At 70.4% G+C, this 57,671-nt stretch carries 51 protein-coding genes and 1 riboswitch (2 of these 52 cut by a window edge); of the genes, 35 read left to right on the forward strand and 16 right to left on the reverse strand.

All coding sequences use genetic code 11. The annotated features are described in order from the left end of the window. On the forward strand, positions 1-60 hold the final stretch of the coding sequence (locus ASG73_RS08405) for a LutC/YkgG family protein (RefSeq protein ID WP_055993470.1). The gene continues 567 nt to the left of window position 1, outside the view; only the last 60 of its 627 coding nucleotides appear in the window; its start codon lies off the left edge, out of view; its stop codon occupies positions 58-60. Here ASG73_RS08405 and ASG73_RS18375 read toward each other — a convergent pair whose 3' ends face one another. Then, a complete protein-coding gene (locus ASG73_RS18375; protein ID WP_235499400.1) occupies positions 61-1,446 on the reverse strand; it encodes an LCP family protein in 1,386 nt (461 codons plus the stop codon). Positions 1,447-1,539: 93 nt separating this feature from the next. On the opposite strand from ASG73_RS18375, the gene ASG73_RS08415 reads away from it, so the two are divergent. Both ASG73_RS08415 and ASG73_RS08420 read left to right on the forward strand, forming a co-directional pair. Beyond that, the gene (locus ASG73_RS08415; protein ID WP_268766355.1) at positions 1,540-2,520 is read left to right on the forward strand and encodes a glycosyltransferase family 2 protein; all 981 of its coding nucleotides are present in this window, start codon (positions 1,540-1,542) and stop codon (positions 2,518-2,520) included. 18 nt (positions 2,521-2,538) lie between these two features. Further along, positions 2,539-4,695 carry a SpoIID/LytB domain-containing protein gene (locus ASG73_RS08420; protein ID WP_156466211.1) on the forward strand — a complete coding sequence of 719 codons (2,157 nt, stop codon included), beginning with the start codon at positions 2,539-2,541 and terminating at the stop codon, positions 4,693-4,695. Between the two features lie 30 nt (positions 4,696-4,725). Here the strand turns inward: ASG73_RS08420 and ASG73_RS08425 are convergent, their stop codons facing one another. Then, complete coding sequence (locus ASG73_RS08425; RefSeq protein WP_055993474.1) at positions 4,726-5,364, reverse strand: CoA transferase subunit B; 639 nt, start codon at positions 5,362-5,364, stop codon at positions 4,726-4,728. Between the two features lies 1 nt (position 5,365). Further along, complete coding sequence (locus tag ASG73_RS08430; RefSeq protein WP_055993476.1) at positions 5,366-6,172, reverse strand: CoA transferase subunit A; 807 nt, start codon at positions 6,170-6,172, stop codon at positions 5,366-5,368. Between the two features lie 290 nt (positions 6,173-6,462). Between ASG73_RS08430 and ASG73_RS08435 the strand changes: the two genes are divergently transcribed. Beyond that, positions 6,463-8,751, forward strand: a complete 2,289-nt coding sequence (locus ASG73_RS08435; RefSeq protein WP_156466212.1) for a peptidoglycan-binding domain-containing protein — start codon at positions 6,463-6,465, stop codon at positions 8,749-8,751. A 42-nt stretch (positions 8,752-8,793) separates the two neighbouring features. Here ASG73_RS08435 and ASG73_RS08440 read toward each other — a convergent pair whose 3' ends face one another. After that, a complete protein-coding gene (locus ASG73_RS08440; RefSeq protein WP_055993480.1) occupies positions 8,794-9,498 on the reverse strand; it encodes a TIGR03089 family protein in 705 nt (234 codons plus the stop codon). A gap of 49 nt (positions 9,499-9,547) precedes the next feature. On the opposite strand from ASG73_RS08440, the gene ASG73_RS08445 reads away from it, so the two are divergent. From ASG73_RS08445 to ASG73_RS08460, 4 genes are all read left to right on the forward strand, one after another. After that, a complete protein-coding gene (locus ASG73_RS08445; RefSeq protein ID WP_156466213.1) occupies positions 9,548-11,650 on the forward strand; it encodes a hypothetical protein in 2,103 nt (700 codons plus the stop codon). A 65-nt stretch (positions 11,651-11,715) separates the two neighbouring features. Continuing rightward, entirely contained in the window at positions 11,716-13,617 is a 1,902-nt protein-coding gene (locus ASG73_RS08450) for a glycosyltransferase family 4 protein (RefSeq protein WP_055993484.1), read from the forward strand. After that, positions 13,614-14,621, forward strand: coding sequence for a lysylphosphatidylglycerol synthase transmembrane domain-containing protein (locus tag ASG73_RS08455; RefSeq protein ID WP_055993486.1), 1,008 nt, complete (start codon positions 13,614-13,616; stop codon positions 14,619-14,621). The genes ASG73_RS08450 and ASG73_RS08455 overlap by 4 nt, the downstream gene beginning before the upstream one ends. An 11-nt stretch (positions 14,622-14,632) precedes the next feature. Beyond that, complete coding sequence (locus ASG73_RS08460) at positions 14,633-15,481, forward strand: methyltransferase domain-containing protein (protein WP_055993488.1); 849 nt, start codon at positions 14,633-14,635, stop codon at positions 15,479-15,481. On the opposite strand, the gene ASG73_RS08465 is transcribed toward ASG73_RS08460, so the two are convergent. Next, positions 15,445-16,323 (reverse strand): aminoglycoside phosphotransferase, encoded by an 879-nt coding sequence (locus tag ASG73_RS08465; protein ID WP_200946732.1) that lies wholly within the window; start codon positions 16,321-16,323, stop codon positions 15,445-15,447. The genes ASG73_RS08460 and ASG73_RS08465 overlap by 37 nt on opposite strands. A gap of 41 nt (positions 16,324-16,364) precedes the next feature. Between ASG73_RS08465 and ASG73_RS08470 the strand changes: the two genes are divergently transcribed. Next, positions 16,365-17,291 carry a DNA-3-methyladenine glycosylase family protein gene (locus ASG73_RS08470; protein WP_156466214.1) on the forward strand — a complete coding sequence of 309 codons (927 nt, stop codon included), beginning with the start codon at positions 16,365-16,367 and terminating at the stop codon, positions 17,289-17,291. Positions 17,292-17,465: 174 nt separating this feature from the next. Here ASG73_RS08470 and ASG73_RS08475 read toward each other — a convergent pair whose 3' ends face one another. Beyond that, positions 17,466-18,371, reverse strand: a complete 906-nt coding sequence (locus ASG73_RS08475; protein WP_055993490.1) for a 2-phospho-L-lactate transferase CofD family protein — start codon at positions 18,369-18,371, stop codon at positions 17,466-17,468. 180 nt (positions 18,372-18,551) lie between these two features. Between ASG73_RS08475 and ASG73_RS08480 the strand changes: the two genes are divergently transcribed. The 3 genes from ASG73_RS08480 to ASG73_RS08490 all read left to right on the forward strand — a co-directional run bounded on the left by ASG73_RS08480 (position 18,552) and on the right by ASG73_RS08490 (position 23,370). Next, positions 18,552-18,821 (forward strand): WhiB family transcriptional regulator, encoded by a 270-nt coding sequence (locus ASG73_RS08480; protein ID WP_055993492.1) that lies wholly within the window; start codon positions 18,552-18,554, stop codon positions 18,819-18,821. Between the two features lie 77 nt (positions 18,822-18,898). Further along, on the forward strand, positions 18,899-21,898 hold the full coding sequence (locus ASG73_RS08485; protein WP_055993493.1) for a glycosyltransferase: 3,000 nt from the start codon (positions 18,899-18,901) through the stop codon (positions 21,896-21,898). After that, complete coding sequence (locus tag ASG73_RS08490; RefSeq protein ID WP_055993495.1) at positions 21,895-23,370, forward strand: DUF5719 family protein; 1,476 nt, start codon at positions 21,895-21,897, stop codon at positions 23,368-23,370. The genes ASG73_RS08485 and ASG73_RS08490 overlap by 4 nt, the downstream gene beginning before the upstream one ends. A 30-nt stretch (positions 23,371-23,400) precedes the next feature. Here the strand turns inward: ASG73_RS08490 and ASG73_RS08495 are convergent, their stop codons facing one another. After that, complete coding sequence (locus ASG73_RS08495; RefSeq protein ID WP_055994476.1) at positions 23,401-23,730, reverse strand: metallopeptidase family protein; 330 nt, start codon at positions 23,728-23,730, stop codon at positions 23,401-23,403. A 139-nt stretch (positions 23,731-23,869) separates the two neighbouring features. Here ASG73_RS08495 and ASG73_RS08500 point away from each other — a divergent pair, with 139 nt between their 5' ends. From ASG73_RS08500 to ahcY, 8 genes are all read left to right on the forward strand, one after another. After that, positions 23,870-24,253 carry a DUF3499 domain-containing protein gene (locus tag ASG73_RS08500; RefSeq protein ID WP_055993496.1) on the forward strand — a complete coding sequence of 128 codons (384 nt, stop codon included), beginning with the start codon at positions 23,870-23,872 and terminating at the stop codon, positions 24,251-24,253. A 55-nt stretch (positions 24,254-24,308) separates the two neighbouring features. Next, positions 24,309-25,742 carry a phosphomannomutase/phosphoglucomutase gene (locus tag ASG73_RS08505; RefSeq protein ID WP_055993498.1) on the forward strand — a complete coding sequence of 478 codons (1,434 nt, stop codon included), beginning with the start codon at positions 24,309-24,311 and terminating at the stop codon, positions 25,740-25,742. 1 nt (position 25,743) lies between these two features. Continuing rightward, positions 25,744-25,935 (forward strand): Trm112 family protein, encoded by a 192-nt coding sequence (locus ASG73_RS08510; RefSeq protein ID WP_055993500.1) that lies wholly within the window; start codon positions 25,744-25,746, stop codon positions 25,933-25,935. Positions 25,936-25,942: 7 nt separating this feature from the next. After that, entirely contained in the window at positions 25,943-27,121 is a 1,179-nt protein-coding gene (locus ASG73_RS08515) for an SIS domain-containing protein (protein ID WP_055993502.1), read from the forward strand. Next, positions 27,118-28,545 (forward strand): mycothione reductase, encoded by a 1,428-nt coding sequence (locus ASG73_RS08520; RefSeq protein WP_055993504.1) that lies wholly within the window; start codon positions 27,118-27,120, stop codon positions 28,543-28,545. The genes ASG73_RS08515 and ASG73_RS08520 overlap by 4 nt, the downstream gene beginning before the upstream one ends. A gap of 73 nt (positions 28,546-28,618) precedes the next feature. After that, the gene (locus ASG73_RS08525; RefSeq protein WP_055993507.1) at positions 28,619-29,584 is read left to right on the forward strand and encodes a DUF808 domain-containing protein; all 966 of its coding nucleotides are present in this window, start codon (positions 28,619-28,621) and stop codon (positions 29,582-29,584) included. A gap of 7 nt (positions 29,585-29,591) precedes the next feature. Then, a complete protein-coding gene (locus ASG73_RS08530) occupies positions 29,592-30,110 on the forward strand; it encodes a GNAT family N-acetyltransferase (RefSeq protein WP_055993509.1) in 519 nt (172 codons plus the stop codon). A gap of 175 nt (positions 30,111-30,285) precedes the next feature. Then, positions 30,286-31,734: an adenosylhomocysteinase gene (ahcY, locus tag ASG73_RS08535; protein WP_055993511.1), complete on the forward strand. Its 1,449-nt coding sequence runs from the start codon at positions 30,286-30,288 to the stop codon at positions 31,732-31,734. A gap of 112 nt (positions 31,735-31,846) precedes the next feature. On the opposite strand, the gene ASG73_RS08540 is transcribed toward ahcY, so the two are convergent. Both ASG73_RS08540 and ASG73_RS08545 read right to left on the reverse strand, forming a co-directional pair. After that, complete coding sequence (locus ASG73_RS08540; RefSeq protein WP_055993513.1) at positions 31,847-32,182, reverse strand: DMT family transporter; 336 nt, start codon at positions 32,180-32,182, stop codon at positions 31,847-31,849. 1 nt (position 32,183) lies between these two features. Continuing rightward, positions 32,184-32,498 carry a DMT family transporter gene (locus ASG73_RS08545; protein ID WP_055993515.1) on the reverse strand — a complete coding sequence of 105 codons (315 nt, stop codon included), beginning with the start codon at positions 32,496-32,498 and terminating at the stop codon, positions 32,184-32,186. Between the two features lie 10 nt (positions 32,499-32,508). After that, positions 32,509-32,575, reverse strand: a riboswitch (guanidine-III (ykkC-III) riboswitch). Between the two features lie 88 nt (positions 32,576-32,663). Between ASG73_RS08545 and mtrA the strand changes: the two genes are divergently transcribed. From mtrA to secA, 7 genes are all read left to right on the forward strand, one after another. After that, a complete protein-coding gene (mtrA, locus tag ASG73_RS08550; RefSeq protein WP_055994479.1) occupies positions 32,664-33,341 on the forward strand; it encodes an MtrAB system response regulator MtrA in 678 nt (225 codons plus the stop codon). Positions 33,342-33,343: 2 nt separating this feature from the next. Then, positions 33,344-35,059, forward strand: coding sequence for an MtrAB system histidine kinase MtrB (mtrB, locus tag ASG73_RS08555; protein WP_082567107.1), 1,716 nt, complete (start codon positions 33,344-33,346; stop codon positions 35,057-35,059). Continuing rightward, positions 35,056-36,837 (forward strand): GerMN domain-containing protein, encoded by a 1,782-nt coding sequence (locus ASG73_RS17890; protein WP_156466215.1) that lies wholly within the window; start codon positions 35,056-35,058, stop codon positions 36,835-36,837. The genes mtrB and ASG73_RS17890 overlap by 4 nt, the downstream gene beginning before the upstream one ends. Positions 36,838-37,466: 629 nt before the next feature. Continuing rightward, the gene (locus ASG73_RS18380; RefSeq protein ID WP_235499423.1) at positions 37,467-37,667 is read left to right on the forward strand and encodes a phosphoribosyltransferase family protein; all 201 of its coding nucleotides are present in this window, start codon (positions 37,467-37,469) and stop codon (positions 37,665-37,667) included. Positions 37,668-37,842: 175 nt separating this feature from the next. Next, positions 37,843-38,511 (forward strand): ribosome hibernation-promoting factor, HPF/YfiA family, encoded by a 669-nt coding sequence (hpf, locus tag ASG73_RS08570; RefSeq protein ID WP_055993520.1) that lies wholly within the window; start codon positions 37,843-37,845, stop codon positions 38,509-38,511. A 190-nt stretch (positions 38,512-38,701) separates the two neighbouring features. Then, the gene (locus ASG73_RS08575) at positions 38,702-39,925 is read left to right on the forward strand and encodes a winged helix-turn-helix domain-containing protein (RefSeq protein ID WP_055994484.1); all 1,224 of its coding nucleotides are present in this window, start codon (positions 38,702-38,704) and stop codon (positions 39,923-39,925) included. Between the two features lie 212 nt (positions 39,926-40,137). After that, positions 40,138-42,927 (forward strand): preprotein translocase subunit SecA, encoded by a 2,790-nt coding sequence (secA, locus tag ASG73_RS08580; protein ID WP_055993523.1) that lies wholly within the window; start codon positions 40,138-40,140, stop codon positions 42,925-42,927. Between the two features lie 60 nt (positions 42,928-42,987). Here the strand turns inward: secA and ASG73_RS08585 are convergent, their stop codons facing one another. Beyond that, positions 42,988-43,515, reverse strand: a complete 528-nt coding sequence (locus ASG73_RS08585) for an Rv3235 family protein (RefSeq protein ID WP_055993525.1) — start codon at positions 43,513-43,515, stop codon at positions 42,988-42,990. Continuing rightward, the gene (locus ASG73_RS08590) at positions 43,512-44,345 is read right to left on the reverse strand and encodes a hypothetical protein (RefSeq protein ID WP_156466217.1); all 834 of its coding nucleotides are present in this window, start codon (positions 44,343-44,345) and stop codon (positions 43,512-43,514) included. Before ASG73_RS08590 ends, ASG73_RS08585 begins: the two co-directional genes overlap by 4 nt. 157 nt (positions 44,346-44,502) lie before the next feature. On the opposite strand from ASG73_RS08590, the gene ASG73_RS08595 reads away from it, so the two are divergent. Next, positions 44,503-45,042, forward strand: a complete 540-nt coding sequence (locus tag ASG73_RS08595) for a hypothetical protein (protein WP_055993529.1) — start codon at positions 44,503-44,505, stop codon at positions 45,040-45,042. Between the two features lie 15 nt (positions 45,043-45,057). Here the strand turns inward: ASG73_RS08595 and ASG73_RS08600 are convergent, their stop codons facing one another. Next, complete coding sequence (locus ASG73_RS08600) at positions 45,058-45,273, reverse strand: helix-turn-helix domain-containing protein (RefSeq protein WP_055993531.1); 216 nt, start codon at positions 45,271-45,273, stop codon at positions 45,058-45,060. A 128-nt stretch (positions 45,274-45,401) separates the two neighbouring features. On the opposite strand from ASG73_RS08600, the gene ASG73_RS08605 reads away from it, so the two are divergent. The 4 genes from ASG73_RS08605 to ASG73_RS08620 all read left to right on the forward strand — a co-directional run bounded on the left by ASG73_RS08605 (position 45,402) and on the right by ASG73_RS08620 (position 49,275). After that, entirely contained in the window at positions 45,402-46,076 is a 675-nt protein-coding gene (locus ASG73_RS08605) for a hypothetical protein (RefSeq protein WP_055993533.1), read from the forward strand. Next, positions 46,076-47,389, forward strand: a complete 1,314-nt coding sequence (locus ASG73_RS08610) for an AAA family ATPase (RefSeq protein WP_055993535.1) — start codon at positions 46,076-46,078, stop codon at positions 47,387-47,389. The genes ASG73_RS08605 and ASG73_RS08610 overlap by 1 nt, the downstream gene beginning before the upstream one ends. Before the next feature lie 63 nt (positions 47,390-47,452). Further along, entirely contained in the window at positions 47,453-48,880 is a 1,428-nt protein-coding gene (locus ASG73_RS08615) for a WS/DGAT/MGAT family O-acyltransferase (protein ID WP_055993537.1), read from the forward strand. After that, the gene (locus ASG73_RS08620) at positions 48,877-49,275 is read left to right on the forward strand and encodes a DUF6912 family protein (RefSeq protein WP_055993539.1); all 399 of its coding nucleotides are present in this window, start codon (positions 48,877-48,879) and stop codon (positions 49,273-49,275) included. Before ASG73_RS08615 ends, ASG73_RS08620 begins: the two co-directional genes overlap by 4 nt. 13 nt (positions 49,276-49,288) lie before the next feature. Here ASG73_RS08620 and ASG73_RS08625 read toward each other — a convergent pair whose 3' ends face one another. From ASG73_RS08625 to ASG73_RS08635, 3 genes are read right to left on the reverse strand one after another with little or no spacing between them, the layout of a single operon-like run. Further along, positions 49,289-49,774 (reverse strand): DUF2505 domain-containing protein, encoded by a 486-nt coding sequence (locus ASG73_RS08625; RefSeq protein WP_055993541.1) that lies wholly within the window; start codon positions 49,772-49,774, stop codon positions 49,289-49,291. A 26-nt stretch (positions 49,775-49,800) separates the two neighbouring features. Next, positions 49,801-50,322, reverse strand: a complete 522-nt coding sequence (locus ASG73_RS08630; RefSeq protein WP_156466218.1) for a hypothetical protein — start codon at positions 50,320-50,322, stop codon at positions 49,801-49,803. Further along, positions 50,319-50,618 (reverse strand): hypothetical protein, encoded by a 300-nt coding sequence (locus ASG73_RS08635; protein WP_055993545.1) that lies wholly within the window; start codon positions 50,616-50,618, stop codon positions 50,319-50,321. The genes ASG73_RS08630 and ASG73_RS08635 overlap by 4 nt, the downstream gene beginning before the upstream one ends. Before the next feature lie 167 nt (positions 50,619-50,785). Here ASG73_RS08635 and ASG73_RS08640 point away from each other — a divergent pair, with 167 nt between their 5' ends. Further along, positions 50,786-55,612 (forward strand): NAD-glutamate dehydrogenase, encoded by a 4,827-nt coding sequence (locus ASG73_RS08640; protein ID WP_055994486.1) that lies wholly within the window; start codon positions 50,786-50,788, stop codon positions 55,610-55,612. A gap of 47 nt (positions 55,613-55,659) precedes the next feature. Beyond that, positions 55,660-57,123 (forward strand): sensor histidine kinase, encoded by a 1,464-nt coding sequence (locus tag ASG73_RS08645; protein ID WP_055993548.1) that lies wholly within the window; start codon positions 55,660-55,662, stop codon positions 57,121-57,123. A 61-nt stretch (positions 57,124-57,184) separates the two neighbouring features. Here the strand turns inward: ASG73_RS08645 and ASG73_RS08650 are convergent, their stop codons facing one another. Further along, complete coding sequence (locus ASG73_RS08650) at positions 57,185-57,433, reverse strand: WhiB family transcriptional regulator (RefSeq protein ID WP_007925026.1); 249 nt, start codon at positions 57,431-57,433, stop codon at positions 57,185-57,187. A 196-nt stretch (positions 57,434-57,629) separates the two neighbouring features. On the opposite strand from ASG73_RS08650, the gene ASG73_RS08655 reads away from it, so the two are divergent. Then, positions 57,630-57,671, forward strand: partial view of a hypothetical protein gene (locus ASG73_RS08655; RefSeq protein ID WP_055993550.1) — the beginning only. Its footprint extends 357 nt past the window's final position; the window shows 42 of its 399 coding nt (coding positions 1-42); its start codon is at positions 57,630-57,632; the stop codon falls past the right edge of the window.

A 57,671-nucleotide genomic window follows, 5' to 3' on the forward strand; every position in this document is an offset into this window, starting at 1 on the left:
CGGGTCGAGGGCGTGCACGGCCCCCGGACGCTGGTCGTGCTGCTCGTCGGGGACCGCTGATCAGGAGTCGCTGGGCTGCACGACGACCGGACGGTCCTGGCGCAGGTCGTCGAAGAGCTGCTTGGACTTCGCCTCGTCCCACTGGACGGCGGTGCCGGAGGCGGTGGGCAGCGCGTTGTTGGAGACCGGGACCGTCACGGAGTACCCGTCGCCCTTGGCGATCGACCGGAAGGCCCAGAAGGCTCGAGCGGTGCCGAACATCGAGTCGTCCTCACCCACGGTGAGTGCTCCGGCGCTCTTCGTGCCGATGGAGTGCACCTTCCATGGCTGCAGGACGGTGCTCGGCGTGGCGATCTTGCCCATGAGTGCGCCCAAGAACTGGCGCTGGCGCTTGGCCCGACCCAGGTCGCCCTCCGGGTCTGAGTACCGGGCCCGGACGTAGCCGAGGGCATTCTTGCCGTCGAGGTCCTGACAGCCCTTCTTGAGGTTGATGTGCGCCTTCTCGTCATTCATGTCGTTCTTGACGCAGATGTTGACCCCGCCGACGGCGTCGACGACGCTGGCGAAGCCGCCGAAGCCGATCTCCATGTATCCGTCGATCTTCAGGCCGGTGCTCTGCTCGATCGTCTGACCCAAGAGCTTGGGTCCGCCGATGCTGAAGGCGGCGTTGATCTTGTTCATCCCGTGGCCGGGGATCTCCACGTAGGAGTCGCGGGGGATCGACATCAGCGTCGACTTGCCGCTCCCGGTGTGCAGCACGAGGATCGAGTCCGTGCGCGCGCCGCCGGTGTCCGGGCCCGTGCCCAGGCGCCTGCGGTCCTCGGCTGACAGGCCGGCGCGCGAGTCGCTGCCCACGAGGAGCACATTGCGACCTTCGCCGCCCTGCGGACGATCGCCGCTGGGCGTGGCATCGACCCGAGCGACCTCGTTCCACGCGGAGTTGACCGCCCAGATCATGCTGCCGCCCCAGAGGACCGCGAGGACGAGCACGACGGTGAGGAAGGTGCGCATCGGTCGGCGACGACGGCCCGGGCCGCCCTGGTCGCGAGGACGGTCGCCCGGGCGCCGGGGCCCTGACCCTCCGGGGGGAGGGGTGCGACGCTGCGGCCGGTCGGGACGATCTGCGGTCGGGCGCGAAGGGGGAGTGCCGGCCGGCATGACCCGCGTGCGGGGCTCCTCGGTGGGCCGGCGACCGGAGGACGGACGGGGGGACTGCGCCTGCGGGCGTGGGCGCTGCGCCCGGGCGCGCGGAGCCTGCTCGGCGGGGTCGGGACGGCGAGGGCGCTGGCGCTTGCCGGTCGGGATCGCGCGGGCGTCGTCGCCGCTGCGGGGCCCCTTGCGGACGTCGAAGGTCATCGCGTCGTCGTCGAGGCGACGAGGGCTGGGGCGTTTGCCGCTGGGGCGCTCGCCAGCGGGCCGGCCGGGACGGGGGGGACGATCAGGCATGCCATGGAGAATAGGAGCAAAGGCTGGTACCCCGCCGTACGAGCGCGGCGAGTCCCCGAGGAAGTGAGGGTGACCTTGTCCATACTGGAGCGCGTGTCCCCTCGCGTCAGCGTCATCATGCCCGTGCTCAACGAGTCACGGCACCTCGCCGACTCGGTCGCGATGGTGCTCGGTCAGGACTGGCCTGGCGAGCTGGAGCTCGTGCTGGCGCTCGGCCCGTCGAGCGACGCGACCGACGAGATCGCTGCCCGGCTGAGTGCGCAGGACCCGCGCGTGCGGACCGTCCCCAACCCTTCGGGGCGCACCCCCGAGGGCCTCAACGCCGCGATCGCGGCCTCGACCGGCGAGATCATCGCCCGGGTCGACGCGCACGCCGAGATCCCCGGTGACTACCTGCGGGACGCCGTCGCGGTCCTCGAGGAGACCGGCGCGGACAACGTCGGCGGGATCATGGACGCCGTCGGGGTCAGTGCCCTGGAGCGGGCGATCGCCTGCGCGATGAAGAGCCCGCTCGGGGTGGGCGGCTCCCGCTTCCACGTCGGCGGGCAGGCGGGCGAGTCCGACACGGTCTACCTCGGGGTCTTCCGCCGGGAGGCCCTCGAGCGGGTCGGTGGCTACGACCCGCACTTCGCCCGGGCCCAGGACTGGGAGATGAACCACCGCATCCGCACCACCGGCGGCCGGGTGTGGTTCACGCCCGACCTGGTGGTCACCTACCGACCGCGGTCGAGCCTCACGAGGCTCGCCGACCAGTACTTCAACTACGGCCGGTGGCGCCGGGTCGTCGCGCGCCTCCACCCCGGTACGGCCAACCCCCGCTACCTGGCGCCGCCCACCATGGTCGTCGCCACGGTCGCCGCCACCCTGCTCGGGTTCGCCTGGCGGCCCGCCTGGCTCGTCCCGGCGGGTTACGCAGCGGGCGTGACGCTCGGCGGGTGGGCGATCTCGAAGGGGGAGGAGCCAGCCGTGCGCGTGCGGGTCCCGGTCGCGATCGCGACGATGCACTGGTCGTGGGGCCTGGGCTTCATCACGAGTCCGACCCGTCTGTCAGCAGGGCTGTCCCCGACGAACTGAGCAGTGCACAATCACGGCATGCCGGACTCCCTGCGCCACCACTCCCTCGCCGCCCTCCTGGGCGCCGTGATCGCCGTGTCCCTCGTCCTCGTGCCGACCCCTTCTGCCGAAGCGCGCGCCGTGACCACCTCGGCAGCAGCCGACCAAGAGGTCTCGTCCGCCGCACCCGGCCCGTGGACCTTCAGCGGGGCCGGCTTCGGTCACGGCGTCGGCATGAGCCAGTACGGCGCGCTCGCGCAGGCGAAGGCCGGTCGCAGCGCGCAGCAGATCCTCGCCTTCTACTACCGGGGAACGACTTACGACGCCGCCCCGGACACCTCGACGATCCGGGTCAACGTCGTGCGTGGGCAGAGCTCGACGTCCGTCGTGGGCCGGGCACGCTCGACCGGCGGCGGTGCCGTGCGGGTGACGGCGGGGTCGACGACCCTGCGCGCGGAGGCGGGGGAGACGATCTCCCTACGGCGCTCGGGCACCGTCGTCATCGCCACCTGCTCCACGTGCACCCCGACGTCGATCCGCGGCAGCTCGATCACCACGACCTGGGACGAGCGGCGCACCGACCTGTCCCTCTCGGGCCGGCGCTACCGCCACGCGCCGCTGGTCTTCACGCCCACCCCGGGTGCCGCCACCCTCGAGGGAGTCCTGCACCTGCGGCTGTCCGACGAGTACCTCGACCAGGTCCGTGAGGTGCCGTGGTCATGGCCGGCCGCGGCCCAGGAGGCGCAGGCTGCCGCGGCTCGGGCCTACGCCCTGCGCAAGGTCGCGGCCGGCGTGCGATCGCACTGCGCGTGCCACGTCACGGACGGGCAGGCCGACCAGGCCTACGGACCGGTGCCGGAGGGGAGCGAGGCGACGTACTGGTCACGGTGGAGATCAGCGGTGGCAGCCGGTGGGAGCTCGACGACCGGATACGTGCCTCGGTACCAGGGCCAGATCATCGAGGCTCTCTACTCGTCGTCCTCGGGCGGCCGCACGGTCAACAACGAGGACATCTGGCCGGGCGCCCCCGTGCCGTACCTGCGGGGAGTCGCCGACTCGTGGAGCACCACCACCGACAACCCCCGACGCGCGTGGAGCGTCTCGGTGACCTCGGCGCGCCTGGCCTCAGCCTTCGGGCTGCCCGACGTCGTCTCGCTCGACCTGTCCGAGCGCACGTCCGCCGGTACGGTCCGTAACGCCCGAGCGACCTCCTCCACCGGCACGACTCGCAGCCTGCGCGGCGACGACATGCGCCGTGCGCTGGGGTTGTCCTCGGCCTTCGTGCGCCGACTGGCCACCCGGGTCTCCGATGGCACCCCCGCCGACCTGGCCGCAGTGTCGGCGCGCACCGCGCCCGACACCGCCAGCACCGTCATCATCGCGAGTGGCGCCGAGGCCCATGCAGCCCACCTCGTGATGGCCCGGCCGCTCGCCGGTTCGCTCGGCGCGCCGCTGCTCCTCACCGACCCGACGCGGCTGCTGTCGCCGACGACGCGGGAGCTGGACCGCCGGGGCTCGAGGATCACCAAGGCCTATGTCATCGGAGGGGCGTCCATGGTCGCGTCGTCGGTGGCCACACAGCTGCGGGCACGCGGGATCGTCGTGAGGAGGGTCGGGTCGGACAACGAGGACGTGACGGCCGCCGCGATCGTGGACCTCATGGCGGGCACCGGCCGCATCATCCGGGCGGGCGTCTTCACCCGGTCGGCGATCAACGAGGCCGGCGCCTTCTCCTCGGTGGCAGCGCTGCGGCGCGAGCCCATCGTGTGGTCCAGCTCCACTGCCGTGGGGTATCGGGGCAAGGCCGCGCTGAGACGCGCGGGCGTGAGCAATGTGCGACTCCTCGGGTCGACCGTGCGGATACCGACCGCCGTGGCGACAAACCTGACGGCGGGCGGGTTCCGGTCGATGCGGTTCGCCGGGACGCACTCGCACCAGGTGTCGGCGCAGATCGCCGAGTACTTCCGGCCCTACGTGCGCGCCACAGAGGTGGTGCTGGCCCGCACCTCGCCGGAGCGGACCGTCGACGCGGCGCTCGCGGCCGGCTACGGCTCGCCCGTGCTCCTCGTGGGGACGGGAGTCCATCCAACCGTCACGCAGGTGGTCCAGAGCACTCCCCAGTGGTCGTCGGTCCGAGCCTTCGGACCCTACGCACGGGTGTCGTCGACGACGCTGGCCCGGGTCAGGAATGCCTGAGCCGGGCCAGCGGAAGTCGTCGGATGCTCGTCAGTCGAGGTCGACGCGCAGGTCAGCGCCCGTCTTGTCGAGGACCTCGTCAGCCGTGACCCCGGGGGCGAGCTCGCGCAGGACGAGCCCCTCGTCCGTGATGTCGATGACGGCGAGATCGGTGATGATGCGCTGGACGACGCCCTTGCCGGTGAGGGGCAGCGCGCACTCGCGGACGATCTTGTGCGAGCCGTCCTTGGCGACGTGCTCCATGAGGACGATGACCTTCTTGGCACCGTGGACGAGGTCCATCGCGCCGCCCATGCCCTTGACCATCTTGCCGGGGATCATCCAGTTGGCGATGTCGCCGTTCTCGGCGACCTGCATGGCGCCGAGGATCGCGGCGTCGACCTTGCCGCCGCGGATCATGCCGAAGCTGGTGGCGGAGTCGAAGATGGAGGCGCCCTTGCGCAGGGTGACGGTCTCCTTGCCGGCATTGATCAGGTCGGCGTCGACGGCGTCTTCGCTCGGGTAGGCGCCGACGCCCAGGATCCCGTTCTCCGACTGGAGGACGATCTCGACATCGTCGGGGACGTAGTTGGGCACGAGGGTCGGCAGACCGATGCCCAGGTTCACGTAGTCGCCGTCGGTCAGCTCGCTGGCCGCGCGGGCGGCCATCTCCTCACGGGTGAGTGCCATGTCAGGCCTCCTTCTGGCTCGTGATGGTGCGCTTCTCGATGCGCTTGTCGGCGGCCTGCTCGGGGGTGAGCTGGACGACCCGGTGGACGTAGATGCCGGGCAGGTGGATCGAGTCCGGGTCGAGCTCGCCCGGCTCGACGAGCTCCTCGACCTCGGCGATCGTCACGCGACCGGCCATGGCGCACAGGGGGTTGAAGTTGCGGGAGGTGGTGCGGAAGACGAGGTTGCCGTGGCGGTCGCCCTTCCAGGCACGCACGAGTGCGAAGTCGGTCGCGATGGCATCTTCGAGGACGAACTCGTGCTCCTGCGTCGTCGTCGTACCGTCCGTGCCGCGGCTGGCCACGGCGAAGGTGCGCGTCTCCTTGGCGGGGGAGGCGACGACGATCTCACCCTTGTCGTCGTAGCGCCAGGGCAGGCCGCCGTCCGCGATCTGGGTGCCGACACCGGTGCGCGTCCAGAAGCCGGCGATACCGGCTCCGCCCGCCCGCAGCTTCTCGGCGAGGGTGCCCTGGGGCGTCAGCTCGACCTCGAGCTCACCGGAGAGGTACTGCCGCGCGAACTCCTTGTTCTCCCCGACGTAGGAGGAGACCATCCGCCGGATCTGGCCACCGGCGAGCAGGACGCCCAGGCCCCAGTCGTCCACTCCACAGTTGTTGGAGATGCACTCGAGGTCACGCACCCCCTTCGCCTGCAGTTGTGCGATGAGCACGCTCGGGATGCCACACAACCCGAACCCGCCCACCGCCAGTGTCGCGCCGTCGGGGATGTCCGCGACGGCCTCGGCTGGGGTGGTGACGACCTTGTCCATGAGCGACACGGTATCTGCCACGACGTGCGCGGCGAGTGTGGGGGAAGGACATGGCGCGGGCCGCCACGCAGATGCGGACGACACCGCTCAGAGACGCGGTGCGGGACCGGTGCTTGGCACCGGGAGTGAATTACAGGGACGTAACTACCCCTGTGGGGCTGGCGTGTCAGATGTGACTCGTGGAATAAGAGTGTCTGGTTGTGATGTCTGGGAGCACTGTGACAAGTGTGACGAGGCGGACCTGCCATCCCTGATCGGGTCCCTGCCCGCGTCCACACAAGGAGCCTCGCGTGTCTCGTTCCGTCCGCATGGTCGGCGCTGTCCTCATTCCGGCCTTCACTCTGCCGCTCGCCGGCACAGCCACCGCCCGCAGCGCTGAAATCCCCCCTCCGCCGACGAACCAGAACCTGCCCAAGGAACTCGACGTCGCGTCTCCCTACATCCCCCAGTCGGTGTGCGACCCGGATCCGAAGCCCGGCGTCACGGCCTTCGCCCGGCTCATGGCCAACCACTACGACGAGTTCAACTACGGGATCTCCCGGGCCTGCAACTACGGCCTCACGGAGCACTCAGAGGGACGCGCCCTGGACTGGATGCTCAACGCCTACGACCCGCACGAGAGGGCGGTCGCCGACGGCGTCATCTCGTGGCTCCTTGCGCCGGACTCCGAGGGTCGACCCGCGGCGATGGCGCGCCGCTTCGGGATCATGTACATCATCTTCGACCGTCAGATCTGGGGGACGTACCAGATGGAGGACGGGTGGCGCGCCTACAACGGCAGCAGCCCGCACACCGACCACATCCACTTCAGCTTCAGCTGGGACGGCGCGATGGAGCGCACGTCGTGGTGGACCGGGGCCGCGTGGACCGGTGTCACCCAAGGGCCCGGCGGTCCCGTCGTGCCGCTCCCGGACGCGACCTCGTACCCGACCCTGCGCGAAGGGGCATCCGGTCCGGACGTCCAGCTCGCCCAGAAGGTCATCGGGGTCACTGCCGACGGCGCCTTCGGACCGGCGACCAAGTCGGCGCTGCGCACCTGGCAGAGCAGGAACGCAGTCCCGGTGACCGGTGTCCTGGACGAGGCCACCTGGGACAAGATGGTGAGCAACGGGGACATCCCCGCGCGCGGTGCGGCCACGCCCGGAGGCGCCCTCGACAAGTACCTCAAGACCACAGTCCGTCTTGGCTCCACCGGCGACGGGGTCAAGGCCCTGCAGCGTGAGCTGAAGGTGACCGCTGACGGTGCTTTCGGTCCGCAGACGGAGCAGGCCGTCAAGGCCTTCCAGAAGGACAAGAAGCTCAAGGTCGACGGTGTGGTCGCTCCCAATGTGTGGCGCGCACTGGCGGGTCTGTCCTACACGAAGGACGGCGCCACGTCGGGTACGACGAGTGACCTCGACGCGTACCTGAAGACCACGATCCGTTCGGGTTCGCGTGGTGCCGCCGTCAAGGCCTTGCAGCGTGAGCTGAAGGTCACCGCGGATGGTGCCTTCGGTCCGCAGACGGAGCAGGCCGTGCGGGCCTTCCAGAAGGACAAGAAGCTCAAGATCGACGGTGTCGTCACSCCSAACGTGTGGAAGGCCCTGGCGGGCAMGTCCTACACSAAGGACGGYGTGACGTCGGGTGCCACCAGCGGTCTGACCGCGTACCTGAAGACCACGATCCGTTCGGGTTCGCGTGGTGCCGCCGTCAAGGCCCTGCAGCGTGAGCTGAAGGTGACCGCGGACGGTGCTTTCGGTCCGCAGACGGAGCAGGCCGTCAAGGCCTTCCAGAAGGACAAGAAGCTCAAGGTCGACGGTGTCGTCACGCCCAACGTGTGGAAGGCCCTGGCCGGCAAGTCCTACACCAAGGACGGTGTGACGTCGGGTGCCACCAGCGGTCTGACCGCGTACCTGAAGACCACGATCCGCTCGGGCTCGCGTGGTGACGCCGTCAAGGCCCTGCAGCGTGAGCTGAAGGTGACCGCGGATGGTGCCTTCGGTCCGCAGACGGAGCAGGCCGTCAAGGCCTTCCAGAAGGACAAGAAGCTCAAGGTCGACGGTGTCGTCACCCCCAACGTGTGGAATGCCTTGGCCGGCAAGTCCTACACGAAGGTCGCCGCCACGAAGGCTCCCACGGCGAGCGCCAAGGTCGTCACGACGACCGAGTTCGACAAGCTCCGTTCGACCGTCCTGGCGAGTGGTGCCCGCGGCGCTGAGGTCAAGGTGCTCCAGCGAGCCCTGGGCGGCATCGCCGTGGACGGTTCCTACGGCAGCGGCACCGTCAAGGCAGTTCGTGCCTTCCAGGAGGCAGAAGGTCTGCGCGTCACGGGGATCGCCGACGAGAAGCTGTGGATCACCCTCGAGCGGCGGTCCTACCCCTTCCTGAGGTATCGCAGCACCGTCCTCAAGCCCGGCTCGTCGGGTCAGGCCGTTCGCGCCCTCCAGGGTGCGCTCGGCCTCGAGGCCGACGGCGACTACGGCTCGGCGACCAAGGCCGCGGTCCGAGAGCTGCAGGCTCGTCACCACCTCACCCGCACCGGCTATGTCGGCAGCGTGACGTGGCAGGCGCTCGAGCGCGAGGTCCGCTCGAAGAGCTGACCGCTCATCGCCGCTGAGGGCGTCACCGCGACCGCACGTCGGTCAGGCGGTGACGCCCTCGGCGTCTGCCCGTCGGCTGAGTGTCTGCTCGTCGGTCGGACCCAGGTGGACGACGAGCGAGCCTTCCGCCGACCACACCGCCAAGGACGTGCGTAGGAGGGCCTCGGCCGACGGGTCGACGAGCTGGACCCTCGCTCCCTTCGTCGTGGGGGTGCTCGTGGAGCCGAGGTCCTCGTAGCTGGTCTCCTGCCCGGCCACGCGCAGGGCGATGTCGTCGCCCTGGGGCTCGTTCCATGCCGCGAAGAGGTCGCCGTGGGTGGACAGGTCGGCCGCCTCGTCCATGACCCCGTCGGGGAGCGCCAGCCCGGCGCCGCGCGCGAGCGCGGCCCGGGTCACCAGCACGGCCGGTCCGTCCTGGGGCAGCGCGGCAGGGTCGTCGGTCACGACGAGATCAGCCGAGCCCTCGCCGTCGAGATCGAGCACGGCACCGACCGACCAGACCGCCCAGGCCCAGTAGGTCAGGCGCCAGTGCGGGCGCATCGCGATGTGCACCACGGACCCGGGCTCGATGTCCCACTCCTCCTGCAGCGCGTTGGACGCCTTGCTGACCCAGTTGCCGAGGACCCGCGCCGACAGCTCGACCCGCTCTCCGGCCGTGGGGCCGGGCAGGTCGTCGTAGCAGGTGATCCGCGGCGAGGCGGAGTCGATGCGCTGGAGGGTGGCGAGGACGTCGGCAGGAGTGGGCATGGGGCCAGCCTACGAAGAGAGGGCCGCCCCGGCGGATAGCGTGGCCGCCGTGGAGATCCCGACGGCCGAACGCCCAGACCTGGCCCCCCTGCTGGAACGCGTCGTCGTCGCGGCGGCACTGTGGGTGGTTCTCCTCGGCTTCCTCGGCTCCGTCATCGCGTGGATCGGCGCGTGGATCCCGGTCGTGGGCTTCACGACGGCGCTCGTCACCGCGGCCCTCGCCGTGCGCCTCTCCCGGCACCTGCCCACCCCGGCCGGACGGCCTCTGGGCCCGGTGGCCGCAGGGGGGCTCGTCCTCGGGGTGCTCGCCGTGACCGTCTGGACCGGCGCGACGCACTCGGAGCAGGTTCTCCCGCGCCGAGATTCCGCGAGCTATCTGCAGGCGTCGATCTACCTGGCCGAGACCGGGAGCCGCCCGGTGGCCATCGACCCCGCCACGATCGGCGGGCCGCAGACGCTCGCAGAGGACGGACTGACGCTCGAGGCTCCCGCCTTCTACGAGATCGGGTCGCCGGCCGACCCTTCGGTGCAGCCGCAGTTCATGCCCGGACCGGCGCTGGTCTACTCGCTGCCGTGGTGGGCAGGTGGCTCGACCGCCACCCTGTGGACTCCTGCCGTCGTGGGTGGTCTGGCGCTGCTGGCGATCGGCCTGCTCGTCGGCAGGGTCGTCGGACCGTCGGCGGCGGCTCCGGCCGCGTTGCTCGTCGGCGCCTGCTTCCCGTGGCTGCACACGGCCCGCTCCACGTACTCCGAACCTCTCGCCGGCCTCACCCTCGGCGCCGGCTTCCTCGCCCTGACCCTGCTCCTCAGGGCAGCCGAGGACACTCACGACGACTCCCGTGACCGGACTGCGGGCGCGATGTGGCGCGGTGCTGCGCTGATCGCCGGTGTGCTCATCGGCGGCACCGCGATCGTGCGCATCGACGCCCTGCGCGAGACGATGCTGCTCATCCCCGTGGCGGCAGTGCTGCTCGCGAGGTCCAGGGGCTGGGCGCGCCACCTCCTGACCGGTGCGGTCGGCACGACCCTTGCGGGGTTCGCCGTCGCCGGCGTCATGAGCTGGCGCTACCTGGGCGAGATCGGAGGGTCGCTCGTGCCGCTCGTCGGACTCGTCGTGCTCATGTCGATCGGCTGCTGGTGGCTGCTGCGCCGGTCACGCGCCGGCTGGTCCCTGCCGGAGTGGCTCACGGCTCGCCTCCCGGTGGTGCTCGCCGGGGGAGTGGTCGTCGTCGGCGTGCTCCTCGCCCTGCGGCCGTTGGCCCTGACGACCCGTCAGAACCCGCGTGATCCCGGAGCCATGTACGTCGCGCGCATGCAGGCCGAGCTGGGACTGCCGATCGACGGCGGCCGCACCTATGCGGAGCACTCCGTCGACTGGCTCTCGTGGTGGGTCGGCCCGACCGCCCTGATCATCGCCCTCGTGACGCTGGCGGTCCTGGCCCGTCGCCTCGGGACCTGGTGGGCGAAGGGAGGGTCCCTCCCGGCGTGGAGCGCGGCCCTCTTCGTCACGACCGGCTCGACCCTCCTGACGCTGGTGCGGCCGGGGATCACCCCAGACCACCCGTGGGCCGATCGACGACTGCTCATCGCCCTTCCCCTCGCGTTGGTGCTGTGCGTCGCTGCTGCGTGGTGGGCGGGCGCTCGGGCTCGCGGACGGTGGGGGACCTCAGCGGGTGCCGCTGTCCTCGTCGTCCTCCTGGCCGCGACCACCGTCCCGACGATCATGGCGACGTGGCCGCACCGCGCCGAGCGGGTGGAGGCCGGAGGCCTGGCCGCTGCCCAGACCTACTGCGATGCCCTCGAGCCGGGAGACGTGGTCCTGGCCGTGGACGACTGGGCGGTCAACCACTGGACCCAGGTGACGCGGGGCATGTGCGGGGTGCCTTCCATCGCGACGACCGGGAAGTTGCGTGATGACCCCGACCAGGTCCTCGCCGCTGCCCGACGGCTCGACGACCGGGTCCGCGCCCGTGGCGGCAGGGTGTTGCTCGTGGCGCACAAGGAGCCGCAGACGCTGCAAGACCTGGGTGCCGCCGACGTTCGGGTCGTCCTCGACACGCAGCTCATGGAGGACCCCCATGCCCTCACCCAGAGGCCCGATCAGTTGGACCCGCTGCGCCTCGTCGTGTGGACGGGTCGCGTCCCGAGATGACCGCACCGGTCGCATAGGCTTCCCCGAGATGAGCGAGCACCACGACACCGAGCCGACTGTCCCCGATGAGTGACGCCTCGCTGAAGATCGCGGTCGTCGGGCCGACCCACCCCTACAAGGGCGGTGTCGCCTCGCACACCACGACGCTCGCCCACGAGCTCGAGGCAGCGGGCCACGACGTCACGCTCGTGTCCTGGAGCCATCTCTACCCGAGCTTCTTCTACCCGGGCGAGCAGTCGGTCCCCAGCTCCGGCGACCCGGACGTCCCTCCCTTCGCTCGCACGGTGCGAGCCCTGTCGTGGGCGCGCCCCGACTCCCTCGTGCGGGCCGGCCGTCGGCTCCGCGACGTCGACCTGATCATCGTCGTGCACGTCATCCCGCCCGTGGTGCCGCTCCACCTCACCCTGCTGCGTGCCGCGGGTGTCGGACGTACGGCGCTCGTCGGCCGCGGCCCCCGCACCGTCGTCATCGCGCACAACGTGCTGCCGCACGAGCCACACCCGGGTGACGCCGCTCTGATGCGTACCTTCTTCCGCCGGGTCGACGCCGTCGTCGTCCACTCCGCCGAGCAGTCGCGCCTGGCCCGTGAGCTCGACGCCGAGCACGTCGTCGTCACGGACCTGCCTCCCCACCTGCCCGGAGGCGACCCCGTCGACCGCCGCGACCATCAGGGACCGGCCCGACTCCTCGCCCTGGGGCTCGTTCGGGCCTACAAGGGGATCGATGTGCTCATGCGCGCGATGCTGCGGGTGCCAGACGTGACGCTCACGGTCGCCGGGGAGATCTGGGGCGACACCGGCGACGAGATCCGTCGACTGGCCGAGCACCGAGACCTGCGAGACCGGGTGCAGATCCACAGCGGGTACGTGCCTGCCGAGCGGATCGCGCCGCTGCTGGCCCAGCACGACGTGCTCTCGCTGACCTACCGCAGCGCCACCGCGAGCCAGAACGTCCTGCTCGCCCACCAGCACGGTCTTGCGGTCCTCGCCTCCGACGTGGGGACCTTCGGGGACCAGGTGCGCGACGGTGTGGACGGCTACCTGGTCCCGCCCGAGGACGAGGACGCGCTCGTCGAGGTCCTCCAGCGCCTGAGCGACCCCACCGAGGTCGCCCGCATCCGCGCCGGCGTCACCCAGCCGGACCTGCAGGCGCCATGGGTCCGCTACGTCGGCACCCTCGAGGCACTCAGCTCGGCCGACGTGATGGCCGACCCCACCCGCCCGGCCCCTGTGCGCCGCCGATCCCGGCTCGGTCGGGTCGCCGACCGGGCAGAGGACCTCGTGAGCCTCGCCAGGCTCGCTCGGGCCCGACGCAGTCCCCGGCTGGACCTCGACCGCTCCGACTTCCCGTCCTGGGTGCGGGCCACCGACGTCCTGGCCCACGACGAGGACGCCCGACGGGCCCGCGACGCCGCGCGTGAGATCGGTCTGCCGCGCGGCGGCGACGAGATCGCGGAGTGGGCCGCGCTCGGCGCGCTCGAGGTGCTCGTCACCATGCGGGACCAGGGACGACGCGAGGCCCTGATCATCGACGCCTCCGGGGGCGGGTCGCCCTTCGGTCGGTGGGCCCGTGCCGCCGGCTACGCACCCGTGGAGGTCGAGCTGACCGGCGCGCGATCGTCCATGACGCTGCTCGACGTGGACACCGCCACCTTGGACTTCGTCACCCGGCTGCACCCCGATGACGCCGGCGCGAGTGACGTCGACGAGACCCTCACCCAGGCCGGGTGGGCGCTGCGGGCCGGTGGCCTGCTGTGCCTCACGCTGCCGATCGGCGGCAGCGCGGACGACGTCATCGGGGGAGCGGCCGACCTGCGGGCCGTCGTCGCGCGGGCCGCCGACGCAGGGCTGGACCTCGTCGGCGACGTGGACGGCGACCTCACCGCGCGCCTGCGGCACGCCTCCCGGGTCAGCTCTGACCCGGACGCGGCCCACGCCCTCGTCCGCCTGACGCTGCGCCGCCGATGAGCACGACAGGGGCGAGTCTGCAGCCACCTCGGCGCCGCGGCCGCAAGAAGGTGCTCGACGTGCTGCGCATCGGCTTCCTCGTGGTCGTCCTCGTCGCGGTGGGCATCGCGCTGTGGAGCAACTGGGCAGAGGTCCGGGGTGACCTGCGCCGGCTCGGTCCGGTGACCCTCCTCTCGGCCACGGCCTTCGCTCTCCTGTCGCCCTTCTTCACCGTCCTCGGGTGGCGGGTGCTGCTCGCCGACCTCGGCTCGCGCCTGCACATCGCCCCGGCCAGCGGGGTCTTCTTCGTCGGGCAGCTGGGCAAGTACCTGCCCGGCTCGGTCTGGTCGGTCGTCGTGCAGACCGAGATGGCCGCCAAGCTCGGCGTGCCGCGGCGCCGCAGCGCGGTCGTCGGGCTCCTGTGCATCGCGCTGTCGGCGCTCACCGGGATGATCGCCGGTCTACCGGCCCTGCCCGTGCTCCTCACCCGCGGCGACACCGCCATCCCGTGGTGGTCGCTGCTGCTCATCATCGCGGTGCTCGCAGTCCTGCTCTGGCCGCCACTGCTCAACTGGGGCATCCGCACCATGCTGCGCATCCTCGGCCGCGAACCCCTGGACCATGCCCTGACCCCCGCCGCGGTCGGCCTGTCCAGCCTGTGGTTCCTGCTGTCGTGGCTCGTGGGAGGGCTGTCCGTGTGGGTCATGGCCCGCAATGTCGCGCCCGACGACGCCGACGCCTCGAGGCTCCTGCTCGTCGCCGTCTCGGGCTATCTCCTGGCCGCAGGCATCGGCATGTTCAGCATCGTCGTGCCGGCCGGAGTGGGCGTGCGCGACGGTGTCATGGTCCTGCTCCTCACCACGCAGATGCCGATCTCGGCCGCGACCGCGGTCGTCGTCGTCGCGCGATTCCTCACCGTCCTCGCTGATGTCGTCTGGGCGGGTATCGGCTGGCTCTGGGCGAAGTCCCACCACCTGCTGCCCGGCGGACCCGCGCCGGACCTCGACCCGACCCCCTCCTCGTAAGGTGATCTCCCATGTCTGACTCCACCTCCTCCAGCCAGGTCGCCGCGCCCCCCGGAGGGCGGCTCCTGGCCGTCGCCAAGCGGGGCGCCGAGCATCTCCTGTGGGGCCGGGTGGCCGTCCAGCGTCGGCTCGAGGCCCTGGCGAAGGGGGACCGGCCGCTCCCGACGAGCGTCGCGCCCACAGGTGTGCTCACGGACGCCGCCACCTGGCGCCGGGCCACGGCCGAGGCCAAGCGACTGCGCCTCCCGCTGCACCGCGACCTGCCCAAGAACTGGGATGCGCTCGGCGCCGTCGCCGCCGTCCTCGACCTCGTCGACGACGGGACGCGCAGCGCGCGGATCATGGATGCCGGCAGCGCGCGGTACTCACCGGTCCTGCCGTGGCTGCGCCTCTACGGCTTCGGCGCGGCAGCCGGCTCGCTCATCGGCATCAACCTCGAGTTCGGGTCGCAGGTCACCCGCGACGGCGTCGTCTTCCGCTTCGGCGACGTCACCGACACCGGGTTGCCCGCCGGCCACCTCGACGCCATCACCTGCATGTCGGTCATCGAGCACGGGGTGCCGCTCGAGGGCTTCATCGCGGAGTCGGCCCGGCTGCTGCGCACCGGAGGCGTCCTCGCGGTCTCCACCGACTACGACCAGGACCCGCCGGACACCACCGGCAAGGTGATCTACGGGTCCCAGGTGCACATCTTCTCGCCCCAGGAGATCCGCGACCTCGTGGCGATGGCCGATCGTCACGACCTCGAGCTGGTCGGCACGCTCGACGACCGGGCGCTGTCGCACACGGAGCGACCCGTCCACTGGGGCAGGGTCGACCTCGACTACACCTTCATCCTCCTGACCTTCCGCAAGCGCTGACCCGACGGTTCACGGGGCAGGGTGACGAGCAGCGGCGACAGGGCCTCCTCGTAGGCAGCGCCATCGGCCGGCCGGTCGCTGAGCAACCGGAAGATTGCCGCCCGCACCATCGCCTGCCGTCGCGCGCCCAGGGTCCAGGCCGTCATCGCCTCGGGGTCGGCGGCGAGCCACAGCACGCTGTCGAGCACCGCGGTCGCCTCGGCCCACAGGGCCGGCCGCCAGTACGGGCTGACGTCGATCACCACCGGTGCGCCGTCGGGGTCGAGCAGGATGTTGCCGGCGAGGTCGCCGTGGACCAGATGGTCCGGGCCCATGTCGGTGGTGTCGCGGGCCCGGGACAGGCGGCGCAGCAACCGCTCACCGGCTGGGTCCAGGGTGCCTGACGGCAACGGCAGCTGCTCGAAGGCAGTCCGCTCCGCCACCGCCCACCGATCGGCCACGGCGGGGTCGGTGGGCAGACGGTGGGCAGGTGGCCACGACGAGACCGCGCGGGCCAGCTCCGCGTGGAGGATCGCGCCTACCGCGCTCGTCGCGGCCAGGTCCCTCAGCTGCTGGGTCCCCGGCTCGTAGCGGGTGGCGCCCCATCCCTCGACCACCCAGCTGCCGTCGCGTGCCGGGACGGGCATGGCGATGCGCAGGTCGCGACGGTCCCGCCCCGGGCGGCTGTCGAGATCCGCCGCCAGCCGCGCCAGGAGAGGGTTGAGCAGGTCGAGGGTGGCCGGGTCGCGGTCCGGCGACAGGACGAGGTCGCCGGCGCGCACGCTGTGGCCCTGCCCGCCGGGCACCGGGGTGAGGTCCCCGGGCACGGCGAAGAGGTCCAGCACGTGCTCGCTCGGTCGCATGGCCATCACGCTAGGGCACGACGCGAGGCACAATCGATGGCGTGAGCACCCAGCCGCAGGAGAGGACTCGTCGCCACCGGCCTGCCTCCGAGATCGATCTCGACCTGGTGATGGCTCCCTTCGTCCGAGGGGCCGGGGACCCGACGAGCCACCTGGGCAGCGACGGCAGATGGTTTGCCTGGACGACTCCGGACGGGCCGGTCACCCTCAACCTCACCGACGAAGGGGGCGATGTCCGGGCCCGCGCCTGGGGAGCCGGCGCGGAGTGGATGCTGGAGCAGGTGCCCGACCTCCTGGGTGCCCGCGACGACCCCAGCGGGTTCACGCCGCACGACGACGTCGTCGCGCGAGGCTGGCCACGACTGTCCCGCTGGCGGGTCCCCGCCAACGGTCTCGTGGCCCAGATGCTCGTGTGCTCCGTCCTGGAGCAGAAGGTCACCGGACGTGAGGCCTTCTCCAGCCAGCGCCAGCTCGTGCGGCGCTTCGGCACGCCGGCACCGGGACCCGGCGAAGAGCTGGGCATGGTCTGCCCGCCCAGCCCCACGCACTGGGCGCAGATCCCCTCGTGGGCGTGGCTGCGGGCCGGCGTCGACGGGGCCCGCTCGCGCGTCGTCGTCACCGCCATGCGCGTCGCGGGACGCCTCGACGAGTGCGCCGACCTGCCGCTGGAGCAGGCACGCAGTCGGATGCGCTCACTCCCGGGCGTCGGCGTGTGGACGGCCGCCGAGGTCGCGCAAAGAGCCCTCGGAGACCCTGACTCGCCGAGCTTCGGTGATTATCACGTCGCCAAGGACGTGACCCTGGCGCTCGACGGCGAGGTCGGCGACGACGCCCGCATGGCCGAGCTGCTCAAGCCCTACGCCGGGCAGCGGTACCGGGCGCAGAGGATCATCCAGGCCACTGCCGGACATCGGCCACGCCGCGGCCCTCGACGGTCCCTGCCGACGCACCTGCCGACGCGGTTCTAGCGGTTGTCGGCCTGTCGTCCGACCCTTGGCCGCACCAGGCCGGGCTGTCCGCCCCCTTCGCGGCCGTCCCGTGGCGGTGTGTCGTACTGCGGCTGGTCCCAGTCCGCGACCCGAAGGCCCCGATCACCGGTGGTCCGTGAGGTCGGGCTGGGCGAACTGCAGTACGACACCCGCTCAGGCGCGCAGGTCCTGAGCGAGGGCGAGGGCGTCGGCGGCGACCAGGGCCGCGGGGCGGGTGAGGTCGACGTGGCGCGTCGTCCAGCGAGCGCCCGCGGCAGGGGCGTCGTCGGGGCCGGCGAGCCAGCCGCCGAGGAGGTCACGGTAGAGGCCGGCGACGGCGGCGGACGTCGGTTCGGCGCCGACAGCGGCGAGCGAGGGGCCCAGGTCGGCCAACGCCGGGCTGACGCCGACCACGGGAGCGGAGGTGCCCCGCAGCGCGTCCCGGACACCGGGGACACCGAGCACGATGCCGATCGACAGGACGGGGTCAGCGGGGGCCAGCAGGACGACGTCGGCCTCGCGGAGGGCGTCCAGGACCCCCGGGGCGGCGGTGGCCCGGTCCATCCCGGCGACGATGAAGCGGGTCGCGGTGGGAGCGCCAAGGCCGTGGCGCCACTGCTGGACGTGGACGGCCTGCTGCTCCTGCTCGCCGTCCAGGACCGCGTGCGTCTCGACGGGCACGTCACTCATCGGCAGCAGGCGGACCCCACGCTCGTTCAGCCCCCGCCGCTGCGCCAGCGTGGAGGTGACCTCGCTGAGCGTCGCGCCCTGGCCCAGCCAGGCCGTGCGGGCCAGCTGGACGGCAACTTCCCCATCACTCGCCCGGTACCACCCGGGGTGCACGCCGAGCGAGGTGAGCTCGTCGGTGACCCCGGTCGTGGTGGCGGGCGGGTCGTCCGACAGCTCCGCGAGCAATCCGTCGAGGTCGGGACAAGCGCGAAGTCCCGCGAGGGTGATGTCGTCGCCGGTGTTGGCGATGACCGTCACCTCCGCCCGGTCGGGGGAGTGCTGCAGCTGGTCGACCAGACCACTGACGAACTGGGCGCCGGCGAGCCCGCCGGAGATCACGGTGATGCGCATGCGCACATCGTCGCAGCCCGGCCGCGGCGAGGGTCACCCGGCGTACCGTTCGAAGACTCCATAGCCTGCTCGGCTTGACGACGCACGCATGACACGCATGTAATTACAGACATGTCACGCACCGAGAGCATCGGTGCAGGCATGAAGGACAGGGTCGGGTGCCGAGGTCGAGGAGGGACCATGCACGAACTTCAGTTGATCATGGGTGGCGAGAACACCGACGAGTTGTCGGAGATGTCTTGGCAGGAGCGCTCGCTCTGCGCACAGACGGATCCGGAGGCGTTTTTCCCTGAGAAGGGTGGCTCCACTCGCGAGGCCAAGAAGGTCTGCGTCGGGTGCGAGGTGCGTCAGGAGTGCCTCGAGTACGCGTTGGCGCACGACGAGCGCTTCGGTATCTGGGGCGGTCTGTCGGAGCGCGAGCGGCGCAAGCTCAAGAAGCGCGCAGTCTGACTGATGGCGAGGTCGTGACGCAGCCCAGCCCCACGTCGACCTCCGCCTCCCCTTCCCGGCGGACGACAACGCCCCCGGTGACCGTCACCACGGTCGTCGTGGCCCGCACCAGGGAAGACACGGGACAGGTCCTGAGCGCCCTCCTCGCGCAGGACCGCCTCCCCGATCGACTCCTCCTCGTCGACGGCTCCTTGGACGGGCTGGGCGACACCACAGCTCTCCTCGCCCCCGTGGACCAGGCCGGTATCGACGTCCTGACGAGCACCTTGGGACCTCGCCGAGGCATCCGTCGGATCCTGCCGGCCATGATCGAGCGCCTGCCGCGAGCCCCGGTCGGCCGCGACCTCGTGTGGGTCCTCACCTCTCGTGCGCGTCCCCACCCGCAGGCACTGCGCCGACTCGTCGCGGCCACCGGCCGAGGCGTCGGCATGACTGCTCCCAAGCTCGTCGACGAGAGCGACCCGACGCACATCGTGCGGCTCGGTCTGCAGGTGACCCGCGCCGGTCGCATCGTCCCGGAGCCCGTGGCCGGGACGACCGACCAGGGGCAGCACGACGCTGACGTCGACGCGATCGCAGCGCCGCTGGACGGACTGCTGCTTGACCGAGGGGTCTACGAGTCCCTGGCGGGCCACGACCCGACGCTCGGCGACTTCGGCGCCGACCTCGACCTCGGCTGGCGCTCGCAGCGGGCGGGCCGTCGCGTCGTCCTCGTCCCTGACGCGCACGTCGCCGTGCGCCAGACCGGTGCCGAGCGTCGACCGACCGCGAGTCATCGGCGCCAGGCCCGCCGTGTCGCCCTGACCCGAGCCCACGTCACGTCAGCTCCATTCCTCGCCCTGTGGATCGCCGTCAGCAGCCTCCTCACGGGGCTGGTCCTCATCGCTCTCAAGCGGCCGGGCATGGGTGCCGACGAGCTCGCCAGCCTCCCGGCTGCCATCGACGTGCGCACCCTGCGCTCGCGACTGCGCGGCCGTGCTCCGCGAGAGGTCGCTCGCAGCGACCTCGACGCGCTCTTCGTCCCCGCCCACGAGGCTCGCAGACGCCTGGTCGACGACGCCCGAGGGTCCGTCGGCCGCGATCGCGGGGTCGAGGCCCGCTCGCTCGAGGTGGAACGAGGAGGTGGCTGGCTCAGCCACCCCCTCCTGTGGCTGCTCCTGCTCACGAGCCTGCTGTCGGGTTGGTCAGCCCGCCACATCACCGGAGAGCTGCGCCATCACATCGATTCCGGCCTGGTGGGCGGCGAGCTGCTCGGTGGCCGAGCCACCGCGGGCCAGCTGTGGGACTCGTGGTGGATGGGCTGGCACGGCCAAGGGTGGGGTGGCGACACCGAGCAGAGCCCCGCGCTCGTCGTGCTCGCCCTGCTGAGCAAGGTCGTCGAATGGATCCCGGGTCTGGGCTCTGCCCACTCGCCGGCAGGTCTGGTGCTCTCCCTGCTCGTCGTGACCGCGCTCCCGCTGGCGGCAGCCGTCGCCTACGTCTCCTCCCGCACCTTCACCGAGCACCGGTGGTTGCGCGCCGCCGGCGCCCTCGCGTGGGTGACCTCGGTGCCTGCCGCGATGGCGGTGGGCGAAGGCCGGATCGGTGCCTTGTGCGTGCTCGTCCTCGCACCTCGGCTCGCGGCCGGTCTCGTGCGAGCGACCCGGCGCCGCAGTCGCCTGAGTGATGCTGTGCGCACCGCCCTCTGGGGCAGCCTGCTGGCCGCTGTCGCTCCCTTCGCCGGTGTGGCGGTCATCATCGTCGGCGTCGGCCTGCTCCTCGTGGGTGACGCCCGTCGCCGCGGCCGGGGGATCGTCCTGGCCGCGATACCTCTGCTCCTCGCCGGCCCGTGGCTGCTCGCCCTCCAGAGCGACCCGCGCCGTGTCCTCGCCGGCTGGGGCATGACGGACACGCCCGGAGCCGGCACGCTCAACCAGCTCGCCCTCGGCCAGCTGCCCGGTGGGGCCGTCACGACGTGGTGGACCGCCGCGATCCTGGCCCTCGGCCTGGTGGCACTCCTCGTCCCCGGTCGTCGTCCGGTCTCGTGGGGAGCGGCGCTGCTCGCAGTCCTCGGTCTCGGGTGGGCCGTGGGAGCCTCGCACCTCGTCATCGGCCATCGGCCCGCCGGCAGCGCCGACGCTGGGGCAGCCATCACGCCGTGGGCCGGGACGGGGCAGATCCTGCTCGTCGGGGCGGCCGTCGTGTCGGTCCTCGCGGCTGCCGATGTCCTGCCCCATGGCCTGCGCGGCACCGGCCGTCGCCGGTGGTTCCTGCTGCCCGCACTCGTGCTGCCCATCGCAGCGATCGGCAGCGGGATCGTCGTCGGGCAGCACTCCTACGGTGACCAGCTGACGACCTGGCGTGACCCCCGTCCCCTCGTCGCCACGGCGGCGGCCGAGGGGCCGCAGGCCTCACGAACGCTCGTCGTCGAGACCGACGACGCCGGGATCACCTACCGCCTCGTCGGGTCCGAGCCGGGTGACCTGGTGCGTGATCTGCCGGTTGCCCACCCCCCGGTGCCGGGGGAGGAGGAGGTCGCCGCGGCGGTGGCCCAGCTCCTGGGCGCAGGCGAAGGGGACCGGGTCCCGAGCGAGGTGCTGGCTCGCCACGGCGTCTCCCACCTCGTCCTGATCACCCCTGGCGACGCCCGGCGTCGGCTGATCGATGCATCGCCGGGACTTGCCCGGCTCGGCACGACCGGAGGGAGCACCACTTGGGCGGTGCGCGCGCCCGTCACCGACGGATCCACGCCGACCCGGGTCCGGGCGGTGACCGACGGGTCGAGCCGCCCGCTGGCCAGTCACAGCCATGCCGACACCGATGGCTCGGTGCCCGTGTCCGCGGCCGACGAGCTGGTGGTGGCGGAGTCTCTCGACTGGAGCGATCAGGTCGAGGTGCGCGCCGACGGCCGGCTCCTGCAGGCGCAGACGCACAGCGCGATCCCGACCTATGAGCTGCCCGAGGGCAGTGATCAGGTGAGCATCGCCGTCGGCGCCGAGCACCCGGTCTGGAAGGTCCTCCAGGGCCTGACGCTCCTGCTCGCGCTCTATCTGGCACTCCCCACGGAACGGCGCGTCGACCCGGAGGACGAGCGATGAGCAGACGCAGCATGCCCGGCCCCTGGCTGCACGGCGCCGGCAGGGCGGTTCTCGTGGCCGGAGCGGCGGCAGGGCTCGTCCTCGGGGCCGGACGCCTGGGGGCCGCGCCGACGCAGCCGCAGTCCCCGGATGCGCTGCCCAAGGTGGCCACCTCACTCACGACCTCCTACTGTCCGGGTGACCCCTTCGCGGCAGGTGACAAGGGGACGCCGCGGGCCGACGTCCGGGGGAGCGTGGACGCGCACGCGGCGCCGCCGAAGGTCCTCGAGGGGGTCGTCACGCCGTCCGACGAGCCGGGCGCGATCACGATCGAGGACGTGGGCGCGACTCCGGCAGCGCCTGTTGACGAGAAGCCGCGCAGTGGGCCGATGAAGGAGAGTGTCGACCGCCTGGACCAGCACCCGCAGCACGTGCGCGGTAGCGCCGATCGTGCGCCGGGCCTGCTCGCGACGCAGAGCTTCCTCGCCTCCGGCAAGCAGGTCCGTGGACTCGCGGCCACGCCCTGTCTCGCGCCGACGGCCGACGCGTGGTTGGTGGCCGGCGGGGGAGCGGAGGGTCGCCAGGAGCGACTGGTCCTCACCAACCCCGGCGGTAACCCGGTGACCGCGAGACTCGATCTCGTGGGGACCGCCAACGTCGACTCCGCTGACCGCTCGGTCGTCGTCCCTGCCCGCGGTCGCAGCGTCGTTCTCCTCGATGCGATCGGTGGGACCGGCCGGGCCCAGGCCGTGCACGTCACGACCACTGGTGGACTCGTCGTCCCCACCATCGTCGAGCACCACCTCGACGGACTCACCACTGCCGGCGTCGAGACGATCTCACCGACCATGGCTCCGGCCAAGCGCCTTGTCCTGCCCGGCAGTGCCGACGCGAGTGCTCGGGGGATCGTCCTGGCCGCACCGGGCTCGCGGGACGCCGTCGTCCAGATCCGACGTCTGGGAGAGGGTGCGGCACGTGGGGTCGAGGTCATCACCGTCCCCGCGGACACCGTGGTCGACGTGGACCTGCCGGATGTCAGCGGAGTGCGCGGCTGGGTGGTCGAGTCGGACGAGCCCGTCGTCGCGTCAGCCCACCTCACGACGACGGATGCCGGCGGGCGCTCCGACATGGCGTGGTCCGTGGCGACGCCGTCCTTCGGCAGTCTGGGAGGTGTGGCGCTTCCGTCCACGCCGGCCAGTGGAGTGCGTCGGTTCGTCGACGTCACCGCGACCGGAGGTCCAGCGAGCGTGGACGTCCTCCTTCTCGAGGACGGCGCGATCAGGACGGAGCGGCTCGACATCGAGCAGGACCGTGGTGTCCGGGTCGACGCCAAGGGTGCGAGCGCGGTCTGGGTGCGGCCGAGCACCGGCCGGGTGCACGCGGCGGCCATGATCGTGGGACGTCCTGGGGGCACCCGCGCCGAGGCGACGTCCCTCCCGATCCTGCCGGCGCGCGTCGCGGTGCGGGACCAGCCGGTCAACTTGGTGCGTTGAGCCAACGGGCGTGAGCCCACCGAGGGTCGGTCACCGGCGGTCCGGGTCCACCTCGTCGGGGTCGACGCCCAGGAGCAACGCGACCTGCTCGACCATGACCTCGTGGACGAGCTCCACGTGGTCGCCACCGCGGACGATGGTCTCGATCGGCCGCCGGTAGACGACGATGCGTGCCGGGAGGGGGCCCTGAGCCGGCCACAGGCGGGCGAGGGGCACCGCGTCCTCCCACCCGGCGGGGTCGGACGGAGGGACGTCCTCCACGGCGAACTCGATGCCCGCCCATCGCTTGCCCAGGACCCCGCGGAAGCGCTGGGCGGTGTCGGCGACGAGGTCGTCGAAGGCCTCTGCGCGGGTTGCCATGGTGGGCACGGCGGGGTGGGCGAGGGGCCCTCGCAGGCCCCGACCACGACGATCCCGATGACGACTCACTCCTCGATCGTAGGCGCCCGACCACGGCGTGCCTTCGAGGAACAGGGCCGACGTGGCCTAACCTGCACGGGTGACCCTCTCCCGCCAGTGCTCCCGTGCCGCGTGTGCGCGCCCGGCTGCCGGGACCCTCACGTACGTCTACTCCGACTCCACGGTTGTCCTGGGGCCCCTCGCCACCTATGCCGAGCCGCACGCCTATGACCTGTGCGAGGACCACGCCCAGCGCCTCACCGCCCCGCGCGGGTGGGACGTGGTGCGCCTGGCCATCGATCAGCCCGCACCGGCGACCTATGACGACCTCGTGGCCGTGGCCGAGGCAGTGCGCAAGCGTCCTGAGCCCAAGACCGACTCGGAGCGCACCGCGCACGTGACGACGACAGCACGTCCGGAGCCGAGCAGCGTCACCGAGACGGGACGACGCGGCCACCTGCGCGTCCTGCGCGACCTCGACTGAGAGACCACCTGCGGGGCGACACCGAGCCCCTCTCGTGGCGAACTAGGCTGACGGCGTGACCACCAAGCTCTCCGACTTCGTCAAGGCATACGACGTGCGCGGCGTCGTGCCCGACCAGCTCAACATCGACGTGGCACACGCTCTGGGTGCTGCCTTCGCCGAGGTCGTCGCGCTCGCCGACGGAGCATCTGCCGTCGTCATCGGGCACGACATGCGGCCGAGCTCCCCGGAGCTCGTCGACGCGCTCGCTCGTGGCATCACCGCTCGGGGAGTCGACGCCGTCCTCATCGGCCTGGCCAGCACCGACGGGCTCTACTACGCCAGCGGCGCCCTGGGGCTGCCGGGCGCGATGTTCACCGCGAGCCACAACCCTGCGCAGTACAACGGGATCAAGTTCTGCCGCAGCGGTGCCCGCCCGGTCGGGCAGGAGACCGGCCTGGCCCAGATCCGAGACCTGGCCCAGCAGCACCTCGACGCAGGAGTCTCGACCTTCGACGGCGTGCGCCCCGGCTCGATCACGCACCGAGATGTTCTCGCGGACTACGCCGGCTTCCTGCGTGGCCTGGTCGATCTGTCGCAGGGTCGTCCGCTGCGCGTGAGCGTCGACGCCGGCAACGGCATGGGCGGGCTCACCGTTCCGGCCGTCCTGGGCACCGAGTCGGGGCTGCCCGAGCTGCCGCTCACGATCGACCCGATGTACTTCGAGCTGGACGGCACCTTCCCCAACCACGAGGCCAACCCCCTCGACCCCAAGAACCTCGTCGACCTTCAAGAGCGCGTGCGCTCCCACGGCGCCGACATCGGCATCGCCTTCGACGGGGACGCCGACCGCTGCTTCGTCGTCGACGAGCAGGGCGACCCGGTGAGCCCCAGCGCGATCACGGCGATGATCGCCCGACGTGAGATCGCGCGCGAGGTCGCGGCCGGCCGCTCGGCCGCCGACGTGGCGATCGTGCACAACGCCATCACCTCGGCAGCAGTGCCCGAGATGATTGCCGAGGACGGAGCCCGTCCGGTGCGCACCCGGGTCGGCCACTCCTACGTCAAGTCGGTCATGAGTGACAACGACGCCGTCTTCGGCGGAGAGCACTCGGCGCACTACTACTTCCGCGACTTCTGGTTCGCCGACACCGGCATGCTCGCTGCCATGCACGTCCTGGCCGTTCTCGGGGAGACCGATGCCCCGCTCAGCGAGGTGATGGCTCCCTTCGAGCGGTATGTCGCCAGCGGCGAGATCAACTCGACGGTCACCGATGCCGCGGCGGTCACCCAGCGGGTCCGGGAGCACTGGGTCACGGACACGACGACGGTCGACGAGCTCGACGGGCTGACGATCACCCACCCGGCGAGCGATGGCGAGCCCATGTGGTGGATCAACCTGCGCCCGAGCAACACCGAGCCGCTCCTGCGGCTCAATGTCGAGGCCGCCGACGAGGCGACGATGACCCGCGTGCGAGACGATGTCCTGACGATGATCCGAGAGGTCTGACATGAGTGAGTCGACGATCGAACCCTGGCTGCGCGAGATCCTGCGCTGCCCCGCGTGCCGAGCCGAGCTGCGTGACGAGGCCGGCGCGACCGGTCCCGAGCTCGTGTGCACCGGCGAGTCGTGCGGTCTGGCATATCGCGTGGACGACGGCATCCCCGTCCTCCTCGTCGACGAGGCCCGGCCGAGGGTCTGAGGCGACCGTGGCTCCCTTCGACGAGACGCTGCTCGACGACGAAGGACGCCGCCGCGCCATCGACCGGGCCGACCTCCTGCGGGCGCTCGCGGGCGCAGGTGCCCAGGTGCGCGAGGCCATCACCCTTGCGGCCGAGAGCGACCTGGCACGGGTGGCCGGCGGCGAGCGGCCCCGGGCCGTGCACGTCGCCGCCGTCGGTGGCGCCGAGAGCGTCAGCACCGTGCTCGACCTGCTGATCTCCCGCAGCGGCCCGGTCCTGCTCACCTGCGACGGCTCCGGTCCCTTGCCGGGATGGGTCGGTCCGCTCGACCTCGTCGTCGCGATCTCCCTGTCCGGTCGGGCGGAGGGCCCCGTGCGACAAGCACGCGAGGCGGCTCGTCGCGGCGCGCACGTCCTGACGATCGGGGCCGCTGACAGTCCCCTGTCGGGGGCCGCAGCCGCCGCCCACGGCGTCCACCTGCCGATCGGCCCGGGGGTCGGGCACTCCCGAACAGCGTTGTGGGGCATGGTCGCTCGCGCAGTCCTCGCCATCAGCGCCTGCGGCATCATCGACATCCGGCCGATGGTCCTGGCTGCCGTCGCAGACCGCCTCGACGAGCAGGCGGAGCGCTTCCGGCCCGATGCGGAGTACTTCGTCAACCCCGCCAAGGTGCTCGCGACGGACCTCTCCGGGCTGACCCCCGTCGTCCTCGGCGACGGACCGGTCACCGGTGTGGCGGCCCAGCGGACCAGCGCCATGCTGGCCCGCACCGCACGCACCCCCGCGACGTGGGGGCGGCTGCCCGATGCCGCAGCCCAGGTCGTCGCCTGCCTCTCCGGTCCCTACGCGAGTCCTGCAGGGGAGACCGGCGGAGCGCACGACGTCTTCACCGACCCCTACCTCGACGGACCGAGCGGACCGAGGCTGGGTCTGGTGCTGCTCCGCGACCCCGTCCCCTCCGAGGATGCCGACCACGCCGAGCACGAGCGCCACAACACCGCCCAGTCGGTGGCCGACCGCGCGACCTCGTCCGGTGTGCGGGTGCTCGAGCACATGGCCGCTCCCGGGCACGACCTGGAGCGGCTGGCCGAGCTGGTCGCCCTGGGTGACTTCGCCGCGGTCTACCTCGCGGTCGGCCACGGGCTCGACCCGGCGTCGGTCCCCGGGCTCTTCGACCTGCACCTCCCACGGAAGGCAACAGAGTGATCGACGTCGACATCGCCGTCATCGGCAGCGGATCGGGCAACAGCCTGCTCACCGATGACCTGGCGGACCGCACCTTCGCGATGATCGAGGGAGGCGCCGTCTTCGGAGGCACCTGCCTCAACGTCGGGTGCATCCCGACCAAGATGTACGTCCACGTCGCCGAGGTGGCCACGACCGTGCGCGAAGGGGGGCGCCTGGGTGTCGACGCCACCCTCCAGCGGGTGCGCTTCACCGACGTCCGCGACCGGGTCTTCGGCCGCATCGACCCCATCGCCGACGCGGGGGAGGCCTACCGTCGCGACGGCGAGGGCGTCGAGCTGGTGCGGGGCCACGCCCGGTTCACGGGTCCACGGACCCTGTCGGTCGAGACGCACGACGGCAGGACGCAGGAGGTGCGGGCCGGCCAGGTCGTCATCGCCACGGGGGCGCACGCCGTGATCCCGGACGACCTCGGCCGGTCGGCCGAGCGGGCCGGGATCACGCTGCACACCTCCGACACCGTCATGCGGCTCCCGGACCTGCCCGATCGGATGCTCGTCGTCGGTGGCGGCTACATCGCTGCCGAGATGGCACACGTCTTCTCGGCCTTCGGCAGCGAGGTGGTCATCGCGGCGCGCAGCGACGCCCTGCTGCGTCACCTCGACGAGGACATCTCGCGTGCCTTCACCTCCGCGGCCGTGGAGCAGTGGGACGTGCGCACCGGAGCCACCGTCACGGACCTCGCCCGCGACGACGAGGGGACCATCACGGCCACCCTCTCCGACGGGTCGACGGTCGAGACCGACGTGGTCCTCGTCGCCACCGGACGCGCGCCGAGCACCGACGACCTCGGGCTGGAGCACGCGGGAGTCGACCTCCACGACGACGGCAGGGTCGTCGTCGACGAGTACGGCCGGACCACCGCCGAAGGGGTGTGGTCCCTCGGGGACGCCAGCTCCCCCTTCCAGCTCAAGCACGTCGCCAACCAGGAGGCCCGCGCGGTCGCGCACAACCTCGCCCACCCGGAGGACCTGCGCGCCTTCGACCACGCCGCCGTCCCGGCCGCCGTCTTCACCCATCCGCAGATCGCCTCGGTGGGCCTGACCCAGGCCGAGGCCGTCGAGCAAGGGATCGACGTCACCGTCAAGGTGCAGGCATACGGCGACACCGCCTACGGCTGGGCCATGGAGGACACGTCGAGCCTGTGCAAGGTCATCGCCGACCGGCGCACAGGACATCTCGTGGGCGGGCACCTCATCGGGCCGCAGGCCTCCACGCTCATCCAGCCGCTCATCCAGATGATGGCCTTCGACCAGCCGGTCGCCGACATGGTGCGTGGTCAGTACTGGATCCACCCTGCCCTGACCGAGGTGGTCGAGAACGCGCTCCTCGGCCTCGAGCTGAACCCCGCGGAGGACGTCCTCGAGTCGCCGCCCGCGGCGTGATGGTGCCTCGGCGTCCCTGCCGCCACTACGCTGTGCCCGTGCTGATGACCCACGAGACCGCAGGCCACGTCCGATGAGCGGCGGACTCGTCGCGCTCCTCGACGACATCTCTGTCCTGGCGCGAGCTGCGGCAGCCTCCATCGACGACGTGGCTGCCGCCTCTGGCAGGGCCAGCGTCAAGGCCGCCGGTGTCGTCGTCGACGACACTGCCGTGACACCGCGCTATGTCGACGGTCTGAGCCCCAAGCGTGAGCTGCCGATCATCAAGCGGATCACCATCGGCTCGCTGCGCAACAAGCTCGTCTTCATCGTCCCGGCGATCTTGTTGCTCAACGCCTTCATCCCGTGGATGCTGTCGCCGCTGCTGATGCTCGGCGGCACGTACCTGTGCTTCGAGGGCGCGGAGAAGATCTGGGAAAAGCTGTCGGGCCACGGGCAGGCGGCCGAGGAGGAGGCAGCCGCCGCTGACGAGGACACCATCGTCAAGGGCGCCGTGACGACCGACTTCATCCTCTCGGCCGAGATCATGGTGATCTCGCTCAAGGCCGTCCTCGACGAGGGGCTCAACGACTCCTTCTGGTACCTGTTGGCCGTCATGATCGTCGTGGCGATCGCCATCACCCTCGTCGTCTACGGCACCGTGGGCCTCATCGTGAAGATGGACGACATCGGGCTGGCCCTGTCCCAGCGCCGATCGGGTCTGTCGCAGGCCGTTGGTCGCGGTCTCGTCAACGGCATGCCCAAGTTGCTCACCGTGCTGTCCGTCGTCGGCGTCGCCGCGATGCTGTGGGTGGGTGGGCACATCATCCTCGTCGGCCTCGAGGAGACCGGCTGGCTGCCGCAGCCCTACGAGTTCGTCCACCACCTCGAGGTGGCCGTCCACGACGCCACGGGCGCTCTCGGGGGTGCCCTCGGCTGGCTGACCAACACGGTCGGCTCCGCGGTCCTCGGCGCCGTCGTCGGCGCGGTCGTCGTGGCGATCTTGCACGTCCTGCCCTTCGGCAAGAAGCACGAAGGGGAGAGCGCCACCGCGCACTGAGGCCGACGTGGACGCGCTCATCACCCCCCTCCACGTCGCGGACGCGGACGCGCTCGCGGTGCTGCAGAACCGGCTGTGGCGCCTGACCTACGGCGGTCTGCTTCCTGCGCAGCTGTTGGCTGCCCGGGACGACGACGCCAACTGCCGCGTCTGGCGGGATCGGGCGATGGTCCACGAGCGGGACGGACGATCGGCCGAGGGTGCCGTGACGCTCGTCGCCCACGATGCCGCGGGTGTCCCGGTCGGTTGGGCGACCACCGGGCCCGCCCGCGACGACGACGCGCCCACGGCCATCGAGCTGTGGTCTCTCTACGTGGCCCCGGAGCTGCATGGCGCCGGAGTGGCGCGGCAACTCCTGGCGGCGGTCCTCCCTTCGCCGCCGGCGCACGTGTGGGTGGTCCGCGGCAATGGGCGAGCCGTCGCCTTCTACCGCAAGTCAGGCTTCCTCCTGGACGGAACGACGAAGTTCGACGAACGCCTCGGTGCGCACGAGTTGCGGCTGGTGTGGCACCGCGCGCCCAACTGATTCGAAGAAGGATCGCCACCTCGTGGTCGCGTTCCTTCATCGACCCACCTGCCGCCGTGGAGGACTGCGCCGACCCGAGCACCTAGACTGATCGCAGCCGGCGTGGGTGATGACCCGCGAGAGCCCAGAAGGGTCGCGCCGGGTCCGATCCCATACCTGTCACAGGAGTTTTCACGTGTCCTTCGACTACAAGGTCGCCGACCTGGGCCTCGCCGAGGCCGGCCGTCACCAGATCCGTCTTGCCGAGCACGAGATGCCCGGCCTGATGAGCATCCGCAATGAGTTCGCGGAGTCGCAGCCCCTCAAGGGCGCCAAGATCGCCGGCTCGCTGCACATGACCGTGCAGACCGCGGTCCTCATCGAGACCCTCACCGCCCTGGGCGCCGAGGTGCGCTGGGCCAGCTGCAACATCTACTCGACGCAGGACGAGGCCGCTGCGGCCATCGTCGTCGGCGCGGGTACCCCCGAGAACCCGCAGGGTGTCCCGGTCTTCGCCTGGAAGGGCGAGTCCCTCGAGGAGTACTGGGACTGCACCGAGCAGATCCTCACCTGGGCCGACGACGCTGCGCCCAACATGATCCTCGACGACGGTGGCGACGCCACGATGCTCGTCCACAACGGTCGTGCGTGGGAGCAGGCCGGCCAGGTGCCGCCCACGACGGAGGAGGACCCCGAGGAGTTCACCGTCGTCAAGGCGCTCGTGCGCCGCACCCTCGAGACCGACCCGCAGAAGTGGACCAAGGTCGCCGCCAACATCAAGGGCGTCACCGAGGAGACCACCACGGGTGTCCACCGCCTGTACCAGCTCGCCGAGGCCGGAGAGCTGCTCTTCCCGGCGATCAACGTCAACGACGCGGTCACCAAGTCCAAGTTCGACAACAAGTACGGGACCCGTCACTCGGTCCTCGACGGGCTCAACCGCGCCACTGACGTCCTCGTCGGCGGCAAGGTCGCCGTCGTCGCCGGCTACGGAGACGTGGGCAAGGGTGTCTCGGCCGCACTCTCCGGTCAGGGCGCTCGCGTCGTCGTCACCGAGGTCGACCCGATCTGTGCGCTGCAGGCCGCGATGGACGGTTTCCAGGTCACGACGATGGAGAAGGCTGCCGAGTACGGCGACATCTTCGTCACGACCACCGGGTGCTACGACGTCATCACCGCAGACCACATGGCCACCATGAAGAACAAGGCGATCGTGTCCAACATCGGTCACTTCGACAACGAGATCGACATGGCCGGCCTTGCTCGCACCGAGGGCATCACCAAGACCGAGATCAAGGCGCAGGTCCACGAGTGGACCTACCCCGACGGCCGCTCGATCATCGTGCTGTCCGAGGGCCGCCTGATGAACCTCGGCAATGCCACCGGTCACCCGAGCTTCGTCATGAGCAACTCCTTCGCGGACCAGACGATCGCCCAGATCGAGCTCTTCGGCAAGGCCGATGAGTACGTCGACGAGCAAGGCAACCCGACCGTCACGACGCTGCCCAAGCACCTCGACGAGAAGGTCGCACGACTGCACCTCGATGCCCTCGGCGTCGAGCTGACCGAGCTGACCAAGACCCAGGCCGAGTACCTCGGCGTCGACGTCGCCGGACCGTACAAGCCAGAGCACTACCGGTACTGATTCACCGCGGGACGACGAAGGGGAGGCGCGTGCGCGCCTCCCCTTCGTCGTCCCCTGCATTGCCATAGGGGAATGCAGGCAAGACCGTGCATTGCCATAGGGGAATGCAGGGTTAGGTGCGCCGAGGGTCGCCGGAGGGGACGAGCTTGAGGCCGATGACGGCCGCGACGATGCCGGCGAGGAGCAGGGCCTTGGTGGGGGAGAAGACCTCGTCGCCGGTGGCCATCGCCCAGGTGACGGTGAGGGCGGCGCCGACACCGGTCCAGATCGCGTAGCCGGTGCTGATCGGAATGGTGCGCACGGCGAATCCGAGTCCGCCCATGCTCAGCGCCAGGGCGATGAAGAAGACGAGCGTCGCCACAGGGTTGCTGAACCCGTCGGACTGGCCGAGAGCCGTTGCCCAGACGGCCTCGAGCACGGCGCTGCCCAGCAGGACGACCCACGGCACCTCAGGCCACCACCTTCAGGCCGACGACGCACCCGACGAGGAGTGCGATCAGGGCCAGCCGGGCCGGGGAGGCGAGCTCGTCCCCCTTCGCCATGGACCACGAGACGGTGAGGGTGGCGCCGATCCCGACCCAGACCGCGTAGGCCGTGCCGGTGGAGATGATCGTCATCGCCCACGCGAGACCGAGCATGCTGGCGGCCAGCGAGACGGCGAAGATCATGGAGGGAACCGGGCGGGTGAATCCTCGAGAGGCGGAGAGGGCGCTGGCCCAGACAGCCTCGAGCATCCCCGAGACGATGAGCACGATCCATGACATGGGACTCCTTCGTGAGTCCGTCTTGTCGTGGTGCGGGTACGGCTCCCTCGTCCGCAGGCCCGCTCGCCGAGCCTCACCCCTCACGCTATCGACGGTGGCTCCTCGTTGTCACCCCGGCCCTGTGTGATGATGGGCGAGCCGTATCACCCGTGGGAAGGGAAGACCGTGAAGGGACGTGTCCTCGTCGTCGACGACGACCAGGCTCTGGCCGAGATGCTCGGGATCGTCCTGCGCAAGGAGGGCCTCGATGTCGCGCACGTCGCGGACGGTGCCCGCGCGATCGACGCCTTCCACGAAGCGCGCCCCGACCTCGTCCTCCTCGACGTGATGTTGCCCGGCATGGACGGCATCGAGATCTGCCGCCGACTGCGACAAGAGTCCGGCGTGCCCATCGTCATGCTCACTGCCCGCACGGACACCGTCGACGTCGTCGTCGGCCTCGAGTCCGGCGCTGACGACTACATCGTCAAGCCCTTCAAGCCCCAGGAACTCATCGCACGCCTGCGGGCCCGTCTGCGTCGCGGTGACGAGCCGGAGCCCGAGCGCCTGACGATCGGCGACCTGGTGATCGACGTGGCCGGCCACTCGGTCAAGCGGGGCGAGCAGTCCCTGGCCCTCACCCCGCTCGAGTTCGACCTCCTCGTGGCCCTCGCCCGCAAACCGTGGCAGGTCTTCAGCCGCGAGGTGCTCCTCGAGCAGGTCTGGGGCTACCGGCACGCCGGTGACACCCGCCTGGTCAACGTGCACGTGCAGCGACTGCGCAGCAAGATCGAGCACGACCCCGAGAACCCCCAGATCGTCGTCACCGTCCGGGGTGTCGGGTACAAGGCAGGGCCGTCCTGACGATGTCCTCGGGCCCCCTCACGGAGGAGACCGAGGCCCCGGACACGTCCAGACCCGAGGGTGAGGCGAGTGCGGCACCTCGCGGCGACGGTTTCGTCGTCCGCCAGGTCAAGGCGCTCGTCGACCTGTGGCGTCGATCGCTGCGGTTCCGCGTCGTCACGAGCACGCTGATCCTCGGTCTCGTCGTCGTCTCGATCATCAGCCTGACGATGTACCGGTCGATCGCCGACGGACTGGTCGACAACCGGGTCAGCCTCGCGCAGGCCGAGTCCCGCAAGCTCACCGACGACGCGCAGGCGGGGTTCAACGGCTACACCGGAACCCCTGAGCTGCCCGTCTTCGCGAGCAACCTCGTCAACCGCACCCTCAAGGCACCGGCTGGCGACGAGAGCCGGTATGTGATCTTCACCCGGAGCGTCGACAACACCTCTGACGTGCGCATCCCGTCGGAGGAGTCCGACGACGTGAGCCTCGAGTCGGTACCGAGTGCGTTGCGTCAAGCGGTCTCGGCCGACCCCAGTCGCCAGCAGACGATGGTCATCGACCTGGACCGACCGACCGCTGATGCCGTCGGGTCCGCCCTGCCGGGGCAGTCATCGAGCTCGGAGACCATCCCCGCGGTCGTCGTCGGCTCGCAGGTCGAAGTGCCGAGCGCGGACAAGTACGACATCTACTTCATCTATCCGATGGATCAGGAGCAAGCGACCCTCGGGACGATCTCGCGGTCCTTCATCCTCGGCGCGCTCTTCCTCATCGCCCTCGTCTCGGCGATCGCCTACATCGTGACCAGCATGATCGTCACCCCCGTGCGACGTGCCGCAGCGGCCGCAGAGCGGCTGTCCTCTGGCCACCTGAACGAGCGGATGTCCGCGCGGGGACACGACGACCTGGCCCTCCTCGGGCAGTCCTTCAACGAGATGGCCGACAACCTGCAGACGCAGATCCGTCAGCTGGAGGGCCTCTCACGGGTCCAGCAGCGGTTCGTCTCGGACGTCTCGCACGAGCTGCGGACACCGCTCACGACGATCCGGATGGCAGCCGATCTGCTCCACTCCTCCCGCGATGAGATGGATCCGGTCTCGGGGCGCTCTGCAGAGCTCTTGCACGACGAGCTCGACCGCTTCGAGGAGCTGCTGGCCGACCTGCTCGAGATCAGCCGCTACGACGCGGGCGCGGCGGTGCTCGAGCAGGACCCCGTGGACCTCTTCGCGATCGTCGATCGCGTGGTCGCCTCGACGACGTCGATTGCCGACGCGCGGGGCAGCGAGGTCACCGTGCACCGGACGTCGGGTCAGCGGGCTGTCGCAGAGGTCGACGCCCGGCGCATCGAGCGAGTCCTGCGCAATCTCGTCGTCAACGCCATCGAGCACGGCGAGGGACGACCCGTCGACGTCTGGGTGGGCGCTGACGACGAGGCAGCGGCCGTCCTGGTCGAGGACCACGGCGTGGGGCTCAAGGCGGGGGAGGCCTCGCTGGTCTTCAACCGTTTCTGGCGGGCCGACCCCGCACGTACCCGGACCACAGGCGGATCCGGACTGGGCCTGGCCATCGCACTCGAGGACGCGCGTCTGCACCACGGGTGGTTGCAGGCATGGGGCGAGCCCGGAGCCGGATCCCGTTTTCGGCTGACCGTGCCTCGGGTCGCCGGCGGACCACTCGCCGGGTCCCCCCTTCCCCTCACGCCACGAGACGGAGACCTCCCGGGAGCGAGCTCATGACGCGTCGACCAGGAGTGACGCGCCGCGGCGTCCTGAGCCTGGCCGCGGTGGGGGCTCTCGCCGGATGCGGTCTGAGCGCGGATCCCACCGTCCGTCCCGGCCTGAAGGTCGACGGTGAACCGCCCGTTCCGCTCAATCGCATCCCGAACAAGCCGGACGTGGGAGCCACACCCGAGCAGATCATCGTCGGGTTCCTCCACGCCGGTGCCACGAGCGGGGAGCGGCTCGACGTCACGCGGTCGTATCTCACCGACACCCTCGCTCGCGGCTGGATCCCCGACAGCAAGACCGTCATCTACGGCGGGGGGGAGCCCCCGATCCACGCGGTGAAGGGCCGTGCGGACACCTACCGGCTGAAGGTCCACGTCCAGGCCACGATCGACACCGAGGGGCGATATTCGGTGGCCCCGCCCAACCTGTGGGAGACCTTCGACTTCTCCATGAGCGCGGTGGAGGGCGAGTGGCGCATCAGTGAGCTCGAGAGTGGCTTCGGCCGGATCCTGCAGGTGCAAGAGGTCGGCTTCATCTTCCGCGACTACCCGGTGCACTACCCGGCCATCGGGTGGAACACCCTCGTCGTCGACCAACGATGGTTCCCCCAGGACCAGCTGGCGACCCGGTTGGTCCGCGCACAGCTGGGTCGGGTACCGGATTACCTCGAGGACGCCGTGTCGACGGACGTGGGGGCGCGACTCGTCGTCGACGCGGTGCCGGTCCGTGACGGCATCGCGCGGGTGGACCTCGACAGCGAATCGGTCTCCGAGGACGCGACCACCCGCAAGCAGCTGGCTGCGCAGATGGTCGCGACGTTGATGTCGCTGCCCGCCGTGACCGAGGTCGAGATCACCCTCTCGGGCAACAAGATGGACCTGGGGGTCAAGGAGCCCCTCACCACGCCGGAGCAGCTGGGCTTCGTCGACCGAACGCAGACCAGCAACCCCCTCGTCATGGCCCGTCGAGGAACCAAGCTGGTGCGTGTCGGTGATCGCTTGGGATCGGTCTCCCGACAGCACATGAGCTCGGCGACCTCGCCCTTCGAGGCGATCCCCACCTCGTCACGACGGCTGGCCCTGCGCCTGGACGGCAAGGAGGTCGCGGCGGTCTCGCGCAGCGGTCGGGATCTCGTGCGATATCACGAGGACGGCGTACACATCGACGTCCCGACCTTCGCTGCCGGGATGGCCGACCCGTGCTACGACTACGGCGGAGTGCTGTGGATCGGTGGCTCCGGCCTGGGCCGAGAGAGCGGGCACCGGCTGTGGGCCATCAACGCGACGGTCGATGCGAGCGATGTGAAGGCGGCTGCTCCGAAGCATGTCCCCACGCCGTGGCTCGGTTCCCGCTTGGTCCAAGCGGCAGTCGTCTCGCCTGAGGGCAGCCGCATCGCCGTCATCTCGGAGGAGGTTCCGGGGGCGGGCAGCACGCTGGAGGTCGCGGGGGTGGTTCGTCGAGCCAACGGTCTGCCGACCAAGACCTCGCCGCAGACCTTCCGGATCGCAGCATCACTCGTCGAGATGATCGACGCGGTGTGGGTCGGTCCGACGACGCTGGCGGTCATCGGTCGGCGCGACAAGCAAGCGGTGCTGCAGCCCTATCTCGTGCACGTGGGCGGCCAGGTCGAGCCGATGACCGAGCGGCCGGGAGCCGTCAGCATCACCACCACGGGCGACGACAAGGACGTCGTCCTCACGACCGAGGGAGACCGCGTCTTCCAGCGCTCGGGCGGCCGGTGGCAGGAGCTCAAGCCGCTCACGGGAGCGGTCGCCGCAGGGGTGTGATCCACAAGGGACGAGTCCACAGTCGGCTCGTCCACCCCTTCCCCCGCATCGCGGGGCGAAGGCTGCACGACATCGAGACTTCGACGGTGGGTGGTGCGACGGTCGGGGAGCTCGTGCGGGCAGCACTGGACCTTGTCCTGCCCCGCAGCTGCGCGGGTTGCGGCCGGCCCGGCGAGTCGATCTGTCGGCCGTGCCGCGGGGAGGTGGCTGGCCTCGCCCTGGAGGACCTCGGGTTGCTGGCGCCCAGCCCGGTCCCGCAGGGATGGCCCGGGTGCACGGGGACCGTGCGCTACGAAGGGGTGTCCGCGCGACTGATGAAGGCCTTCAAGGACGGGGGGCGGCGCGACCTTGCTGACCCCATCGCTCGGTTGCTCGCGGATGCAGTGGCGCGTGCTGTCACAGCGGGTGCGCACGACTTCGGCCGCGCGCGGATCTTGCTCGTTCCGATCCCGTCCGCGCCGGCAACGACTCGCAGGCGAGGGGATCGTCCGACCCTCATCCTCGTGCAGCATGCGGCCCGACTCGTCGGACCGGGTGTGGTCACGGCCTCAGTACTGTCGATGGCGAGGGGGACCGCGGATCAGGCAGGCCTGGACCGTGCAGGCCGCCAGGACAACCTGGCGGCGGCCATGCGGGTGGTAGAACCAGACGTCGTGCGAGGGCGGGACTGCGTGCTCGTCGACGACGTCCTCACCTCAGGCGCGACCCTCGCCGAGGGGCGTCGAGCGCTGCGTGCAGCAGGGGCTCGGTCTGTGGGGATGGCCGTCTGCATGGTCACTCCACGAAGGTTGCCAGCGTCCGCCCTACCTTTATCCAGACCCCCGGACTAACGTGTCGGCATGGGCCCATCGCTGGACCGGATGAACCGGAGCGGAACAGGGGCCTTCCGCGTTCTCGGGCGGCAGCCCGCGACGATCGCACTCCGCGGACGGGTGGTGGTGCCAGGAGCAGTACGTCCTCGCCAGGCGTGACAACTCGCAACACCGACGTCCCCAGGAGGACTCCGTGGAAATTGCCATCACCGGACGCAACGTCAATGTCTCCGATCGACTGCGCGAGTACCTCGACACCAAGCTGTCGAAGGTCCCGCAACTCGATCCTCGCGTCCAGCGGATCGAGGTCATGGTGAGTCACGAGCCCAACCCACGAAGGGCCAAGACCAGCGAGCGCGTCGAGATCACGTGCCGCTCCAAGGGTCCTGTCATCCGTGCAGAGGCCGGCCATGACGACCGTCAGGCCGCAGTCGACCTCGCCGTCGACAAGCTCCTCGAGAGACTGCGCCGTGCCCACGACAAGCGCAATGTCCTGCGTGGCCGCCGTCGCACGTCCGTCGCCGAGGCGACCGCCACGCTGACCGAGCCACTCGCGACAGACCTGCCCCCCGAGGACTTCGCAGACGAGCCCGACCCGTTCGGGACGATCGGCGACAGTCCGATCGAGGTTCGCGAGAAGGTGCACGAGTCGGCACCGATGCCCCTCGCCGAGGCCGTGCGTCGCATGGAGCTCGTCGGGCACGACTTCTTCCTCTTCCACGACTCCGACAACGGCCGCCCGAGCGTCGTCTACCGCCGACGCGGCTGGTCCTACGGCGTCATCCACCTCGACGTGCAGGACCAGGTCGAGGCCCCGACGGTCAACGGCACCCCCGTCGAGGAGCCGGTCTCTGTCCGCTGACGACCCCGTGGCTCAGTGATCCACGACCCGCGTGGCTGAGTGGCGTGGACGAAGGCTCGGACGGCCCTAAGAAGAAGTCCGGGCTGGTTGGTCTGAGGTCCCCCCTCGGTCTGCCGGCCCGGACTTCTTCATGAGTCGTGCCGCCCCGACCTTCGCCCACGTCTCGCGTGGCCCCGCGGCCGGACTGAGGATGTCGGTGGGGTACGGCAGTCTTGATGATGTGCGCACTCTGACTCCAGCCGCCGCCCGTCGCATCGCCATCGCCGCCCAAGGTCTGGCGCGGCCCAGACCGCAGCACACCCCGACGACCCGGGACCTGCAGCGGGTGGTCGACACCGTCGGGTTGGTGCAGATCGACAGCGTCAACGTCGTGGCTCGCAGCCAGTACCTGCCCTTCTTCTCCCGGCTGGGTCCCTATGACAGCGCGCTCCTGGACCGGATGCGCGATCGCGCACCGCGGCGGCTCGTGGAGTACTGGGCCCACGAGGCGAGCCTGATGCCACCGAGCACGTGGCCGCTCATGGAGCACCCGCGGATGCGACGGGCGCTCGACGGCTCCTGGGGCGGGATGCAGCGCGTCGCGCGAGAGCACCCCGAGGTGGTCGCTGCCGTGCTGGAGGAGGTCCGAGCCGGTCGCCCGCGCACCACCCGCGAGCTGGAGGCCGCCCTCGGGCACCGACGGGACGGGCAGCGAGAGCACTGGGGCTGGAACTGGTCGCTCGCCAAGCACGCCCTCGAGCACCTCTTCTGGGCCGGTCAGATCTCCTCTGCGGGACGCACCACGCAGTTCGAGCGCCGGTACGCCGCACTCGAGCGCGTCGCCCCGCCGGCACACGCGCAGGTGTGGCTCGACCCGACGGCCAGGCACGCCGAGCCCGATGCCTACGTCGAGCTGGTCCGCATCTCGGCCCGCGCCATGGGGGTGGCGACCGAGGCCGACCTCGCCGACTACTTCCGCCTGGAGCGTCGGCAGGTCCGGCCGGCCATCAGCACCCTCGTGGCGACCGGGGAGCTGGAGCCCGTGCTCGTCGCGGGATGGTCGCAGCCGGCGTGGTTGCACGTCGACGCCCGCCGACCACGTGCCGTGCACGGCAGGGCGCTGCTGTCTCCCTTCGACAGCATGGTGTGGTGCCGCCCGCGGGTGGAGCGTCTCTTCGACTTCCACTACCGGCTCGAGATCTACACACCTGCCGTCAAGCGCGTGCACGGGTACTACGTGCTGCCCTTCCTCCTCGGCGACGAGCTCATCGGGCGGGTCGACCTCAAGGCCGACCGGTCTGGGGGTGCTCTGCTCGCACGCCAGATCACCTGGGAGCCGGGGCGCGGAGGAGCGGACGAGCGGCGGGAGCTGAGCGAAGAGTTCGGGCAGATGGCGACCTGGCTGGGACTGAGCGACGTCATCGGGGCTGAGTAGCAGATCTCCTCCCGGGCGGCATCAGACGCGGCCGACGGACGGGGAAGGGCCGGGCGCAGGGCCAGGGGGAACCACGAGAGTCGAGTCGTCGTTGACCCGGGTCAGGGTGCCCCGTCGTGCATGGGGCTCGTAAACGATTAGCCTGTGATCAGACTGTTTCGGGCAGCGGTGCTCTGCCGTGCCCGGATAGACCACGTCAGGAGTTCAGTTTCGTGAAGATCGTCGAGCGCATCCTCCGCGCCGGAGAGGGCCGCACCGTCAAGCGGCTCGAAGGCATCGCCGTCCAGGTCAACGCCATCGAGGAGGACTTCGAAAAGCTCACGGACGCCGAGCTGCGCGCCGAGACCGATGTCTTCCGCAAGCGGCTGAAGGACGGCGAGACCCTCGACGACATCCTCCCCGAGGCCTTCGCAGCCGTCCGTGAGGCGAGCCGCCGAACGCTCGGCAAGCGGCACTTCGACGTGCAGCTCATGGGTGGTGCGGCCCTGCACCAGGGAAATGTCGCCGAGATGAAGACCGGTGAGGGCAAGACACTCGTCGCGACGCTCCCTTCGTACCTCAATGCCATCGAGGGCAAGGGCGTCCACGTCGTCACGGTCAATGACTACCTCGCCGAGTACCAGGCCGAGCTGATGGGTCGCGTCCACCGCGCCCTGGGTCTCGATACCGGCGTGATCCTGTCGTCGATGAACCCTGAGCAGCGACGTGTCGAGTATCTCAAGGACATCACCTACGGCACCAACAACGAGTTCGGCTTCGACTACCTGCGCGACAACATGGCGTGGAACACCGAGGAGCTCGTCCAGCGCGGTCACAACTTCGCGATCGTCGACGAGGTGGACTCGATCCTCATCGACGAGGCGCGCACGCCGCTGATCATCTCTGGCCCCGCAGACCAGCCGACCAAGTGGTACTCCGAGTTCGCCAAGATGGTGCGCAAGCTCGAGAAGGGCCACGGCGCCGACCTCATGAAGGGGATCGAGGCCGAAGGCGACTACGAGGTCGACGAGAAGAAGCGCACGGTCGGCATCCTCGAGCCGGGCATCGAGAAGATCGAGGACCTGCTGGGCATCGACAACCTCTACGAGAGCGTCAACACCCCACTCATCGGCTACCTGAACAACGCGATCAAGGCCAAGGAGCTGTTCACCCGCGACAAGGACTACGTCGTCATTGACGGTGAGGTCCTCATCGTCGACGAGCACACCGGCCGCATGCTTGCCGGCCGTCGGTACAACGAGGGCATGCACCAGGCCATCGAGGCCAAGGAGGGTGTGGAGATCAAGAACGAGAACCAGACCCTGGCCACGATCACCCTCCAGAACTACTTCCGCATGTACGAGACCCTCTCGGGGATGACGGGCACCGCCCAGACCGAGGCCGGCGAGCTCAACTCGATCTACGACCTCGGCGTCGTCCCGATCCGGACCAACCGCCCGATGGTCCGCGAGGACCAGGCCGACCTCGTCTACCGGACGGAGGCGGCGAAGTTCAACGCGGTCGTCGACGACATCGCCGAGCGGCACGCTGCCGGTCAGCCGGTCCTCGTCGGTACGACCAGCGTGGAGAAGAGCGAGCACCTCTCGAAGGAGCTCGCCAAGCGCAAGGTCAGGCACGAGGTCCTCAACGCCAAGCACCACGAGCGGGAAGCGAGCATCGTCGCCGACGCAGGTCGCAAGGGTGCCGTCACCGTGGCGACCAACATGGCCGGTCGAGGCACCGACATCATGCTCGGTGGTAACCCCGAGTTCCGTGCCGTCGCTGAGCTGCGGGCCCGCGGTCTCGACCCCGAGGAGACCCCGGAGGAGTACGAGGCAGCCTGGGACGACGCGCTCGCCGAGGCGGAGAAGGCCGTGGCGGCCGAGCACGAAGAGGTCACCGAGCTCGGTGGTCTCTACGTCCTGGGCACGGAGCGACACGAGTCCCGCCGTATCGACAACCAGCTGCGCGGCCGCTCCGGCCGACAGGGTGACCCGGGTGAATCGCGCTTCTACCTCTCCCTCGAGGACAGCCTGATGCGGCTGTTCAACGCCGGCTTCGTCGACCGGGTCATGACGACTGCCAAGATCGACGACGAGACGCCGATCGCGGGCAAGATGCTCACCCGGTCCATCGAGGGCGCTCAGAGCCAGCTCGAGGGCCAGAACTACGAGATGCGCAAGAACGTCCTCAAGTACGACGACGTCCTCAACCGTCAGCGCACCGTGGTCTACGACGAGCGCCGTCGGGTCCTCAAGGGCGAGGACCTCGAGGAGCAGATCCGTCACTTCATGTCGGACGTCGTGGGCGGATATGTCGACGGGGAGACGGCCAACGGCTTCTCCGAGGACTGGGACCTGGACCGGCTCTTCACCGCGCTGAAGGCGATCTACCCGACATCGTTCACCCCGCAGGAGTTGATCGAGGGTGCCGGCGGTCTCGGCAGCCTGTCGGCGGCCGGCCTGCGCGAGGAGATCGTCACCGACATCCATGAGGCCTACGACCGCCGCGAGCAGGAGCTCACCGAGCCGGTGGCCCGCGAGCTCGAGCGTCGGGTCGTCCTGTCGGTCCTGGATCGCAAGTGGCGTGAGCACCTGTACGAGATGGACTACCTCAAGGAAGGCATCGGCCTGCGGGCGATGGCCCAGCGGGACCCGCTCGTGGAGTACCAGCGCGAGGGCTTCCAGCTCTTCGAGGCCATGAACGAGGCGATCAAGGAGGAGTCGGTCGGCTACCTCTTCAACTCCGAGGTCCAGGTCCCGACCCTGCCGGAGTCGACCACCGAGCCCAAGAGCGTCGATGCCCTCCTCGGCAGCGGGACCGAGGGCGCAGAGAGCGCTCGGCCGCAGATCACGGCCAAGGGGCTCGAGGACGGGTCGCGCCAGCGTCGTCTTCACTACTCGGCCCCGTCGGAGGACGGCGGCGTCGAGGAGCGCGATGACGCAGGCTCCACGGGTAATGGGTCCCGCTCCGAGCGGCGCTCCGCGGCGAAGAAGGCCAAGAAGGCGAAGAAGAGCCGCTGATCGAGCGTGCGCAGGTCAGCCCGGGACCCTGGTGGGCCCGGGCTGACCTGCGTCGGGCGGTCAGCCGACCTGTAGCGCGTCGACGACCCACCGGCGGTCACGACCGACCAGGCGCAGGGCGAGGGCGCGCACCCGCTGTCCATCGATCATCACGACAGAGGCCTCGGCGATGTGCGGCGACAGCTCGCACAGGTGCACGCGGATCACCCGGGTGCGATGGGCGGAGTCGAGCGCGGTCCGGCGTCGCCCTGCGCGTGAGCCACGCCGGGCGACGACCGCGTACACCTCGGGGGTGGTCCAGCGCATGACCTGGCTGGGCGGACGAACCCCGTGCATGACCTCGACGAGGCCCTGAGCGATGTGAGCGGCCCAGTCGCGCGCGTCTGGAAGGTCGGTCGCAAGACTCGTCTGCGGACCGAAGACCTGCTCGTCGGTCGCCGCCGCGAAGTCGACTGCCAGAGCATCCTGCACATACGGCGTGGCGGTCCGGGCCTGTTCCTCGCGGCCCTGGGCGTGGGTCGGGAGCGGGACTCCCTCCGGGCAGTGACGTGGTGCGGGCAGTACCTGCAGCGGTGTCGTGGTGGTCATCGAGTCCCCTTCGTGGCCGGGATCGTCCCCGGGTCGTGGTGGTGATCGGGTGGACTCAGGCGAGTCCCGGGCAGCAAGAGGTGTGGGTCGGGGCCGATGCGAGCGGCGTTGGCGGCGTGCCACCGCGGCCAGGCCTGCGCGACCTCCGCCGCGGTGGCCTCCGGCCCGAGGCGCGCGGCGGTGATCGACCACAGGCTGTCTCCACGGCGGACGACGACGTCGTTGTCGTCGTCCGTGTCCGCTCGGTGAGCGCCGGTGAGGAGAGTCGGGTCGGTGCGGTGCCGCGCCGCTGGGCGCCGGGGAGTCCACCCGGGTGACGGGGGAGTCGCGGTGGGCTGCCGCGCCGCGGTCGAGGAGCTCCACCCCGGCGAGGTGGCCTCGGTGCGCGTGACACGAGGAGTCGATGCGGGCCCCGCGGTCGATGCCGAGGGCACCCACCCCGGCGCCGGTGAGTCGACGCTGACCTGTGGGGTGCGGACGGCTGCCACGGCGGTGCCGGGGAGCACGCAGGCGGTCATCGAGGCGCCGAGCGCGATGGCCGCCCATCGACGAACGACTGCGGGCGTGACGCGGTCGCGCAGGTGGAGCGCGCAGCGCCCCACGCGGCCCGGGAGGCGCGCCACGATGGACAGGAACAGGGTGGACGTCAGCCACCCGGCGATGAGAGCGGCCACCAAGGCGGCCATGCCGACGAGGGCCGCGGCGGGGTCGCCCCCAGTCGCCACCCCCTCGACCAGCAGTCGGCGTGCGCCGGAGGCCAAGGAGAGGGTGAGACGGACTCCGCCGAGAAGTGCGGTTGATGCCAGTGCCGTTCTCAGCAGACGTCTCATGTCCGGTCTCCCTCGGGTGCTCATCAGTCAAAGACGCCATTTGATGTCGTTTGATGGTTATTCATGGTTCTTGATGTCATTCATAGCACATCATGGGTCTTCGCTGGTGGCAACAGGTGATCGGGCATGTGTGGAGACCACGGCTTACATTGGGCTGGTGCGCTGGGACCGACTCTTCGACGACCTCGAGGCGCAACTGGCTGCGCACACGCGTCTCGAGCTCGACGCCGAGGTGGCCGAACGCACCAGGACCGAGAGGTCGAAAATCACCCTCGGGGAGCGGATCGCCGGTGGGGTGGGCGCTCGCCTCGTCGTACGCGTGCGGGGCGGGTCAGTGGCGCGGGGACGACTCGATGACTCCGGGGACGGGTGGTTGCTGCTGGTCGACGACGGTGGCCGTCAACAGCTGGTGGCCACTGCGGCAGTGCTGGGCGTCTCCGGGCTGGGCCGCCCACGAGACGACACCCGGGCACGGCGGTTCGGCATCGGTTCGGCCGTGCGCGGCATCAGTCGCGACCGGCGGGCCGTCGCCGTCATCGACGTCGACGGGGGCACGACGCACGGCACGATCGACGGCGTCGGAGCCGATGCCTTCGACATCACCGAGCACCCGCTGGACAGTCCGCGCAGGGCGGAAAATGTGCGCGGCGAGAGGGTCATCCCCTTCGCCGCGGTCGCGCTCATCAGCTCATCCTGAGGAGCCAGCCGAGCGTCACTCCTCGGGGCCGCCGCGCTGGACGAATTCGCGCGTCTGCGCGTACATCCGCTCGATGTAGGCGTCCAGCTGGTCGACCTCGACCCGCCACTGGCCGCGGCCGCCGACCTTGATGGCGGGCAGCTCGCCACTGCGCACGAGCGCATAGGTCTGTGCAGCCGAGACGCCGAGGACCTCGGACACCTCGGTGAGCGGGACGAATCTGCGGGCCATGCCCCAAGTCTGCCATCGGGGACTGCGACCTCGGCCCACCGGCCGCCTCCCTGTGGATGATCGTCGGGCGAGGAAGCCCGTATGAGTGCATGATGCTCGTGACCCGATCTCGACTCCTAAGGAGCGCCGTGAGCTCACTGCCCACGCCGACCGCGCGGCGGTTGACCGCACCCTCGTGGAAGGACACCCGGCTGCTCATCGGGGTTCTCCTGGTGCTGCTGTCCGTCGTCATCGGGGCCATGGCCTTCCGCGCGGTTGACGACAGGGTGGGGGTGTGGGCAGCCAGCACGCCGCTCACGCCCGGTGAGTCGATCGACGAGAGCGACCTGAAGAGGGTCGATGTCCAGCTGGGCGATGGGTCGGCCACCTATCTCCGCTCGGACCAGGGCCTGCCTGACGGCGCTGTGATCGACCGAGAGCTGCGCGAAGGTGAGCTGCTGCCGCGGTCCGCGGTCGTCAGCCCGCTCGAGCTCGACGTGCAACGAGTTCCGGTGCGGGTGGACCCCGTCTCGCTGAGCAACCTCACCAAGGGCTCGCGAGTGACCGTGCTGGCGCCCGCGGTGCCCAAGCCGTCCCCGGAGCGTCGGCGCTCGGACGAGCGCCCGACCTACGAGGTCTTCGCCCGTCGCGTCACCGTCTACGCGCTGCCCAAGTCATCCGGTGGGGTGATGGGGACCGGGAGCGGATCGGCGGCCATCCTCGTCGTCCCCAAGGACCTCGTGGCCGATCTGCTGTCCCTGGACGACAAGGACCATCCGATCAAGCTCGTCATCGAGGCCGGAAGCCCGGAGAAGAAGGACTGATGTCCGTCACCGTGCTGACGGCGCTCTCCCACACGTGGGAGGGGCGCATGGTCGAGATCGTGGACCGACTGCCCGGTATCACCGTGGGACGTCGGTGCGTTGATCTGGCCGACCTTCTCGCAGCGGCGTCCGCCGGCCACGGGGACGTCGCCCTGATCTCCGCTGACCTGCGTGGACTGGACCGGGACGCTCTCGCGCACCTGAGCGCCCACGGTGTCGCCGTGGTCGGGGCGAGCCCCGACGGGGACGAGGAGCAGGAGCGCCGGCTGCGCCAGCTGGGGGTCCACCGGCACGTGCACCTCGCCACCCCCGGCGTGGACCTCGTGGACAGCCTCGCCATACCCGTTGCCGGGGGAGCCCTCATCGCCTCGGGGTCGCGGGTCGGGTGGCCCGCGGTGGACCCGCCCACGGCACCCATCGAGCCCGTCGCCGACGCATCATCGCTGCCCGATGCTCCGGCAGAGGCGGTTCACGGGAGGGTCATTGCCGTCTGGGGACCGACCGGGGCGCCGGGGCGAAGCACGCTCGCGGTCAACCTGGCGAGTGAGCTCGCGGCAGCCGGCGCGCCGACACTCCTCATCGATCTCGACACCTACGGTGCAGCGGTTGCCCAGCTGCTGAGCGTCCTCGACGAAGCGCCCGGTCTGGCTTCGGCCGCGCGGGCGTCCGAGCTCGGGACCCTCGATCTGAGGGGCCTGGCCCGGCTCGCGGTCGAGGTCTCGCCACGCTTCAGGGTCCTGACCGGCCTCCCGACGCCCAACCGGTGGCCGGAGATCCGCCCAGCAGCCGTGGAGCAGATCATCGAGCTGTCGCGCTCGCTGGCCGCCTTTGTCGTCCTCGACCTCGGCTTCGCCATCGAGGACGACGAAGAGCTCAGCTACGACACGGCTGCGCCTCGGCGCAATGCCACGACGCTCGTCGGGCTGGCCGAGGCTGACGACCTGCTCCTGGTGGGGTCGGCTGATCCGGTGGGCCTGCAGCGGATGGTCCGCGCCGTGCAGGGGGTGGGTCAGGTGGCCTCCCCGACGCCACGACCGGTGGTCAACCGCCTGCGGGCCTCGTCAGTGGGTGCCGACCCGAGTCGCCGCGTCGAGGAGTCGTTGGCACGCTTCGCCGGGGTCGAGGGCATCACCTTCCTCCCCGAGGACCACGCCGCGACCGATGCCGCACTGCTCGCGGGCATGACGCTCGCCGAGTGCGCCCCCGACAGCCAACTCAGGCGCGCGATCGCGCAGCTCGCAGGAACCTTCACCGGGGGAGCGGTCTCCGTCCGACGGGTCTCGGGGCGCGGCCTCCTGCGGCGACGGTCCTGATCGCGGTGGCGGTCACATGACGAAGGGGGTGCCGGACGTCCGCGCCCGTGTCACCATGTCCTCGTGGTGAACAGACTCGGTGCACTGGACGCGGCCTTCCTCTATCTGGAGGAGGCGACCCTCCCGATGCATGTCGGCTCCGTGATGGTCTTCGAGCCTCCGGCCGACGGGTTCGACTACGACCGGTTCGTCGCCGTCGTGGGCGACCGCGTCGCCGGGCACGGCCGCTACCGCCAGCGCATTCGCCAGGTCCCGGGACGGCTCGACAACCCTGTCTGGGTCGACGACCAGTACTTCGACCTGACCTACCACGTGCGGCGCTCCGCCCTTCCGTCGCCGGGGACGCGCGTCGAGCTCGAGGAATTCGTCGCGCGGATCATGGCTCGTCGTCTGGACCATGACCACCCGCTGTGGGAGGCCTACTTCGTCGAGGGTCTCGAGGGAGGCCGCTTCGCCGTCGTCACCAAGGCTCACCAGGCGATGGTCGACGGCATCCACGCAGTGGACCTCGCGCACCTGCTCCTCGACCCCGACGCCGTCCCCGTCGATGACTCCACCACCGTGCAGCGCAAGGAGCCCTCGGACCTGCGACTGGTGGCCGACGCACTGCTCGGGTCGGTTCTCAACCCGGCACGCATCATGTCGAGCGTCGGCAACGGGCTCAAGGACGTCTCCGCCACCGGCCGCCGTGCGACCGAGACCGCCGGCCGAGTCGTCTCGACGCTGGCCAAGGTGGGCACCCGACCGGCGCCGAGCTCTCCGCTCAACACTCCGGTGGGCGCGGCCAGGCGATACATCATGGTCGATACCGACCTGGACGACTACCGCAAGATCCGCAGTCGACTCACCCGAGGCAAGTACGTCGAGGCCGTGACGGTCAACGACGTCATCCTCGCCACGGTCACCGGCGCCCTGCGTGCCTGGATGCAGACGCGCGGCCTCCCCGTGACGGGTGCGTCGACGGTGCGGGTCATGGTCCCCATCAGCATCGTCGACGGATCGGGCGACCAGCTGACCGACGCAGCGATGACCGCATGCTTCGTCGACCTGCCCATCGGCGAGAACAATCCCTCGATGAGGTTGCACCAGATCTCCTTCGCGATGCGTCAGCAGATCGAGTCGGCGGCTGCCGAGGGGGTCGGGGCGACCTCGCTGTCGTCGATCGGAGGGTTTGCACCGCCGACGCTGCACACCTTGGGCGCTCGGCTGGGCAGCGCCATGTCCCGTCGCCTCTTCAACCTGGTCATCACCAATGTCCCCGGCCCGCAGCAGGCGCTGCACGTCGAGGGATGTCGACTGGTCGAGACCTACCCCGTCATGCCTCTCGGCCGCGGTCAGGGGCTGGCGATCGGGCTGACGTCCTACGACGGTCGGGTCTACTACGGACTCAACGGTGACCGAGACTCGATGAGTGACCTCGATCTGCTCGCACAGGCCATCGAGGACTCCTTGTCCGAGCTGAAGTCGGCTCAGCGATCGAGGGGGGCGTGAGCGTGCGGGCCTACCTGCCCCTGCTGCTGCCTGAGCTCGCAGGTGTGGTGATGCAGGGTCGCCTGCCGCAGCGTCATGGCTACGCGGTGACCGCAGCCCTTCGCTCCTGGGATGCGTCTGCCGAGGAGGAGGATCTGGAGTTCGAGGCCATGTGTCAGGCCCTCGACGCGGCTCGGGAGCTGGGGGACGGCCGGCGCGTCGTCGCCTCGGCGGACGTGATCGAGACTGCGGGCACCTCTCCCGATGCACGGCTCGACGTGGTACTCGATGTGGCACTCGGGGACGTGGTGTCCTTCCACGTCGAAGAGGAGGAGGGCGCGGTCGGTGCCGGCTACGACGACCTCCTCTGGTACGACGTGACGGAGCTGTCGCAGCTGGCGCGCCCCACCGCCTGATCCTCGTGGCGCGTCAGGCCAGTCGTGCGTTCAGCTGGCTGATCTCGTGATCGATCGACTCCTCGATCGCGGGCCTGGCCGCCTCCTCGATCTTCTTGCCGAAGATCGGGATCGAGCACGAGAGGTCGGCGTCGATCGCCAAGGACGAGCCCCCGGCCGTGGGGGAGAGGACGATCGTCCCGACGAGCTTGAGGGGGACCCCTGCAACCGAGAGTGCGAGGTCGCCGTGGCGGGTCCCGTCCTCCCTCGCCGGATGCCAGGTCTGCCGCTCGGTGATCGACAGGGTGTCGCCGACCATGGAGACGACCGGCCGCGGCATGCCCGCGGTCGGTACGTGACGCTCGGAGCGCACCACGGTGCTGCCGGCGTGGTCACTGACGGTCGCACTCGCGCGCGACGCCTGCGCCTCGACCTTGGCCTGCTGGTACTCCTGGGTCGAGATGATGGCGAAGGCGTCCTCGACGGTGGCCGGAAGGGGGGCGCTGCGCGTGATCTTCATGGGCACACGCTAGCGCCCGTGGAGCCTCACCGACGCAGTGCTGCGCTCGTCTCGCCGAGCAGCGCAGTGGCCTGCTCGCAGTCGGCAGCCAGCCGAGCACGCAGCCGACCCAAGGCAGAGACGAGCAGGTGGAGTCGCTCCTGAAGTGCCTCCCTGACACGGTCTCCGTCGACCTCTGCGCCATGGTCAGCCACCCCGGTGATGCCCCAGGTGCGCACCAACCGACCGTCCCGCACCTCGAATCCCGCGGCGACCGCCTGCTCCTCGATCGCGCGGAGGTCGGCTGTGCAGCCCGAGAGATCAGTGGCGGCTCGCTGCAGGGACCCTGCGCACGCGTCCAGAGAGGCCGCGACCGTCTCGAGGGAGGCACCAACGGCGGCGGTCCGGCGACGCGTGCTCGTGGCAGTCGGTCCGGTCCACCCGGGGGAGGCGTCCTCGAGGGCGGCCTCCAGACGCTCGGCATCGGCTCGCAGCTGCAGGGCCGCACGGCGCAAGGTCGCGGCAAGGGCGCTGAGCGAGGCAGCATCGCCGATCAACGGGTGGCTCACCGCATCGGCCTGACGCGCGGGGCGTGGAGACTGGTGTCTGGCTGGATGGTCCCGGACGAGAGCGGCCCCACCGCGGCCAGCCCCAGAGCGATCTCTCGGCCGCTGGCGCAGATCTCACGCAGCGTGTCGATGGCGGCGTCGATGGTGCCATCGAGCGCCGCCTGTGCCGTGTGGTCGCCAACGGTGACCATGTGGTCGAGCAGGTGCTCCCCGAGGGCGGCGGTGTGCTCGGCCACGGCGGACATGGCGGCACCCAGCTCATCGAGGTCCTCGGGCCGAGGATGCGAAGGGGGCATGGTGCGGCTCAGCCTAACGACGATGGTTCGTCGTCGTCCGGAGTCGTCCACAGTCGTGCACCTGCGCGAGGCGGTGACGTGACGAAGGTCATGACCGCTACTCTCGAAGGGACGGGCCAGCGAGGTCCCGTGACCAGTCGCGAATGCAGATCGAGGACGCCCCACACATGGCTCAGCTGCCTGCCCACACCGCCACCGACCCAGCCTCCGGACTCGCCGAGGAGCTCGTCACTGCCGCTACCGCGGCGGACGTCGAACCCCCCTTCGTCGAGCGGTACTTCCGACACGTCGACGAGACGGCCCTGCGCGAGCACAGCGTTGATGAGCTCGTCGGCATGGCAACCACACACCGCAGCGTCGCCGGGAGACGCGCGCCGGACGAGACGATCGTCGAGATCGTCGACGGCGTGCTCCACGTCGTCACCGCCGACCGACCCTTCCTCGTCGACTCCGTGCTCGGCGAGCTCGGTGTCGAGGGGGTGGCCGTCTCCCTCCTGATCCATCCGCTCTTCGCCGTGCGCCGTGACAGCGACGGCACGCTCGTCGAGGTCGTGGACCAGGACCCGCGGACGGGTCACTCCGACCCACACCTGTACGACGAGTCGTGGATCCGGATCGAGTTCTCCGACCGGGTCGACGTCTCGCTGCTCCGCGAGCGGGTGATCGAGGTGGTCGACGCGGTCGCCGCAGCTGTCGACGACTGGGACGCGATGAAGTCGGCCACCCTCGAGGCGGCCGCCTCGCTGGAGGACGGGCGTGGTACCGGCACCGAGCAGTCCCAAGGAGCGGCCACAGAGTTCTTGCGGTGGCTGGTGGATGACCACTTCACCTTCATCGGATCTCGGGACCACCTCGTCGATGCGCACGCGTCAGAGGCGGCAGTCGTCACGCCGATCTCCGGCAGTGGGCTCGGGATGTTGCGGATGGACTCGACCGCGGAGTCGATCACCCCACTCGGGAGCTCGCTCGGCCACACGGACCGGGCGATGAACTGCCTGTCGATCGGCAAGTCGCGTGCGGTGCTGCCCGTCCACCGGGTCACCCACCCCGACCTCGTCGCCGTGCGATTCACCGACGACGAGGGCCGCGTCATCGAGCGACGACTCGCTGGCCTCTTCTCGTCGACGGCGTACACGAGCTCGGTCCTGTCGATCCCGCTCATCGCCGACAAGGTGCGGCGGGTGCTCGACGATGCGGGCTGGGCCCGCGACAGCCACTCGGGCGCCTTTGCCATGCGTCTGTTCGAGACCTTCCCCCGTGACGAGCTCTTCCAGGCGCCGGTCGACCACTTGCGCGAGGTCGTGACCCGCATCCAGCAGCTGGTCCACCGGATGCAGACCGCGACCTTCCTGCGTCTGGACTCCGGGGAGCAGTTCGTCACCGCGATCGTCTATCTCCCCCGGGACCGGTACACCACCGTCGTGCGGCACCGCATCGAGGAGCGGCTGTGCGAGGCAACTGGCGCCGACGAGGTCTCCTTCACCGCGCACGTCTCCGAGGAGCCGATGGCGCGCCTCTACTACATCCTGCGCAGCTCCGCCGACCTCGTGCTGCCCCAGGGGGATGCGCACCGCGCGCTCGACGAGTCCGTCGCGGACGCGGTTCTCACCTGGCAGGAGCGACTGGTGCGTGCCGCGCACGAGCTCGTCGGCGACGAGATCGCGACGACGCTGCTCACGCCGTGGATCGATGGCTTCCCCGTGGACTACGAGGAGGACTTCGACGTGGCCCAGGCCGTGGCCGACCTGAAGAACCTCACCACGTTGGGGGAGACGACCCCCTTCGCCTGTGCGCTCTACAAACCCCGTCGCGGCCACGGCGGTGGTGACGACCCGCGGATCCGGCGCTTCAAGCTCTTCAGCGCGGAGGAGCTGATCCTCGACGACCTCATGCCGATCTTCCGTGACCTGGGGGTCAAGGTCATCGAGGAGGAGCCGTACACCCTCACTCGGGCGGACGGGATGGTCGTGGGGATCTACGACTTCAGCCTGCGCACCGACGACCAGGCGTTGTGGGAGGTCCACACCCACGAGGAGCTGCGCGAGCTCGTGGAGTCGGCCGTCATGGCAGTGCGTGGTGGGCGAACCGAGTCGGATGGCTTCAACGCACTCATCATCCGCGCCGGCCTGACCTGGCGACAGGTCGGCCTGCTGCGGGCGATCGGCCGGTACCTGCGGCAGACGGGTGGCAGCTGGGGGCAGACCAGCCTCGAGGCCGCTCTCGTCGACAACAACCGGATCGCGGCCGACATCGTGGCCCTCTTCGAGGCGCGCTTCGACCCCGAGATCCACGACGGCCTCGCGAGCGAGCAGCGAGCGGTCGCGGAGCAGGAGATCGTCGACCGGATCGACACGGCACTCGAGGAGGTCACCTCCCTCGAGCACGACCGGATCATCCGAGCCTTCCTGGGGGTGATCGCCGCAACCTTGCGCACGAGCTACTTCGTGCGCGACGAGCAGGGCGAGCCTCTGCCCCGGATGTCCTTCAAGATCGAGCCGGCGAAGGTGCCGGACATGCCCAAGCCTCACCCCGCCTTCGAGATCTGGGTCCACAGCCCTCAGGTCGAGGGCGTCCACCTGCGCTTCGGCGCCGTGGCACGTGGTGGCCTGCGATGGAGCGACCGGCGCGATGACTTCCGTACCGAGGTGCTCGGTCTGGTGAAGGCCCAGATGGTCAAGAACGCCGTGATCGTCCCGACGGGGAGCAAGGGTGGTTTCTTCGGCAAGCAGCTACCGGACCCGAGCCTCGACCGTGAGGCATGGATGGACGCCGGTCGGTCGGCCTACCGAGCCTTCATCTCGGGCCTGCTCGACGTGACCGACAACCGCGTCGAGGGAGCCATCGTCCCGCCGCAGCGCGTGGTGCGGCACGACGGCGACGACTCCTACCTCGTCGTCGCGGCCGACAAGGGGACCGCGACCTTCTCCGACCTGGCCAACTCCATCGCCCGCGAGTACGGGTTCTGGTTGGACGACGCCTTCGCCTCGGGCGGTTCCGTCGGGTACGACCACAAGGGCATGGGCATCACGGCGCGTGGAGCGTGGGAGTCGGTCAAGCGACACTTCCGCGAGCTCGATCACGACACCCAGGCGCAGGACTTCACGGTCGTCGGCATCGGTGACATGAGCGGTGACGTCTTCGGCAACGGCATGCTGCTGTCCGAGCACATCCGCCTCGTCGCGGCCTTCAACCACCTGCACATCTTCATCGATCCGCAGCCGCAGGCGGCGTCGTCGCACGCCGAGCGTCGCCGACTCTTCGAGCTGCCCCGCAGCACGTGGGACGACTACGACCGCACCCTCATCAGCGAGGGAGGGGGCGTCTGGTCCCGCAGCGCCAAGTCGGTGCCGGTCGGCGAGCAGGCGGCCGCGGCGCTCGGGCTCGACGGACCCACGTCGATGACTCCCAACGAGCTCATCCACCTCATCCTGCAGGCGCCGGTCGACCTGCTCTGGAACGGTGGCATCGGTACCTACGTCAAGTCGGGTGCAGAGACGCACGGCGAGGTGGGGGATCGTGCCAACGACGCCATCCGGGTCGACGGAGCGCAGCTGCGCTGTCGAGTCGTGGGCGAAGGGGGCAACCTGGGGGCCACTCAGCGTGGACGGATCGAGGCAGCGGGCGCCGGAGTGCGCATCAACACCGATGCGGTCGACAACTCGGCCGGTGTCGACACCTCGGACCGTGAGGTCAACATCAAGATCCTGCTCGGTGAGGCGATCCGACAGGGCACGCTCGACCCGCAGGAGCGGGTGGAGCTGCTCGCCTCGATGACCGACGAGGTCGCCGAGCAGGTGCTGCGAGACAACTACGAGCAGAACGTCCTCCTCGGTAACGCCCGGGCGCAGGACGGGGCGATGCTCGTCGTGCACGAGCGACTGATGGAGTCGCTCGTCGAGCGAGGTGACCTCGATCGTGAGCTGGAGTTCCTGCCCAGCAGCTCCCAGGTCGCCGAGCGGATGTCCGCCCACGAGGGCCTGTCCTCACCGGAGCTGGCGGTCCTGCTGGCCTACTCCAAGATGTCTCTCAAGGCCGACCTGCTCGAGTCCGACCTGCCCGACGACCCGGCCACGGAGCGACAGCTCACGGAGTACTTCCCGTCCCCGCTGCGCGGTACCTATGGCGAGGCCCTGCGGGCACACCCCCTTCGCCGGGAGATCGTGACCACTGCCGTCGCCAACGACCTCGTCAACCGGGGCGGGATCACCTTCGTCCAGCGGGCCGCTGAGGAGACCAGTGCGACCTCCGCCCAGGTGGTCCGTGCCTTCCTCGTCAGCCGTGAGGTCTTCGGGCTGGACGACTTCGTCGCCCGGGTCGAGGCCTTGGACAATGTCGTCCCGACCAAGGTGCAGACGCGGCTGTACCTCGAGCTGCGCCGGCTGATGGACCGGTCGGTCAGGTGGTTCCTCAGCAATCGTCCCGGTCGCCTCAACGTCACCGAGGAGATCGAGCGTTTTGCCGAGCCGGCCGCACAGATCGCACCGCAGATTCCCGAGCTGTTGCGTGGCTCGCAGGCGGAGCGACTGGGACGCAAGACCCAGGAGCTCGTGGACGCGGGGGTGCCGAGTGACCTCGCCCGGCGCACGGCGATCCTGCTCGACCTGTACTCCGTGCTCGACATCGTCGACACGGCGCAGGAAGGGGAAGGCACCACCCCGCTCGAGGTGGCGGAGTGCTACTACCTGCTCTCCGAGACCTTCGGCATCGACGAGCTGCTCATCATGGTCACCCGACTGCCCCGCGAGGAGCGGTGGGATGCCATGGCTCGCGGGGCTCTGCGCGATGACCTCTACGCGACGCTCCACTCCCTGACGAGCTCGGTGCTCGGGCGCGAGGGCAGCGACGCAGCCGAGCGGTTCGCCGAGTGGTCGCGGGAGCACGACGAGGCGGTCGAGCGGGTGCAGACCCAGCTGGCGGGGATCCGTCAGCTGACCTCACCCGGTGTGGCTGCGCTCTCGGTGGCTCTGCGGACCCTGCGCTCGGTCACTCGCTGAGTGTGGGCCTGACTCCGCTGGTGTCCGCACGTCACTAGGATCGCGACGTGCGGACACTGGCGGACTTCCTGCGGATCACCCCGAGCCTCGACACGGCGGACGACGAGCGGTTGCACCGGCTCGTGGAGGACTGGCACCTGCTCGCCGACCTGTCCTTCAGCGACCTCGTCCTCTGGCTGCCGCACGACGGGGGCTGGGTCGCGGCGGCACACACCCGCCCGATGACAGGACCGATGGTCTTCGTCGAGGAGGTCGTGGGCCAGGAGGCGAGCGCCATCTTCGGGGACCTCATCGCCCGGTCTGCCCAGGGGGGCCAGAGCGAGCACGTGCGTGAGCGAGGACAGGACCTCATCCACGAGCGGGCCAGGCTCGTGCGCCGGTCCGGTCGCGCGATCGGAATCCTGAGCATCCACGACCAGCTCGACAGCGGTCGCCCGCAGACCCGCCTCGAAGAAAACTATGCCGGCATGGGCGACGAGCTCTTCGCCATGGTGGCCGAGGGCACCTGGCCGGCGTCCTCCTCGCCCGGTGGGGCGCATCGCGGGGCCCCCCGGGTGGGCGACGGGGTCATGCGGCTGGATGCGGCCGGCGTCGTGGAGTACGCCTCACCCAACGCGTTGAGTGCGATCCGGCAGCTCGGCCACCCCGGGCCGGTCGAGGGCGAGGTCCTCATCCAGGTTCTCAGCAGCCTCGCCAGCGAGAGCGGGCACCTCGACGAGGGACTGTCCCTCGTGGCCATGGGCCGAGCCGCCTGGCGGTCGGACATCTCGGTGGGGGAGGCCGCACTGGCCATCCGGGCGATCCCGCTCCTGCACGGGCGGGACCGCCACGGCGCCATCATCGTCGTCCGGGACGTGTCCGAGCTGCGCCGAGGTGGCACCGAGCTGATGACCAAGGACCAGACCGTCCGGGAGATCCACCACCGGGTCAAGAACAACCTGCAGACAGTCGCGGCGCTGCTGCGGATGCAGTCGCGCCGAGTGCCGGACGAGTCGGCCAAGGAGGCCCTCGACGAGGCGGTCCGTCGCGTCGGGGTCATCGCGATGATCTACGAGGCGCTGAGCACCGGCTTCGCCGAGGCTCTCGAGTTCGACGAGGTCGCCATCCGGGGCCTGCGGGCCATCGTCGAGGTCGCTCGTACGAGCGGAGACATCGACTCGCGCTTCACGGGGTCCTTCGGTCTGGTCCGGGCCGAGGACGCAACTGCGGTCGGGCTCATCCTCTCGGAGCTGGTGCAGAACGCCGTGGAGCACGGCATCCCCGAGGGCGGGAGCGTGCACGTGGACGCCCAGCGCACCGGCGAGGACGAGGGGGACGACATCCTGCGGGTCACCGTCGTCGACGACGGGGCTGGGCTGCCCACGGGCTTCAGACCCAGCCGAGCCGGCCTGGGGACCCGCATCGTCACCTCGATGGTGCACGATCTCGGAGGCCAGATCAGGTGGGACGACGTGGATCCCCACGGGACGCGCGTGCGATTCAGCGTGCGGCTGCGCGGCGTCGAGGTCTGACCCCACACGACGAAACCGCCCCCGAGCAGATGCTCGGAGACGGCGGTCAGGTGCGGTGAGGTCAGCCGGCGCGGCGTGCGCGGGCCTTGCGGCGCTTGAGGGCGCGGCGCTCGTCTTCGGACAAGCCACCCCACACCCCGGCGTCCTGGCCGGACTCGATGGCCCACTTGAGGCAGGTGTCGACGACCTCACAACGGCGGCACACCTTCTTGGCCTCCTCGATCTGTGCGATCGCGGGGCCGGTGTTGCCGATGGGGAAGAACAGTTCCGGATCTTCGTCCAGACAAGCTGCGCGGTCGCGCCAATCCATGAGCGTGGTGCTCCTTGTTGTCGGGGAGGTCGATACACGGCGAACGGTGCCGTGGACGACCGGGAGTGCACCAAGACGTGGGCGAGCCACGACTCAATACACACACCATTGTCCAAGATACCGCTCGGTAAGCCAACGGTGTGGGAGAACCGCTTGTTCCTTCTACACGTGTGTTCGGTCACCTACGCTGCTGATCGTGAACCCGAGCAACTCCCTGACCGCGCCCACGCCACCCGCC

It is taken from the genome of Janibacter sp. Soil728 (genome assembly GCF_001428305.1).
GTDB lineage: Bacteria > Actinomycetota > Actinomycetes > Actinomycetales > Dermatophilaceae > Janibacter.

What these genes read in the sequence shown, in the direction of transcription:
- ASG73_RS18375 (WP_235499400.1), bottom strand. Translation starts at nt 1,446, where the DNA reads ATGCCTGATCGTCCCCCCCGTCCCGGCCGGCCCGCTGGCGAGCGCCCC.
- ASG73_RS08420 (WP_156466211.1), top strand. Translation starts at nt 2,539, where the DNA reads ATGCCGGACTCCCTGCGCCACCACTCCCTCGCCGCCCTCCTGGGCGCC.
- ASG73_RS08425 (WP_055993474.1), bottom strand. Translation starts at nt 5,364, where the DNA reads ATGGCACTCACCCGTGAGGAGATGGCCGCCCGCGCGGCCAGCGAGCTG.
- ASG73_RS08430 (WP_055993476.1), bottom strand. Translation starts at nt 6,172, where the DNA reads ATGGACAAGGTCGTCACCACCCCAGCCGAGGCCGTCGCGGACATCCCC.
- ASG73_RS08440 (WP_055993480.1), bottom strand. Translation starts at nt 9,498, where the DNA reads ATGCCCACTCCTGCCGACGTCCTCGCCACCCTCCAGCGCATCGACTCC.
- ASG73_RS08450 (WP_055993484.1), top strand. Translation starts at nt 11,716, where the DNA reads ATGAGTGACGCCTCGCTGAAGATCGCGGTCGTCGGGCCGACCCACCCC.
- ASG73_RS08455 (WP_055993486.1), top strand. Translation starts at nt 13,614, where the DNA reads ATGAGCACGACAGGGGCGAGTCTGCAGCCACCTCGGCGCCGCGGCCGC.
- ASG73_RS08460 (WP_055993488.1), top strand. Translation starts at nt 14,633, where the DNA reads ATGTCTGACTCCACCTCCTCCAGCCAGGTCGCCGCGCCCCCCGGAGGG.
- ASG73_RS08465 (WP_200946732.1), bottom strand. Translation starts at nt 16,323, where the DNA reads ATGCGACCGAGCGAGCACGTGCTGGACCTCTTCGCCGTGCCCGGGGAC.
- ASG73_RS08475 (WP_055993490.1), bottom strand. Translation starts at nt 18,371, where the DNA reads ATGCGCATCACCGTGATCTCCGGCGGGCTCGCCGGCGCCCAGTTCGTC.
- ASG73_RS08480 (WP_055993492.1), top strand. Translation starts at nt 18,552, where the DNA reads ATGCACGAACTTCAGTTGATCATGGGTGGCGAGAACACCGACGAGTTG.
- ASG73_RS08490 (WP_055993495.1), top strand. Translation starts at nt 21,895, where the DNA reads ATGAGCAGACGCAGCATGCCCGGCCCCTGGCTGCACGGCGCCGGCAGG.
- ASG73_RS08495 (WP_055994476.1), bottom strand. Translation starts at nt 23,730, where the DNA reads ATGGCAACCCGCGCAGAGGCCTTCGACGACCTCGTCGCCGACACCGCC.
- ASG73_RS08510 (WP_055993500.1), top strand. Translation starts at nt 25,744, where the DNA reads ATGAGTGAGTCGACGATCGAACCCTGGCTGCGCGAGATCCTGCGCTGC.
- ASG73_RS08525 (WP_055993507.1), top strand. Translation starts at nt 28,619, where the DNA reads ATGAGCGGCGGACTCGTCGCGCTCCTCGACGACATCTCTGTCCTGGCG.
- ASG73_RS08545 (WP_055993515.1), bottom strand. Translation starts at nt 32,498, where the DNA reads ATGTCATGGATCGTGCTCATCGTCTCGGGGATGCTCGAGGCTGTCTGG.
- mtrB (WP_082567107.1), top strand. Translation starts at nt 33,344, where the DNA reads ATGTCCTCGGGCCCCCTCACGGAGGAGACCGAGGCCCCGGACACGTCC.
- ASG73_RS17890 (WP_156466215.1), top strand. Translation starts at nt 35,056, where the DNA reads ATGACGCGTCGACCAGGAGTGACGCGCCGCGGCGTCCTGAGCCTGGCC.
- ASG73_RS18380 (WP_235499423.1), top strand. Translation starts at nt 37,467, where the DNA reads ATGCGGGTGGTAGAACCAGACGTCGTGCGAGGGCGGGACTGCGTGCTC.
- ASG73_RS08575 (WP_055994484.1), top strand. Translation starts at nt 38,702, where the DNA reads ATGTCGGTGGGGTACGGCAGTCTTGATGATGTGCGCACTCTGACTCCA.
- ASG73_RS08585 (WP_055993525.1), bottom strand. Translation starts at nt 43,515, where the DNA reads ATGACCACCACGACACCGCTGCAGGTACTGCCCGCACCACGTCACTGC.
- ASG73_RS08590 (WP_156466217.1), bottom strand. Translation starts at nt 44,345, where the DNA reads ATGAGACGTCTGCTGAGAACGGCACTGGCATCAACCGCACTTCTCGGC.
- ASG73_RS08600 (WP_055993531.1), bottom strand. Translation starts at nt 45,273, where the DNA reads ATGGCCCGCAGATTCGTCCCGCTCACCGAGGTGTCCGAGGTCCTCGGC.
- ASG73_RS08610 (WP_055993535.1), top strand. Translation starts at nt 46,076, where the DNA reads ATGTCCGTCACCGTGCTGACGGCGCTCTCCCACACGTGGGAGGGGCGC.
- ASG73_RS08625 (WP_055993541.1), bottom strand. Translation starts at nt 49,774, where the DNA reads ATGAAGATCACGCGCAGCGCCCCCCTTCCGGCCACCGTCGAGGACGCC.
- ASG73_RS08635 (WP_055993545.1), bottom strand. Translation starts at nt 50,618, where the DNA reads ATGCCCCCTTCGCATCCTCGGCCCGAGGACCTCGATGAGCTGGGTGCC.
- ASG73_RS08640 (WP_055994486.1), top strand. Translation starts at nt 50,786, where the DNA reads ATGGCTCAGCTGCCTGCCCACACCGCCACCGACCCAGCCTCCGGACTC.
- ASG73_RS08650 (WP_007925026.1), bottom strand. Translation starts at nt 57,433, where the DNA reads ATGGATTGGCGCGACCGCGCAGCTTGTCTGGACGAAGATCCGGAACTG.